The organism is Komagataeibacter oboediens (assembly GCF_018491655.1).
GTDB classification, from domain to species: domain Bacteria; phylum Pseudomonadota; class Alphaproteobacteria; order Acetobacterales; family Acetobacteraceae; genus Komagataeibacter; species Komagataeibacter oboediens.
In genome coordinates, this window is record NZ_JABLUU010000002.1 from 1 (window position 1) to 57,671 (window position 57,671).

The 57,671-nt window shown below is 63.9% G+C and carries 44 protein-coding genes, 1 tRNA gene and 1 other RNA gene (1 of these 46 running past the window's edge); 14 read left to right on the forward strand and 32 right to left on the reverse strand.

Annotation, left to right across the window (positions count from 1 at the left end):
* Nucleotides 1–72 precede the first annotated feature (72 nt).
* The 5 genes from HNO79_RS01955 to tkt form a co-directional block, all read right to left on the reverse strand.
* Nucleotides 73–909, reverse strand: coding sequence for a Cof-type HAD-IIB family hydrolase (locus HNO79_RS01955; RefSeq protein WP_214165354.1), 837 nt, complete (start codon nucleotides 907–909; stop codon nucleotides 73–75).
* Entirely contained in the window at nucleotides 906–2,435 is a 1,530-nt protein-coding gene (gene zwf, locus HNO79_RS01960; RefSeq protein ID WP_048857210.1) for a glucose-6-phosphate dehydrogenase, read from the reverse strand. The genes HNO79_RS01955 and zwf overlap by 4 nt, the downstream gene beginning before the upstream one ends.
* Nucleotides 2,436–2,585: 150 nt before the next feature.
* Nucleotides 2,586–3,584: a phosphogluconate dehydrogenase (NAD(+)-dependent, decarboxylating) gene (gene gnd / locus HNO79_RS01965; RefSeq protein WP_048857212.1), complete on the reverse strand. Its 999-nt coding sequence runs from the start codon at nucleotides 3,582–3,584 to the stop codon at nucleotides 2,586–2,588.
* Nucleotides 3,585–3,702: 118 nt separating this feature from the next.
* On the reverse strand, nucleotides 3,703–6,561 hold the full coding sequence (locus tag HNO79_RS01970) for a bifunctional transaldolase/phosoglucose isomerase (protein WP_214165355.1): 2,859 nt from the start codon (nucleotides 6,559–6,561) through the stop codon (nucleotides 3,703–3,705).
* 112 nt (nucleotides 6,562–6,673) lie between these two features.
* Nucleotides 6,674–8,785, reverse strand: coding sequence for a transketolase (gene tkt / locus HNO79_RS01975; protein ID WP_200410288.1), 2,112 nt, complete (start codon nucleotides 8,783–8,785; stop codon nucleotides 6,674–6,676).
* A 374-nt stretch (nucleotides 8,786–9,159) separates the two neighbouring features.
* Here tkt and HNO79_RS01980 point away from each other — a divergent pair, with 374 nt between their 5' ends.
* From HNO79_RS01980 to HNO79_RS01995, 4 genes are all read left to right on the forward strand, one after another.
* Nucleotides 9,160–10,185 (forward strand): MBL fold metallo-hydrolase, encoded by a 1,026-nt coding sequence (locus HNO79_RS01980; RefSeq protein WP_214165356.1) that lies wholly within the window; start codon nucleotides 9,160–9,162, stop codon nucleotides 10,183–10,185.
* 102 nt (nucleotides 10,186–10,287) lie between these two features.
* Nucleotides 10,288–10,836 (forward strand): ankyrin repeat domain-containing protein, encoded by a 549-nt coding sequence (locus tag HNO79_RS01985; RefSeq protein WP_010514133.1) that lies wholly within the window; start codon nucleotides 10,288–10,290, stop codon nucleotides 10,834–10,836.
* A gap of 96 nt (nucleotides 10,837–10,932) precedes the next feature.
* Complete coding sequence (hisC, locus tag HNO79_RS01990) at nucleotides 10,933–12,003, forward strand: histidinol-phosphate transaminase (protein WP_010514134.1); 1,071 nt, start codon at nucleotides 10,933–10,935, stop codon at nucleotides 12,001–12,003.
* Between the two features lie 135 nt (nucleotides 12,004–12,138).
* Nucleotides 12,139–12,417, forward strand: coding sequence for a hypothetical protein (locus HNO79_RS01995; RefSeq protein ID WP_010514135.1), 279 nt, complete (start codon nucleotides 12,139–12,141; stop codon nucleotides 12,415–12,417).
* A 290-nt stretch (nucleotides 12,418–12,707) separates the two neighbouring features.
* On the opposite strand, the gene HNO79_RS02000 is transcribed toward HNO79_RS01995, so the two are convergent.
* On the reverse strand, nucleotides 12,708–14,024 hold the full coding sequence (locus HNO79_RS02000) for an MFS transporter (RefSeq protein ID WP_010514136.1): 1,317 nt from the start codon (nucleotides 14,022–14,024) through the stop codon (nucleotides 12,708–12,710).
* 757 nt (nucleotides 14,025–14,781) lie between these two features.
* Between HNO79_RS02000 and HNO79_RS02005 the strand changes: the two genes are divergently transcribed.
* Nucleotides 14,782–15,231: a hypothetical protein gene (locus tag HNO79_RS02005; RefSeq protein WP_029329423.1), complete on the forward strand. Its 450-nt coding sequence runs from the start codon at nucleotides 14,782–14,784 to the stop codon at nucleotides 15,229–15,231.
* Nucleotides 15,232–15,252: 21 nt separating this feature from the next.
* Here the strand turns inward: HNO79_RS02005 and mdoH are convergent, their stop codons facing one another.
* The 3 genes from mdoH to HNO79_RS02020 form a co-directional block, all read right to left on the reverse strand.
* Complete coding sequence (gene mdoH / locus HNO79_RS02010; protein ID WP_214165357.1) at nucleotides 15,253–17,430, reverse strand: glucans biosynthesis glucosyltransferase MdoH; 2,178 nt, start codon at nucleotides 17,428–17,430, stop codon at nucleotides 15,253–15,255.
* Nucleotides 17,418–18,923: a glucan biosynthesis protein gene (locus tag HNO79_RS02015; RefSeq protein ID WP_048855514.1), complete on the reverse strand. Its 1,506-nt coding sequence runs from the start codon at nucleotides 18,921–18,923 to the stop codon at nucleotides 17,418–17,420. The genes mdoH and HNO79_RS02015 overlap by 13 nt, the downstream gene beginning before the upstream one ends.
* Nucleotides 18,924–19,051: 128 nt before the next feature.
* Complete coding sequence (locus HNO79_RS02020) at nucleotides 19,052–19,396, reverse strand: winged helix-turn-helix domain-containing protein (RefSeq protein WP_010514140.1); 345 nt, start codon at nucleotides 19,394–19,396, stop codon at nucleotides 19,052–19,054.
* An 81-nt stretch (nucleotides 19,397–19,477) separates the two neighbouring features.
* Here HNO79_RS02020 and HNO79_RS02025 point away from each other — a divergent pair, with 81 nt between their 5' ends.
* On the forward strand, nucleotides 19,478–20,020 hold the full coding sequence (locus HNO79_RS02025; RefSeq protein ID WP_214165358.1) for a GNAT family N-acetyltransferase: 543 nt from the start codon (nucleotides 19,478–19,480) through the stop codon (nucleotides 20,018–20,020).
* A 173-nt stretch (nucleotides 20,021–20,193) separates the two neighbouring features.
* Here the strand turns inward: HNO79_RS02025 and HNO79_RS02030 are convergent, their stop codons facing one another.
* The 4 genes from HNO79_RS02030 to HNO79_RS02045 all read right to left on the reverse strand — a co-directional run bounded on the left by HNO79_RS02030 (nucleotide 20,194) and on the right by HNO79_RS02045 (nucleotide 25,654).
* Nucleotides 20,194–21,657 (reverse strand): mannitol dehydrogenase family protein, encoded by a 1,464-nt coding sequence (locus HNO79_RS02030; RefSeq protein WP_214165359.1) that lies wholly within the window; start codon nucleotides 21,655–21,657, stop codon nucleotides 20,194–20,196.
* A 42-nt stretch (nucleotides 21,658–21,699) separates the two neighbouring features.
* Entirely contained in the window at nucleotides 21,700–22,833 is a 1,134-nt protein-coding gene (locus HNO79_RS02035; protein WP_214165360.1) for an FUSC family protein, read from the reverse strand.
* Nucleotides 22,834–22,838: 5 nt separating this feature from the next.
* Complete coding sequence (locus HNO79_RS02040; RefSeq protein WP_214165361.1) at nucleotides 22,839–24,407, reverse strand: DegQ family serine endoprotease; 1,569 nt, start codon at nucleotides 24,405–24,407, stop codon at nucleotides 22,839–22,841.
* Between the two features lie 77 nt (nucleotides 24,408–24,484).
* Nucleotides 24,485–25,654 carry an OpgC family protein gene (locus HNO79_RS02045; RefSeq protein ID WP_214165362.1) on the reverse strand — a complete coding sequence of 390 codons (1,170 nt, stop codon included), beginning with the start codon at nucleotides 25,652–25,654 and terminating at the stop codon, nucleotides 24,485–24,487.
* Between the two features lie 106 nt (nucleotides 25,655–25,760).
* Between HNO79_RS02045 and HNO79_RS02050 the strand changes: the two genes are divergently transcribed.
* On the forward strand, nucleotides 25,761–27,038 hold the full coding sequence (locus HNO79_RS02050) for an Mrp/NBP35 family ATP-binding protein (protein ID WP_214165363.1): 1,278 nt from the start codon (nucleotides 25,761–25,763) through the stop codon (nucleotides 27,036–27,038).
* 230 nt (nucleotides 27,039–27,268) lie between these two features.
* On the opposite strand, the gene HNO79_RS02055 is transcribed toward HNO79_RS02050, so the two are convergent.
* The 5 genes from HNO79_RS02055 to queA are packed head-to-tail and all read right to left on the reverse strand — an operon-like array spanning nucleotide 27,269 to nucleotide 31,698.
* A complete protein-coding gene (locus HNO79_RS02055; RefSeq protein WP_048855507.1) occupies nucleotides 27,269–28,084 on the reverse strand; it encodes a TerB family tellurite resistance protein in 816 nt (271 codons plus the stop codon).
* A gap of 26 nt (nucleotides 28,085–28,110) precedes the next feature.
* Nucleotides 28,111–28,398, reverse strand: coding sequence for a ribbon-helix-helix domain-containing protein (locus HNO79_RS02060; protein WP_214165398.1), 288 nt, complete (start codon nucleotides 28,396–28,398; stop codon nucleotides 28,111–28,113).
* Nucleotides 28,399–28,406: 8 nt separating this feature from the next.
* On the reverse strand, nucleotides 28,407–29,483 hold the full coding sequence (gene queG, locus HNO79_RS02065) for a tRNA epoxyqueuosine(34) reductase QueG (protein WP_214165364.1): 1,077 nt from the start codon (nucleotides 29,481–29,483) through the stop codon (nucleotides 28,407–28,409).
* Nucleotides 29,483–30,643, reverse strand: a complete 1,161-nt coding sequence (gene tgt, locus HNO79_RS02070) for a tRNA guanosine(34) transglycosylase Tgt (RefSeq protein WP_010514151.1) — start codon at nucleotides 30,641–30,643, stop codon at nucleotides 29,483–29,485. The genes queG and tgt overlap by 1 nt, the downstream gene beginning before the upstream one ends.
* Nucleotides 30,640–31,698, reverse strand: a complete 1,059-nt coding sequence (gene queA / locus HNO79_RS02075; protein ID WP_048855505.1) for a tRNA preQ1(34) S-adenosylmethionine ribosyltransferase-isomerase QueA — start codon at nucleotides 31,696–31,698, stop codon at nucleotides 30,640–30,642. Before queA ends, tgt begins: the two co-directional genes overlap by 4 nt.
* Nucleotides 31,699–31,898: 200 nt before the next feature.
* On the opposite strand from queA, the gene HNO79_RS02080 reads away from it, so the two are divergent.
* Nucleotides 31,899–32,126 (forward strand): hypothetical protein, encoded by a 228-nt coding sequence (locus HNO79_RS02080; RefSeq protein ID WP_039734481.1) that lies wholly within the window; start codon nucleotides 31,899–31,901, stop codon nucleotides 32,124–32,126.
* A 71-nt stretch (nucleotides 32,127–32,197) separates the two neighbouring features.
* Nucleotides 32,198–32,692 carry a kinase inhibitor gene (locus tag HNO79_RS02085; protein ID WP_010514154.1) on the forward strand — a complete coding sequence of 165 codons (495 nt, stop codon included), beginning with the start codon at nucleotides 32,198–32,200 and terminating at the stop codon, nucleotides 32,690–32,692.
* Nucleotides 32,693–32,967: 275 nt separating this feature from the next.
* On the opposite strand, the gene HNO79_RS02090 is transcribed toward HNO79_RS02085, so the two are convergent.
* The 4 genes from HNO79_RS02090 to ssrA form a co-directional block, all read right to left on the reverse strand.
* Complete coding sequence (locus tag HNO79_RS02090) at nucleotides 32,968–33,360, reverse strand: VOC family protein (protein WP_039734479.1); 393 nt, start codon at nucleotides 33,358–33,360, stop codon at nucleotides 32,968–32,970.
* A gap of 63 nt (nucleotides 33,361–33,423) precedes the next feature.
* Nucleotides 33,424–35,076 carry a fumarate hydratase gene (locus tag HNO79_RS02095; protein ID WP_214165365.1) on the reverse strand — a complete coding sequence of 551 codons (1,653 nt, stop codon included), beginning with the start codon at nucleotides 35,074–35,076 and terminating at the stop codon, nucleotides 33,424–33,426.
* A 103-nt stretch (nucleotides 35,077–35,179) separates the two neighbouring features.
* A complete protein-coding gene (locus HNO79_RS02100) occupies nucleotides 35,180–35,767 on the reverse strand; it encodes an SspB family protein (protein WP_200410277.1) in 588 nt (195 codons plus the stop codon).
* Nucleotides 35,768–35,962: 195 nt separating this feature from the next.
* Nucleotides 35,963–36,285, reverse strand: a transfer-messenger RNA (tmRNA) gene (gene ssrA, locus HNO79_RS02105).
* A gap of 356 nt (nucleotides 36,286–36,641) precedes the next feature.
* Here ssrA and thyX point away from each other — a divergent pair.
* From thyX to HNO79_RS02120, 3 genes are all read left to right on the forward strand, one after another.
* Nucleotides 36,642–37,592, forward strand: coding sequence for an FAD-dependent thymidylate synthase (thyX, locus tag HNO79_RS02110; RefSeq protein ID WP_214165366.1), 951 nt, complete (start codon nucleotides 36,642–36,644; stop codon nucleotides 37,590–37,592).
* Nucleotides 37,593–38,014: 422 nt separating this feature from the next.
* Nucleotides 38,015–38,752 (forward strand): MlaA family lipoprotein, encoded by a 738-nt coding sequence (locus tag HNO79_RS02115; RefSeq protein WP_025439676.1) that lies wholly within the window; start codon nucleotides 38,015–38,017, stop codon nucleotides 38,750–38,752.
* A 17-nt stretch (nucleotides 38,753–38,769) separates the two neighbouring features.
* Complete coding sequence (locus tag HNO79_RS02120; protein ID WP_010514161.1) at nucleotides 38,770–39,387, forward strand: MlaC/ttg2D family ABC transporter substrate-binding protein; 618 nt, start codon at nucleotides 38,770–38,772, stop codon at nucleotides 39,385–39,387.
* A 192-nt stretch (nucleotides 39,388–39,579) separates the two neighbouring features.
* On the opposite strand, the gene HNO79_RS02125 is transcribed toward HNO79_RS02120, so the two are convergent.
* From HNO79_RS02125 to HNO79_RS02135, 3 genes are all read right to left on the reverse strand, one after another.
* The gene (locus HNO79_RS02125) at nucleotides 39,580–40,110 is read right to left on the reverse strand and encodes a GNAT family N-acetyltransferase (protein WP_048855502.1); all 531 of its coding nucleotides are present in this window, start codon (nucleotides 40,108–40,110) and stop codon (nucleotides 39,580–39,582) included.
* Between the two features lie 73 nt (nucleotides 40,111–40,183).
* Nucleotides 40,184–41,863 carry an energy-dependent translational throttle protein EttA gene (gene ettA, locus HNO79_RS02130; RefSeq protein ID WP_010514164.1) on the reverse strand — a complete coding sequence of 560 codons (1,680 nt, stop codon included), beginning with the start codon at nucleotides 41,861–41,863 and terminating at the stop codon, nucleotides 40,184–40,186.
* Nucleotides 41,864–41,965: 102 nt separating this feature from the next.
* A tRNA-Ile gene (locus HNO79_RS02135) sits at nucleotides 41,966–42,039 on the reverse strand.
* A 261-nt stretch (nucleotides 42,040–42,300) separates the two neighbouring features.
* On the opposite strand from HNO79_RS02135, the gene ppa reads away from it, so the two are divergent.
* Nucleotides 42,301–42,828, forward strand: a complete 528-nt coding sequence (gene ppa / locus HNO79_RS02140; protein ID WP_010514165.1) for an inorganic diphosphatase — start codon at nucleotides 42,301–42,303, stop codon at nucleotides 42,826–42,828.
* Between the two features lie 40 nt (nucleotides 42,829–42,868).
* Here ppa and HNO79_RS02145 read toward each other — a convergent pair whose 3' ends face one another.
* The 7 genes from HNO79_RS02145 to HNO79_RS02175 all read right to left on the reverse strand — a co-directional run bounded on the left by HNO79_RS02145 (nucleotide 42,869) and on the right by HNO79_RS02175 (nucleotide 54,214).
* Nucleotides 42,869–44,122, reverse strand: coding sequence for a glycosyltransferase family 4 protein (locus HNO79_RS02145; protein ID WP_214165367.1), 1,254 nt, complete (start codon nucleotides 44,120–44,122; stop codon nucleotides 42,869–42,871).
* Between the two features lie 31 nt (nucleotides 44,123–44,153).
* Nucleotides 44,154–45,245, reverse strand: coding sequence for a hypothetical protein (locus tag HNO79_RS02150; protein ID WP_214165368.1), 1,092 nt, complete (start codon nucleotides 45,243–45,245; stop codon nucleotides 44,154–44,156).
* Nucleotides 45,246–45,306: 61 nt separating this feature from the next.
* A complete protein-coding gene (locus tag HNO79_RS02155; RefSeq protein ID WP_214165369.1) occupies nucleotides 45,307–48,282 on the reverse strand; it encodes a glycosyltransferase in 2,976 nt (991 codons plus the stop codon).
* Complete coding sequence (locus HNO79_RS02160; RefSeq protein ID WP_244987397.1) at nucleotides 48,269–50,059, reverse strand: tetratricopeptide repeat protein; 1,791 nt, start codon at nucleotides 50,057–50,059, stop codon at nucleotides 48,269–48,271. The genes HNO79_RS02155 and HNO79_RS02160 overlap by 14 nt, the downstream gene beginning before the upstream one ends.
* Entirely contained in the window at nucleotides 50,049–51,494 is a 1,446-nt protein-coding gene (locus tag HNO79_RS02165; RefSeq protein ID WP_214165371.1) for an HlyD family type I secretion periplasmic adaptor subunit, read from the reverse strand. Before HNO79_RS02165 ends, HNO79_RS02160 begins: the two co-directional genes overlap by 11 nt.
* Entirely contained in the window at nucleotides 51,491–53,740 is a 2,250-nt protein-coding gene (locus HNO79_RS02170; RefSeq protein WP_214165372.1) for a peptidase domain-containing ABC transporter, read from the reverse strand. The genes HNO79_RS02165 and HNO79_RS02170 overlap by 4 nt, the downstream gene beginning before the upstream one ends.
* 87 nt (nucleotides 53,741–53,827) lie before the next feature.
* The gene (locus HNO79_RS02175) at nucleotides 53,828–54,214 is read right to left on the reverse strand and encodes a hypothetical protein (protein WP_214165373.1); all 387 of its coding nucleotides are present in this window, start codon (nucleotides 54,212–54,214) and stop codon (nucleotides 53,828–53,830) included.
* A gap of 183 nt (nucleotides 54,215–54,397) precedes the next feature.
* On the opposite strand from HNO79_RS02175, the gene metH reads away from it, so the two are divergent.
* Nucleotides 54,398–57,671: the 5' portion of a methionine synthase gene (metH, locus tag HNO79_RS02180; RefSeq protein WP_214165374.1), read on the forward strand. It continues 236 nt past the right edge of the window; 3,274 of the gene's 3,510 nt are visible here — the first part of the coding sequence; its start codon is at nucleotides 54,398–54,400; the stop codon falls past the right edge of the window.

Below are 57,671 nucleotides of genomic sequence, written 5' to 3' on the forward strand. Positions count from 1 at the left end.
CAGCCTGATCTGGCTGGCCGGTGTTGCTGCTGCGTCCTGGGGCATATTGCCTCTCCCTTCTGTGCCACGCGCCTATGCGCGGTGCAGTACAAAACTTTCCATGGCAAAAGCCCACCCGTCATCCGTATTGGATCGCGTCACGAAACGGGCATGGGCCTTCACATTGTCGGGCGCGTTGCCCATGGCGATACTGACCCCGGCTTCCTTCAGCATGGGAATATCGTTGTTCATATCCCCGATACACGCCGTATTCCGGATATCAATATCCAGCAGTTTTGCCAGTTCTTTTGCCGCATAGCCCTTGTTCGCCTGCGGATGCGTAATATCAAGGTAAATGGGCGAGGAACGATGTACACTCGCCTTGCCCGCCAGAAGGTCTGCAAGCGCCCGTTCCACCTCCGGCAGGGTGGCGGGATCGGTCGATACACCCATTATCTTGCCGACATGTTCATAATGACCGTCAAAATCATCCACCCGTACCGGAGTGGTCCGTACCACGTCACGTTCATGACGGACCTGAGGCGTATCATCGCGGCGCACCAGCCAGTCATGGTCGATGTACAGCCACGGCTCGACCCCGTGGGCGATCAGGAATTCAACCGCCGCCCGTGCCGCTGCCGGGTCAAGGGACAGCCGTTCGCGGATCGTACCGTCAGGATCGCAGATCAGCCCGCCATTCAGCCCGGCAATGGGGGTATCGATGCGCAGTTCACGGACAAACTGCATCATGCCACGGGGTGCACGGCTGCTGACCAGGCTGAGCCTGATGCCCGCGGCCCGCACGTCATCCGCAGCGCGACAGGCGGCGGGGGTCAGCGTGCGGTCCGGTGTAATCAGGGTCCCGTCAATATCGGATACGACAAGGCGGACGCCCCCTGCGGAGGCAACGGGTGGGGTCATGGGCATCATCCAATCTTCAGCCAGTGGCGGTGATCGCGGGCCAGCAGGGCGTCGGCCGCTTCCGGTCCCTCACTGCCAGCCGCGTAAAAATCAAGGCTCCGCGCGTCCTGTCCCCAGTCCAGAACCGGCTGTACGGCGCGCCATCCGGCCTCGATATTATCCGCACGCTGGAACAGGGTGGCGTCACCGATCATGCAGTCATAGATCAGGGTCTCGTAACCCGTGCTGGGTCCTTCGCTGAACCATTCGGCATAATCGAATTTCATCCGCACCCCGCCCAGCCGCACGGACGGGCCGGGGATCTTGGCGGAAAACTGCATGGTCACGCCTTCCGTCGGCTGGATATGGATGACCATGATATTGGGGGCCAGCTTGTCCACCGGCGTATCGCGGAACAGCGCATAGGGCGCGGATTTGAAATGTATGGCAATTTCGGTCTTGCGCGCGGCCAGCCGCTTGCCCGTGCGCACATAAAACGGCACCCCGGCCCAGCGCCAGTTATCGATCTGGAACTTCATCGCCATATAGGTTTCGGTCAGGGAATGGGGGTCAACACCAGGTTCCTGCCGGTAGCCGGGCACCTCCTTCCCGTTCACCACGCCGGGGGCGTACTGCCCGCGCACCACATCCTGCGGTGAGAGGGGATGGATGGCGTCCAGCACCTTGGTCTTTTCATTGCGCACGGCATCAGCATCAAAGGAAATGGGCGCTTCCATCGCCGTCATGGCCAGAAGCTGCATGACGTGGTTTGGCACCATGTCGCGCAGGGCGCCGGTGCCCTCGTAAAACTTCGCGCGCTGTTCCACGCCCACCGTCTCGGCAGCCGTGATCTGCACATGGTCAATGTTCTGGCGGTTCCACAGGGGTTCGAAAAAACCGTTGGAAAACCGTAGCGCCAGAATGTTCTGGACCGTTTCCTTACCAAGATAATGGTCGATACGGTAAATCTGCTGTTCCGTCAGGGTGCGCAGCAGCCGTTCATTCAGCGCCACGGCGGAAGACAGGTCGTTGCCAAAGGGCTTTTCGACAATGACGCGGCGGAAGGTGTGACGTCCCTCGCGCACCAGTCCCGCCTCCCCCAGCCGGTCCACGATGGGGCCAAAGAAACGGGCGGCCACGGCAAGGTAGAAGATGCAGTTCTGATCGCCTACCACCGCAGCGATGTCCTGATACGTCTGCATGGTTTCAAAATCGCCGCGCACGTAGCGGATGCGCGGTTTCATCCATGTCCAGACGTCCTCGCGCAATGTCACGGCTTCAGCACCCCGGCGGGCAGCGAAGTCCTCCAGCGCCGCACGGACATTGCGCTGCAACTGCTCATCAGTCAGTTCGGCCCGGTCAACCGCCACGACGCTGAACCCGTCATCCAGCAGTCCGGCACAGGCAAGATTGTAAATGGCAGGCAGCAGGAGGCGGCGCGTCAGGTCGCCTCCCCCGCCGAAAATGACAAATGATCCCGGTGGGCTGCGCCGTGGGGCGGTTTCATGCCCGGTATCGCCAACCTGTGATACCGCCGAGGCAATGATGTTTTCCATTATACTGCTGTCCCTGGACTGTTTCCGCCTGTCTTCCTTCCCCGGCTGTTCCGGTTGCAGTCATTGAGCGCTGTCGTTTTTTCCAGAAACAGCCGGGACCCGGAATGCGTAGCATCCCGGCGTCCCGTCAGTTACCAACCGCGTGTCAGATCAGTTATTCGTACCCTCAATGTGACCGCCAAAACCGAAGCGCATGGCAGACAGCATCTTTTCGGCAAAGTTGTTGCCCGTGCGCGAACGGAAGCGCGTGAACAGCGACGCGGTAATGACGGGCACCGGCACCGCCTCTTCGATCGCGGCCTCAATGGTCCAGCGGCCTTCGCCCGAATCGGCCACGTCGCCCTTGTAGTTCGACAGGTCGGGGTTGCCCGCAAGCGCGCTGGCCGACAGGTCAAGCAGCCACGACGACACCACGCTGCCACGGCGCCAGACTTCGGCGATGTCGGGCATGTTCAGCTCAAAACGCTGGTCTTCAGGCAGGTCGGTCGAATTCTTGGACTTCATCACGTCAAAGCCTTCGGCGAAGGCCTGCATGATGCCGTATTCGATGCCGTTATGGACCATTTTCACGAAATGGCCGGAACCTGCGGGACCGCAATGCAGGTAGCCCTGCTCGGCGCGCGGGTCGAAACCGGGCTTGTCACGGCCCGGCGTACGCGGGATGTCGCCAATTCCCGGCGCCAGCGCAGACAGGATGGGGTCGATGTAATCCGTGGCGTCCTTGGTACCGCCGTACATCATGCAGTACCCGCGTTCCAGGCCCCACACGCCGCCCGACGTACCGACATCAACATAATGGATGCCCTTTTTCATCAGTTCCGCGGCACGGCGGATATCGTCCTTGTAAAACGAATTGCCGCCATCGATCACGATATCGCCCTTGCCCATGAGCGTCCCGAGTTCCTGCACGGCCTGTTCCGTCACCTCGCCCGCAGGCAGCATGAGCCAGACAACCTTGCGGCCCGCAAGCTTGCCCACCATGTCTTTCAGCCCGGTGGCGGGAGTGCAGCGATTGCCTTCACCCTGCGCGCAGACCTTGGCGGTCACGGCGGGATCACGGTCAAAGGCCACCACGTCATGACCGTGGCGGGTCAGGCGGATGGAAATGTTGCCGCCCATCTTGCCAAGGCCAACAATACCGATTTGCATGATCAAACACTCCTAGAAGATGGGATAGGACCGTAGTCCTACCGCCATCATGGCCATTTCCCAATGACCCCCATCAAAAAACCCGCCCCTTCGTCAGAGGGGGCGGGCCAGCATGCGGTCAGACCGCGCGGGCAATATCCTGCCCAAGTTTTTCAAGACCGGCCTTCAGTTCACCATGAATGTGAACACGCAGCACACGGCGGCCACGTTCGGCCAGTACCTCCATGTCGCCACGGGCCTGCGCTTCCTTGACGATGCTGAAGGTATATTTTTCACCCGGCACCGGCAGGTTGACCTCATCATCACATGTAATCTGCAGGAATACGCCCGTGTCTGGACCACCCTTGTAGGCCTGCCCGGTCGAATGCTGGAAACGGGGGCCGAATTCGGCGGCCGTGGCCAGCTTCAGCGCGTCACGCAGGTCAAGGCGTACCTTCTGTATCCATTCACGCGTCCATGTATCGCGGTCGATATAGGCCAGCAGGGCAACGTAATCACCTGCCTTCCCGCGGGCGAAATGCGCCTTCAGGATCGCTTCCGCCGTCTTGCCACCACCCAGTGCCGCGGCATTTTTCGGATCGGCATAGAAGGCGAAGGGGCCGTCCTTGGCAAACGGCTCATACGGCGGCAGCTTGCCGGTTTCGTTATAGGCGGTGGTGATCTTCTTGGTTTCGATCTTCGATTCCTCGACATCGGGCTGGTTGAACGGGTTGATCCCGATCACCGCACCGGCGACGGCGGTCGCGAATTCCCAGCGGAAGAATTCCTCCAGCACCTGACGGCGTTCATGCAGTTCGATGGTGACGACCGGCTCACCCGCTTCGGCCAGCGCGGCGAAGGCCGCATCCTGCTTCGGGCAGGGATCTTCAGCCAGCCGCAGGTAGGCAAACACCCGGTCCCTGCCATACACGCCCGGCTTGCCGATGGTTTCATCATCGATGGGGATCAGGCCCTTGCCGTCCTTGCCGGTCGATTCCGCAATCAGCTGTTCCAGCCATGCGCCCATGTCGTAAATGCCGGGCGATGCGATGATGGTCACCTTGTCACGACCGAAATCGCGCGCGGCCACACCCAGCACGGCCCCCAGCACCACGCCGGGATTCTGCGCGGGCGAGACGGAGGCGGCACAGGATTTCTCGCCACGCTGTGCCGATTCCAGCAGCAGCTTCAGCGGCAGGCCGGCAACGGCTGCCGGCACCATGCCAAAATCGGACAGGACGGAGTACCGACCACCGATCTGCTTTTCACCGTAGAAGATTTTCCAGAACCCGTCCTTCTTCGCCACGTCTTCCATGTGCGAACCCGGATCGGTCACGGTGATGAAGTGCGAACCGGCCTTGTCGCCCAGCACCTTTTTCGCCTGATCGAAGAAATAGGCCTTGAGGATGTTCGGCTCCAGCGTGCCGCCGGATTTGGACGAGACGATGAACAGCGTCTTGCTGATATCGATCTTTTTCTCGAAATCACGCACCTGCTGCGGGTCCGTGCTGTCCAGCACGTACAGGTGCGGAAAGCCTTCATGCTTGCCAAATGTCTGGGCCAGCACTTCAGGCCCAAGGCTTGAACCGCCCATGCCCAGCAGCAGCGCATCGCGGAAGCCGCGTGCTTTCACTTCCGCCTGGAAATTCTCGAATTTGGACAGGGCCGCAACCTGGTCATCGGTGATGTCCAGCCATTTCAGCCAGCTTGCCTCATCCTTGCCGGTCCACAGGGTTGCATCCTTGTCCCATACGCGACGGACATTGCCTTTCTTGCGCCATGCCTCCAGTTCCGCATCGACCGCCTTCTGCAGGTCCGCAGGCAGCTTGAGCGCGGTGGACGTGACCTTCTTGCCAAGGAACGCCGCCTGTTTGGCCGCAACCGATCCCAGCAGGTCATCAAACGCATCGGCGAAGGAGGCAACCCCCTCATCCACCAGCACCTTCGTCACGCCATCCAGGTCGAGGCCGAGCCGCCGGGCTTCCGCAAGAACCTTCTTCGCGCCCTCGACATCCTGCGTCAGGGTCGGGGCAACCTTGCCGTGGTCACGGAAGGCATCGAACGTCACGGGGGGGATGGTGTTGACCGTCTCGGGGCCGATCAGGCCGTCCACATACAGCACATCGCTGAAGGACTTGTCCTTAGTGCCCGTGCTGGCCCACAGCAGGCGCTGTGGCTGGGCGCCGGCATCAGCCAGCTTTTTCCAGCGCGGGCTGGCCGTCACGGCCTTCCAGTGTTCATACGCCATCTTGGCGTTGGCGATCGCCACCTTGCCGCGCAGCGCCTTCAGCGCCGCACTGTCCTTGTCGCCCTTCGCCACGCGGGTGTCGATTTCCTTATCGATCTTCACGTCGATGCGGCTGACGAAGAAGGACGCGACACTGGCGATGTTCTTTACGCTTTCACCACGGCCAAGACGGTCTTCCAGTCCGGTGATGTAGGCTTCCAGCACCTTCTTATATGCATCGATCGAGAACAGCAGCGTGACGTTGATGCTCAGCCCTTCGGCAATGGCAGCGCGCACGGCGGGCACGCCTTCCTCGGTGCCGGGAATCTTGATCATGAGGTTGCGGGCGTCGACCGCTTTCCACAGACGCAGTGCCTCGTGCAGCGTGCCCTTGGTGTCACGCGCCAGATAGGGCGAGACTTCGAGGCTGACATAGCCATCCACGGCTTTTGTCTGTTCATAGACGGGATACAGCACCCTGGCCGCGGCGCGGATGTCGTCCACGGCCAGCAGTTCATACAGCGCGCCCGCGTCAAGAACCTGATGGGCCAGCACCGAACGGATCTGGGCATCGTAATCCGTGCCCTGACCCATGGCTTTCTGGAAAATGGCGGGATTGGAGGTCACGCCCTTCAGCCCGTCTTCATCCACCAGCTTCTTCAGGCTGCCATTTTCGGTATAGGAGCGCTGGATAAAGTCCAGCCATGGGGACTGACCATAGCGGGCCAGTTCCTTTAACGGATTTTCGCCACCAGATTCACGCGCACTCATGCTGTGCTTCCTTTGCTTGCCGACGGCGCGGGAAAGCCCCGCGCCGCCAATACTGCGTCTTCAAAAAACAGGGCAGGCGGAACGTCATGTCCCGCCTGCCCGTCCATTGTGCCTATTTGCCCGCCTGCCTGCGGGCAGCGGCCACCACGGCATCAACCGTGAACCCGAATTTGACCTCCAGCTGTCCCGCCGGGGCGGAAGCGCCAAAGCCGTGCATGACGATCGTCTCCCCCGCAAGGCCGGTATACCGGTCCCAGCCCAGCTGGGCCGCCTGTTCCACCGCAACGCGCGCGGTGATGTCGGGCGGCAGCACGCTGTCGCGATAGGATTTGGGCTGCGCTTCGAACAGATCCCACGACGGCATGGAGACAAGACGCACCTTGATGCCATCCGCCTTCAGCTTCTCCGCCGCCTTGATGATCAGCCCGACTTCGCTACCCGTTGCCATAAGGATGACATCGGGACGCCCGTCGGCATCCGCAAGGACATAGGCCCCTTTTGCCAGCCCTGTTGCTGGCGCATAGGTCTTGCGGCAGATGGTGGGCAGGTTCTGGCGGCTCAGCGCCAGCACGCTGGGGCGGTCCGTGATCTGGACCAGCGTGCGCCAGGCTTCGGCCACCTCGTTCGCATCCGCCGGGCGCAGCACGGTCACGCCGGGGGTGGCGCGCAGCTGGGCCAGCTGTTCGATGGGCTGGTGGGTCGGGCCGTCTTCCCCTACCCCGATCGAATCGTGGGTGAAGATATAGGTCACCGGCAGCTTCATCAGCGACGACAGCCGGATCGGCGGCTTCATGTAATCCGAGAAGATCAGGAAGCCCGAGCAGTAGGCCCGGATGCCATACAGCGCCAGACCATTGCTGATCGACCCCATCGCATGTTCACGCACGCCGAAATGCAGGTTGCGCCCGCCATAGGTGCCGCCCCACTGCGGCGGCTGGAAATCACCCGCGCCATCGAATGTCAGGTGTGTCTTGGTGGATGGCGACAGGTCGGCCGAACCGCCGATCATCCACGGATAGTTCTTCGCGATTTCGTTCAGGACCTTGCCCGAACTTGCGCGTGAGGCGACACCCTTGGCATCCGCGTCGAATACCGGGATGTCCCTGTCCCATCCTTCGGGCAGCGTCCCCGCGAAGATGTGATCCAGCTGTGCGGCCTCGGCCGGATATTTGGCGCGGTAGGCGGCGAACAGTTCGTCCCACGCCTTCGACGCGGCAGCGCCACGGGTGGCGATGCCCGCCTGGAAATGTTCGGCCACGCCATCGGGCACGTAGAAGTCCCTGTCTTCCGGCCAGCCATAGAATTTCTTGGTCTCGCGGATTTCCTCGACACCCAGCGGGGAACCGTGCGCTTCCGCCGTCCCGGCAAGGTGCGGCGCGCCCCAGCCGATGATGGAATGGACGATGATCAGCGTGGGCCGTGACGTTTCGGCCTTCGCTTCGGCCAGCAGGCGACGGAAATCGCCCGTATCGTTGGCGTCCTTGAGTTCCAGCACATGCCAGCCATAGGCCTCGAAGCGCTTGTGCACGCTTTCGGTAAAGGCGATCCGGGTCGAGCCTTCGATGGAGATATGATTGCTGTCATAGATCCATGTCAGGTTGCCCAGCTTCAGGTGGCCCGCAATGGACGCGGCCTCGCTGGCGACGCCTTCCATGTTGTCGCCATCACCGCACATTGTATAGATATGGTGATCGAACAGCTTGAATCCGGGCCGGTTATAGTGCTCGGCCAGCCATTTTTCCGCGATCGCCATGCCAACGGAATTGCCGCAGCCCTGACCCAGTGGGCCGGTCGTGGTCTCGACACCTGCGGTATGATGGTATTCGGGGTGGCCGGGGGTGAGCGAGTCCAGCTGGCGGAACTGCTCGATATCCTCCAGCGTCAGCGCGGGACGGTCATTGCTGACCCCACCAGGGCGTATGTCGCGGATGCCGGCCAGATAGATCAGCGAATACAGCAGCATGGACGCGTGGCCGATCGACAGCACGAAACGGTCGCGGTTGGGCCATAGCGGATTGGCCGGGTCGTAGTTCAGCACATCGCGCCACAGCGTATAGCCGACGGGGGCAAGCGCCATGGGGGTGCCGGGGTGGCCGGAATTGGCTTTCTGCACCGCGTCCATGGACAGTGTGCGGATTGTGTTGATGCACAGCGTATCGATATTGGTGGGCATTGCGCCACCTCCTTCAGGTGCCATCAGGGGGGATGTAGTCAGGGAACGCATGAGAGACCGGCCTCCTTACAGCCATGGTCGTTGTCCTGATCGGGCCGGGCCTGATGCCTGAACACGACAACCTTTCTTGTTTTTCTTTCCACACCACCAGCATCCGGGCCACCCGGCGGCGGACAGCGCGGGACGCAGGGAAAAAGGCTTTTTACGGCACGCACCTTCTCACGACCTTCGGGACGGAACAAGCCATCTCATCAAGCCGTTACCACGTCCCGGCCGGCAGGGGGCCGTGCCTTGCCATTGCCCTATAGCAGCGCGTGGCATCCCGCACGGTTGCCCCCCGTCACACATACGGGCGGAATTTGACATGCCGCCCGACCTTCCCCACCAGATCAGGGGTCGTGCCCGTCGGCCGATGGAGACCATGCATGCCCCAGCTACCCGCCAGCGACCACACGGATGGCACCCGCTTTTTCAATCCCCCCGCCATCCGCCCCGACGCCACGCCGCCGGGGCGGATGCGCCGCCTGTCCATCCTGAAATGGCAGTGGAACCGACCGAAATCGGACTGGCCCAAATGGATCGGGAATCCGCCGCCCAAAGGCGACCCGCATGCCCCGCCTGCGGCGGCAACGGTACAGGTGACATTTATCGGGCACAGCACGTTCCTGATCCGCCTGCCCCGCCCCGACGGCACGGCGTTGAGCATCCTGACCGATCCCATCTTCTCCATGCGCTGCTCGCCCTTTTCCTTCATGGGGCCAAAACGTGTGCGCGCGCCGGGACGGGCGCTGGCCGACCTGCCGCGCATTGACGTGGCGCTGGTATCCCATGCGCATTACGATCACATGGACCTGCCCACCCTGCGCGCGCTGGCGCGGCGGGGGGATGACCCGCTGGTGGTCACCCCGCTGTGCAACGCCCGCTTCATGCGCGGGACCGGGCTGCGGCGCATCATGGAACTGGACTGGTGGCAGTCCGTGGCCATACCGGGCCTGCAGGTGACCTGCACCCCCGCCCGCCATGGCGCGGCCCGCACTCCCTTCGATCGCAACAAAAGCCTGTGGGGCGGGTTCATGCTGCATGACGGGGCGGGGCACCGGCTGTTCTTTGCTGGCGACACCGCGCACGGACGGCATTGGGGGCTGATCCGCGAACGGCTGGGGGCGCCGGACATAGCGCTTCTGCCCATCGGGGCGTATGACCCGCGCGCGCTCATGGCAGGCGTGCATGCCACCCCCGAGGAAGCGCTGACAGGCCTGCGCCAGCTTGGGGCGAAGCATGGCATTGGCATGCATTTCGGCACGTTCCGCCTGACGGATGAACCCATGGATGAACCCGTGCACAGGCTGGCCCGCGCCGTGCAGGAGGCCGGCCTGCCCCCCGATACGATGGGCGTCATGGACCATGGGGAATGCCGCGACATTGCATGGCAGCAACCCGATGATGCGTGATTGCCCGATGTTCTTTTCAGCCGAACCGTCCTATGATCCGCCGCATCTGACGGGACCGGCCCCCGCCCCCGTTTTCCGCAACCCGACCCGCGAGGCAGGCATATGAGCAAGACAATCGCCAGCGGCGACCCCGCCGCCGCCGCACCCGAATCCTTCAGCAACGCGGAAATCGAGACCCTGTTCCTGTCCGCCGCCCGTGATGGACAGACAGACCTGGTCAGCGAATTCCTGAATGCGGGCATCAACCCCGATACCCGCAATGACAAAGGTTACACCGCGCTGATCCTGGCGGCCTATAACGGCCATGCCAAGACCGTGCACGCCCTGCTGGCGGGTGGGGCCAACCCCAACCTGCAGGACGCCAAGGGGGCGACCGCGCTGGCCGGTGTGGCGTTCAAGGGCGACCTGCCCTGCGCACGCGTGCTGGTGGAACATGGGGCCGCGATTGACGTGCCCAATTTTGTCGGCCGCACGCCGCTGATCTTTGCGGTCATGTTCAACCGGGACCCCATGGTGACCTTCCTGCTGGATCATGGCGCCAACCCTGACCTGCGTGATGGCGAGGGGATCAGCGCGCGCATCTTTGCCACCCGCCAGGGCAATACCGCCCTGCTGTCCGCCATGAACCGCCCGGCGCCTGCCGGGGCCTGATCCCCTTCTTTTCCTTACTCCCGCGCGCCCGTGCCCACACCGGGGGGACGGGCGCGCGCCTGTTTTCATGACCCTGACAATCTGGAATTCACCCTGATGAGCCGTTTCTGGAGCCCTGTCGTCCATACCCTGACCCCCTACGTGCCGGGGGAACAGCCCAGACTGGCCAACCTGATCAAGCTGAATACCAACGAATGCCCGTATGGCCCGTCGCCAAAGGTGCTGGAGGCCATTCGCGCCGCCACCAACGACACGCTGCGCCTGTATCCCGACCCCACGGCGCAGGCGCTATGCGCCGCGATCGCGCGCGCGCATGATGTCCCGGTTGACCACGTTTTCGTGGGCAATGGATCGGACGAAGTGCTGGCCCATACCTTTCAGGGGCTGCTCAACCACGAAGACCCCCTGCTGTTTCCCGATATTACCTACAGCTTCTATCCCGTGTACTGCGGACTGTATGGCATAAGGCATGAGATGGTGGCGCTGGATGACGCCATGCGCATCGATACCGCCGCCTATCGCAGGCCGTGTGGTGGCATCATCATCCCCAACCCCAACGCCCCCACCGGAATCGCGCTGGGGCTGGACGCCATCCGCACCGTGCTGGAGGACCACCCCGACGCGGTGGTGGTCGTGGATGAAGCCTATGTCGACTTCGGCGCGGAGACGGCGATTGCGCTGGTGGCGCAGTACCCCAACCTGCTGGTCGTACGTACCCTGTCCAAGTCCAGCGCGCTGGCGGGACTGCGGGTTGGATACGCCATCGGGCAGCCCGACCTGATTGCGGCCCTGACCCGCGTGAAGGACAGTTTCAATTCCTATCCGCTGGACCGTCTGGCGCAGGCAGGCGCCATCGCCGCGATCGAGGATCGGGAATGGCTTGCAAACACCCGTGAGAAAATCATAAACTCCCGGAACAGGCTGACCGACAGCCTGGGAAAGATGGGGTTCGAGATCCTGCCATCACAGGCAAATTTCATATTTGCCCGGCATCCGGACCGTGACGCCGCGTATCTTGCCGCCGCCCTGAGGGAACGGGCGATCATCGTGCGTCATTTCCGGACCCCGCGCATTGCACAGTGGCTACGCATCACAATTGGTACCGATGCTGAATGTCAGGCCCTGATATCGGGACTGGCCGATGTGCTTGCGCTGAACGGGGGTTAGGTCCCCCGGTTCATCACGTACCTGCGCCTGCTCAACCTGCCATGACCGCAGGCAGGGGTCAGTGCGTGCTGTCCGTCTTTCCACACCCCGGTTAACAACCCATTTCCTGGACCCGAGGTCCACAGGACACTTATCATGCGCGCATTCCACGGACAGATGTCCGACAACCAGCCGATCCGCCGCACGCTTGCTGAAAAACAGAAACAGCTGCGCGACCTGCGTGAAACGCTGGCCACCATGAAATCGCACACTTCCCCCGCCCTGCGCGAAAGCGTGCAGAAACGCATCCGCCAGCTGGAAAGCGAAGTCAGCGCCGCCCCCGCCCTGAAAACAAACGAACGACGCACCACAGGCAGCCCGAATGGCACGGATCGCCCACGCAGCCCGCGCCGTCGTCCCGAACGCAGTATCTGACAGAATGAAAAAGGCCGGCCCCATCGGGTGCCGGCCTTTTTCATATCATGCCGCCTGTCTGGCAGACCCTAAGGCCCCGTGCTGTCAGGATAGGGTTTCATGGATGCTGCCTTTTTCAAAAGGGCGCTTCCTGAAGCTTTTTGAAAACAGCTTCACCAGAAACTTTTACTCTTTTCCCGCAGCAATCATCGGTCATTTCCTCTTCGGACCATAAAAAACGGGCCTGCTTTGCAGCAGGCCCGCTCTCCACCCGTCCTGAAACAACGGGACTGATAACCGATGGGGCAGGATCAGTGACCGAGCGTCACTTCTTCCGCCACGTCACCGCGCGCCGCAGCCGCATCGATGTAACGACGGGCTTCAGGTGAAACGGTCAGCACCAGCGTCATCAGGGCCGAAGCGACATACAGGCCGGAGAAGATCCAGATGATCCCCTCGATCCCACGCCAATTTTCAAACCACGTCACGATGGCCGGGCCAACCCACGTGCTGGCGCCAGCACCCAGGCCAAGGGCAGACAGGGCAGCTGCCTTTTCCTTCGGGCAGATCTGCGGCACCAGGCCGGACAGCGGTACGAAGGCGGCAATCGTCGCGCCATACAGCGCACCCATGGCGGCAGCGATGGGGAAGTTGCCAGGGAACATCTGCGGCACGTAGTAGAACAGCGGCACCGTAATCGCAGCACCAACACAACCGAACAGGGCGACAACCGTACGGTGACCCAGACGGTCAGCCGTGATGCCGGACACCAGGTTCACCAGGATGTTCGACAGGAAGATGATCGACAGGAGCTGCAGCCACTGCGACAGCGAGAAACCGATGATCTTGGTGAAGAACGCCGGCATGATGACCAGGAACGCATATTCGGACGACGTATTGATGGTCCGCACGATCATGGCGATGAACGTCTTGGGCTCACGCCACAGGATGCTGATCGAACTGAAGAAAATCGTGGCTGGCGGCGTACCGGGGGCCGCAAGGCGCCTGGAACCGATCGGTTCACGCGTCATCAGCAGGGCCAGCAGGCCACCGAACATGACCAGCGCCAGCGAGGACCAGAACGTCGCCATCTCACCGATCAGAGGGATGGAGAAGCTGGCGAACAGCGAACCCAGCGTGGGCAGCCCGCCGGAGAAGGCGAACCAGAACCAGCCCGCGGCCGAACCCAGCTGACGCGGCGGGGTCGCGGCGGCAATCCATACAAGGAAGCCATAGGTAAACAGCGGATAGCCAAAGCCACGCATGGTGTAGGCTGCCAGCATGATGGGATAGCTGTTGACCGCCACGCCAAAGGTCAGGAACAGGACCTCGAACACACCCCAGATGGCGAGGCCGATCCACATGACCCGCTTGGGGCCCCACAGGTCGGACAGCGGTCCCGATGCCCATGAGGACAGCGAGACGGTCACACCATAAATGGTAAACAGCAGCGCGGTATTACGCGACGAAATGCCCTGCCCCTCCAGATAGGGGGCCAGGTAGCCGGCCTCGACACCATCACCGATCATGAAGAACAGCAGGCCGACAAACCCCCAGAACAGGGGCGCCGGGATGCCAAGCCTATCAGCTATGGACGTTGATTCGGACAGATTGTCTGTCTGTTTCAAGGGGAGATACTCCTCTTTCACAGGCAGCCGACACGAAGATGAGGGGCTCCACCTCATTGTGGAGCGTCGATGCAGGCTGCGTCCACACCGTCCGGTTTTCCGGAAACACCAGTGCGGAACCTCAGTTTCACAAGTTCGGGTGTGCAATCACCCGGACCGGCTACAGCAATGCGGGAACAGAAGAACGGCGCCAGCGCCAAAACGCCAGCGCATCATGCCTGGCAAACCTGCTTCCCCATACATATCACCGGCCAAAAGTCGTCAATCCAGCAGGAAAACGCGCCTGACGGCACGAGTTGCATAACAATACCAATGAAAAAACACCCGGCCTTACCCAAAAAAGGGCACAACCACGTGATCTCCCATCACCGGAAAGACCAAGAATTGGCTGGATATACGAAATCGTTGCAGTTCCGAACGATTTCACAGTGATCCGATAGTCTTCAACCTCCGAACGGATACAAAAAATATATTCAGTGATGGCAATCTATACTAAAAAACTCTCGAGAATGTAAGGGAAATCTCGAATTTTTGCCGCGATCCGGATTTTTCCCTTATTATATCAAGAGATTTCAGGTCATATTTTTATGCATACAGTATATGCATCACGCCCAGGCGCCATCTTTCGCCATGGGTGGGTTCCTGCCATAGTCGGCCTTTCACCTGCCCATACGGGCGGGGCCGCACCCCGGTGCGGTACAGGCACTGCCTGCTGCATCCTTTCATGCCGGGGCATGGACAGACGGAAACGGTTACGGTGAACATCAATTCCATACGCCTTGCCGCATTGCCGGTTGCTTTGCTGCTTTCCCCCGCGCTGGTCTGCGCGTCCGCCCATGGCCAGAGCCTGGCCACGCAGAAGGTACAGCGCGCGATGGAAGTCCTGCGCCTGAAGCCGGACCTGGCCAGCAAGGCATGCCTCGACAAGCTCGAGGACCTGCACAAGATGGAAAAGGTCATCGAGGAAGCCAGCGAAAGCGCGCACAACCCCAACCTGTCGCTGGCCCACGATGTCATGGAATCCGATTACGAGGACGCAACCGAATCCTGCGTGCCTGATGCGGCCAAACTGTGTGCCAACCCGGGCAAACTAGCCAGCGCGAACCAGCAGAAGCTGTGTGAATCGCTGGATGCGATCATGTCGGTCGATGGATCTGATGAAGGCGAGGAAATCGCCACCCCGCCCGAAGGCACATCCTCCGACTGAAGGACGTGCCCTGAAGGGGGATCAGGAAAGCTGCGCCAGCAGGTACAGCCCTTCCGCATTGCCCAGAACGGCTGATTTCTCGGCCCGGTTCAGTTCCCGCATGGCGGTGGCCAGATCGGGGGCCTCGCGCAGTTTCAGCAGCCCCACCAGCAATGCCGGATTGATCGGGTCGCCCGGCCTGCGGGGTGGCGGCAGCATGATTTCGTGCACCTTGAGCAGCCCGGCCCGCGCCCGCAGCGCCATCACCGCGTCCTGCACCGGGCGCCCGGCCATCTGCACCATATAGGTCAGCGCCGCCTGCAGGACCGGCGGTGGTGCGGTTTCCTCGGGAATCAGCAGCAGATGGGCGCGCCGGAAAGCCTGCCCTACCGCCGCACTGCCCGTCAGCACCGCCAGCGGTATGGCGCAGACCAGCCCCAGCGTGACCGGCAGCATCCACAGGAACAGCGGCAGGGAGACACTCCACGCCGCCACCGCCAGCGCAATGCCCAGTATGGTATGGACAGCATACAGCCGGGCATTCTGCATGATCTGCAGCCCGCCCGCGTCACGCCGCTGCGCATTCCAGCCCGAGTCGCGCCCCAGCAGGATGGACATGACCCCTGCCGTCTGGATGATCATGGCGATAGGGGCCACCAGCCCCCCCACCACCGTTTCCACCACGATGGACGCCGCCGCGGCAAACGCGCCACCACAGCCGCGCCGCAGTGGCCCGTCAATCAGCAGCAGCAGGTAGGCCAGTATCTTGGGCGCCAGCAGCACGCCCATGGTGCCGATGAACATGTATTCCGCCTGAACCGGGTCAACATGCGGCCAGTGGGGGTACAGCAGCTTGGTATCGCCAAAATATTCCGGCTTGTAGAAACGGTTCTGCAGCGAAACCACAATCCCCACCAGCAGGAAGACCAGCCAAAGCGGCGACGTGACATACGATCCGATGCCCATGAGCATGTGCATCCGGCTGATCCAGTGCAGGCCCCGCGCGGACACCACCTTGGCATGCTGCAGGTTGCCCTGGCACCACCGCCGGTCGCGAATGGCGATATCGGTCAGGGACGGGGGGCTTTCCTCATACGATCCGGCCAGGGCCGGAACCATGTGGATGGCCCATCCGCCCCGGCGCATCAGCGCAGCCTCCACGAAGTCGTGGCTCATGATCGCGCCGCCAAAGGGCTTGCGCCCCGGCAGGTGCGGCAGACCTGCCTGCTCGGCAAAGGCGCGGGTGCGGATTACCGCGTTATGGCCCCAGTAATTGCCTTCCGATCCATGCCACCAGGCAATACCGTGGGCGATCAGCGGACCGTACACCCTTCCCGCGAACTGCTGCATGCGGGCAAACAGCGTCTGCCCGTTGACAATAACCGGCAGGGACTGGATCAGCGCGACACCGGGATTGCGTTCCATGGCCGCAGTCAGCCGCACGATCACGTCGCCCGACATGACGCTGTCGGCATCCAGCGTGATCATCTGCTGGTAGGCCGCGCCATAGGTGCGCACCCATTCGCCGATATTGCCTGCCTTGCGGTCCGTATTGACCGCACGCCGGCGGTAGAACAGCCGCCCGCCCCAGCCGGTGGCGCGGCACAGGGCCATGTAGGCCGCCTCCTCCGCTACCCAGACATCCGGGTCGGTCGTGTCCGACAGGATGAACACATCAAACGCCCGTTCCTGCAGGGTTGCAGAAAGGCTGTCTATGGTGGCGCGCAGGCCCGCCATGACACGGCCCGGGTCCTCATTATAGGTCGGCATGAGCAGCGCGGTGCGGGTGGTCAGGCGCGGCAGCGGACCGCTGCGTTCAATCCCCAGCCCCAGACCGCCATGCGTCAGCATTGACGCAAACCCGGCAAGGGCTGAGGTAAAGGCCAGCGCGATCCACAGGAACAGCATCACGAACAGCACCAGCATCACCATACCGGCCACGGAACGCTGCACGGCATTGAACACCAGATCCATTTCGTAACCGGCCAGCCCCGTCATGGCGACCGCGCCACCAATCACCAGCAGGCGACGCAGGTGAATCAGCCGCCATTCAGTGGGCGGCGTCGGGCTGCGTCCGTGCAGGTCGGGCGTTGCCGCCAGCGGATGGACCGGCATCTCCAGCGGGGCCGCGGGTGGCAGGGCACACCAGCCCTGCGGCAGCAGCGGCGCGGACTGGCCCGCCGCCGGACCGGGTGGCGCGTTTGCGGCTAGGGTGTCCATCGATAGACCCATTCTTCCGACACAGGACCATTATCATCGGCCAGCACGCAGTTCAGTTCCGCCACCTTCGCATCACCAGGCGCGAATTCAAACGTGCTGCGCCAGCCATGGATGGGGGGAACGGGTTCGACCACCACATTGCGGATCTCCCCTGCCGAGGTACGGCACTGCAGGTGGAAATGCGGCTTTTCGGGCAGATTCTCAAAAGGCGTGCCGACAAAATCGAGGTCAAAGAACCGGGTATGCGAATCATCCGTCGCATCCCCCACACGCGTTGCGGAAATACGTGCCAGCTTCGTGGGCCACGGTGTATCCCACCCCCAGTACATCCGGTAGGTGAACACATATTCACGCCCCGGCGCCAGCGCATCCTGCGGCCGCCAGAAGGCGACGATATTATCGTTCACTTCATTGGGTGTCGGGATTTCCACCAGGTCCACGGCGCCCGCGCCCCAGTCCCCGATCGGCTCGATCCACAGCGAGGGACGCTTTTCATAATTCAGCGACACGTCCTCGAAATCGGTAAAGGCGCGCTTGCGCTGCATCAGGCCAAAACCATGCGGGCGCACGTCACTGAAGGCCGAGAACTGAAGGTCACGCGGGTTGCGCAGCGGACGCCACAACTGCTGGCCACTGCCCGTCCACATGGACAGGCCTTCGCTGTCATGGGCCGCAGGCCGCCAGTCATCAACGCGCGTCCGGTCATTCGCATCAAAATAGAACATGCCCGTCAGCGGCGCGATTCCGGATTCCGCAATGGCCTTGCGGGGATAGAGATAGGACTGGACATCAAAGACCGTCGTCTCGCCGGGGCGGATGGTAAAGCGGAACGCCCCCACCAGAGACGGACTGTCCAGCAGTGCATGGATGACCACGCTATCCACGCCAGCCTTGGGCTTTTCCAGCCAGAAGGCGCGAAACAGTGCGAATTCCTCCCCCTTCGGGTCACCGGTCCCGTTGGCGAACCCGCGCGCGGACAGGCCGTAATTCTGCCCCTTCGCCACCGCACGGAAATACGACGCGCCGAGGAAGACGCAGAATTCTTCCATCACGCCCGGCGTATTGATCGGCGCGCGCAGCCGCAGCCCGGCAAAGCCGATATCGTCATTCACCCGCAGGGCAGGATCGTTATAGGTGAACATGTCAGGGTTGAAGGCGATGGGACGTGACTGACCATCAATGACTTCATTCATGTCGATGCGCGGTGCATACAGGTAACCACGCGGAAAGAATTCGACATCGAAACCCAGGTTCTCACCATGCCACAGGGCCTGTTCCGAACGGAACGCGATGGAATTGTACTGGTCAAAATTCAGGTTACGCAGCGCAGGGGGCAACGACTGGGACGGGGCCTGATATGCCTGCTGCGACAGCTGGTGCGCCAGCGTGCGCACGGTCGTGGAATCGAAATTGCCGCTCTGGGTGGCGCGGGCGCGCGGCGCCACGGCCATACCCGCCACGGTCATGGCGGACAGGGCGGTTCCCGCTTTCATGAAATCACGTCGTAACACTGAGTTTAACTCCAGTTCATTTTTCTTGATTTACTGTCGTGCCACATATTCACGCTCATTAGCGTAAAAGAATGCCGGAACGTTCGTGATCGGGGCAGCCTATGGCTTTTTCACGGCGGGGGCGAACACATGGCGGCCAATGTTTCCAGCTGTCCCTGCACGGCGTCCCGCCCCGCTTTCTCGATATCACGGTACAGCCGCACCACGGCTTCCCCCTCGGGCGAAAGGCCCGCCCCGCCGCCGCCGCCGGGGCGGGCGGCCACCAGCGGGCGCACGAAGGTCGTGTTCATCGCTTCGACCAGCAGCCACGCACGGCGATAGGACATGCCCATGGCCCGGGCGGCTGCCGAAATGGACCCCGTCTGGCCAATCTGTTCCAGAAGCTTGATCTTGCCATGCCCCAGCAGGGGCGAGCCGTTCGCATCCACGCGTAACGTCAGGCGCATTTCTGTCATGGTTTCCAAACTCCCGGACACAGCTATATCATTGCCCCTTCTACCGGAAACGACTGCACCTGAAACGGATTTTTCCCGCCCATGTCCCTGCCCACTTCCCCTCCCGGGTCGCCAGCAGGCCCATGGCGGCCCATGCAGGCGCACGATCTGCCCGCCGTCATGGCGCTGGCGACCGCCATGCACCCCGGCTGCCCTGAACGGGCGGACGTTCTGGATGAACGCCGCAGGCTATGCCCGTCGGGCTGCCTCATCCTGCCCGACGCACAGGGACGCCCGGGCGGTTATGTCCTGAGCCACCCCTGGCGGGCAGCCTGCCTACCCGCGCTGGACACCTACCTGCACCGCCTGCCCGGACAGGCAGACTGCTGGTACCTGCACGACATCGCCATCACCCCGTCCCTGCGCGGGCATGGCGCGATGCATGCGGCGCTGCGCATCCTGACCCGGCACGCCCTCAATCATGGCATGAACCAGATAACGCTGATGGCGGCAGAAGGCGCGCGCCCGGTCTGGACGCATATGGGGTTTACCCCCATGCACGGCATCCCGCCGGACATCACCGCAACCTACGGGGCCGATGCCTGCCCCATGCACCGTGCCATTCCCGGAACGATACAGGCATAAAAGCCATTTCCGGCTGTCTGAACAGCCCACTGATGCAACAGTCCACAGGTTCTTAAAGGTGGTTCTGGTAAAGAATTGCCTAAAACACCTCGAAAATGCCGCCTTTTTTGAAAAAAGGCGGCACCCGAAGACTTTTATTATTTTTTATTACTCAACTGTTCCGGGACAGTTTCTTATACAGGCAGACTGGCCCGCACGCCGCGATCCCGAATGGCCCTGCGCGCGGCAACAACTGCCGCATCCAGCGCGGTGGTGTCCATGTCCCGCCAGCCATCAAAGGCCGGCAGCCGCAGGCCCGCCTCAAGGTCGCGATCATTGACCAGCGCGATCTGGTCCGCATCCAGCGTGGGTTCGATGGGCGTATAGGTCTGTCCCTTTTCATCCTGCCCACGCAGCATTTCCAGATAGGCGGCAATGCCGAATGCAATCCGGTCAAGGTCACGCCCGCTGTCCAGTGAGCGGCGCACGGTATCGGTCCAGAACACACGCACCTTGGATGCGCCATCGCTACAGATCCGCAGCAGCGTATCGGCCACGGCGCGATTGGAAAACCGGCTGAGCAGGCGCTTGCGGTACGCATCCAGATCCACGCCTTCCGGGGCGTCGATCTGCGGCATCGCGTCCTTCGTCCAGTAAGCGTTGGCCAGACGGGCCAGATCGGCGTCCTCCACCGTTTCATGCGCGTAGCGGTGGCCCAGCAGCAGCCCCGTCGAGCCCAGCAGCAGGTGGGCGGCGTTGAGCATGCGCACCTTTACCTGTTCATACCCCGCCACATCGTCCACGAACTCGACACCCACCTGTTCCAGCGCGGGGCGACCGTTGCAGAACCTGTCCTCCAGCACCCACTGGCTGAAATCCTCCGCCAGCACCGGCAGGTCATCATCCAGCCCGCTGGCCGCATTCAGTGCGTCGCGTGTGGCACTGTCCACGCCAGGCGTGATGCGGTCGACCATGGAACACGGGAAGGTCACATTGGCATCGATCCATTCAGCAAGATCCGGATCCAACGCGCGGGCATAGCCCACGAATGCCTCATGCGCGACATGGCCGTTACTGCGCAGGTTGTCACATGACAGGACGGTAAATGGTCCGGTCCCCGCTGCACGCCTGCGGCGCAGGCCCTCCACCACGTAACCGAACACGGTCGCGGGGCGACGGGGGTTCTTCAGGTCAGCCTGCACGGCGGGGGTATCAAGGCGGAACTGCCCGGTTTCCTCGTTGATGTTATAACCGCCCTCGGTGATCGTCATGCTGACGATACGGGTCTGCGGGTCCGCAAGGCGGGCAAGCACGGCTTCGGGATCAGCGGGGGCAAGCAGGTACTCACGCAGCGCGCCAATGATGGATACCGTACGCACGCCACTGGCCGCGACTTCCGTCAGGGAATACAGGCAGTCCTGCTGCCTGAAGGCATGGGCCTTGGCTTCGCCACGCGGACCACCGCCCAGTCCCACGCCCACGATCCCCCACTGTGCCTGTCCCGGCAGGGCGAGGCATTTGTTGACGTACCATGCCTCATGCGCGCGAAAGAAGTTGCCGACACCAAAATGAACGATCCCTCGTCCCACGTCCTCCCGTTTGTAACGCAGCGGCTGGACGCTGGCGGGAAGGTGATTCAGGGTTTTTTCATTCAGCATGGTGTCTGTTGCACTCCTTGATTGTGTCTTCGCGCGCCCGTCCTATTGCTTTGCAACCGCGTTGGTTGAAACAGGATCAAACGCCGTCTCGGCCACGAACGGATGCCCCGACAGGGGGAACGGACCATCATCGGTCCGCCCGTCCGACCAGATATTGCGCACGGCCAGCCGCATGTCGGCATGCAGCAGCCCGATGGCGAAACGCATGACAGGGGTCCAGTGTTCCCCCTGCTGATCCTGCTGGTCCAGCTGGTCCAGCTGGTCCAGAATATCGCGCATTCCCTCATCAGGCAGCGCGTGCCCCCGGCGGGACGCGGCCATCGCATCGCAGCGGTCGGCCATCTGGCCCAGCATCCGTGCCAGCATGTCACGCTCATGCTGCAGGACATCGCCCGTCCGGGCTGTTTCCCCTTCCACGGCGGCGCGCGAAATAAAGATAGCATCCGAACGGATTCGACGCAAAAGTCCCGGCAGGCGCACCACCAGCGGGTCGTGGCGTGTCAGTGACCCGGGGTGTTCGACCTCGGCCTCCTGCACGCCGTCATTTATGTCCTGCAGCAGGGAACGGCACATGACATCCACCGTGGCCAGCGCGTCATGGTCGGGATGCTGGTGCAGCGCGGTGCCCAGCAGGTCCGACAGGCGACGCAGCAGGCTTGCGGCATTGCGCAGCACTTCACGCCGCGCCTCGTTCCGCAATACGAAAAACGACACCGCGAACGACACCACGACACCCGTCATGATCGAGGCGATTCGCTGCAGCGGTCTTGAAAAGGGCTCCCCCGTGGCGGGAAACAGCAGCACGACCATCAACGTGACAATGGCCACCCGCATCTTGGGCCGCAACGCCACCAGCACCGCCAGCGGCATGAGCATGACCCAGAACACCATGCCCACCGACAACGCGCACCACTGCTCCAGCGCAATGGCCGACATGCCCGCCGCTGCCCCGATCAGGGTGCCCACGATCTGTTCACGCCCGGTGGACAGCGTCTGGGTCAGGCGTGTCTGGGTAATGACGATGACCGAGGTGATCAGCGCCCAGACCGGTTCATCCAGATGGATGATGGTGGCGACAATGCCCGACAGGATGAGCGAGACGTTCATCCGCACGACCTGCCGCCACGTTCCCCGCCGCATGATGGACAGGAAAAGGTTCTTCAGGCGTTCATACATACGGCTCAGTGCCCGCCGCCATCCGGCAGGGGAAAGGGCACCCAGCGCAGGCCGTCTGAATTCTGTACCAGGAACAGCACGGTCTTGCGGTGCTGGGCACGGGCCGCGTCAAGCTGGCGGCGCAGGTCGGCCGGCGTGTTCACGGCCGACTGCTGCACTTCGGTCACCACGTCGCCGGGGCGCAGGCCACGCTCGGCAGCGGGGCTGTCATCGGTCACGCCAGTGACCAGCACGCCCTTCTGCCCTTCCGCCATGTTGTACTTCTGGCGCGCGATGTCATCGATCTCGCCTACCGTGAAGCCCATGCCCGTAATCGCCATGCTGCCCTGTGCCGGTTTTTTGGCGGGTGCCGCGGCGCCATCGGCCTTATCGGTCTTTTCCTCGGGCAGGGCGCCAATGGTGATCGCCACATTCATCTGCTGGCCCTTCCGCCAGATCCCCAGATGCGCGACACTGCCACCCGCCAGTTCCGCCACAAGGCGCGGCAGGGCGCGACCATCGATATCCTTGCCATTCAGGCTCTGGATCACGTCGCCGGTCTGCAGGTGGGCCACTGCTGCGGGCCCCTTCGGCTCGACCCCCGCGATCAGCGCGCCATGGGGGCTTTTCAGGCCCAGCCCATCAGCAATTTCCTGCGTCACGTCCTGAATGCGCACGCCAATCCACCCACGCGTGACACGGCCATGGTGACGAAGCTGGTCGATGATGCCCTGCGCCTCGGCCGAGGGAATGGAAAAGCCGATCCCGATCGACCCGCCCGAAGGTGAGAAGATGGCGGTATTGATGCCGATCACCTCCCCGTTCAGGTTGAACAGGGGGCCACCGGAATTGCCCTTGTTGATCGGGGCATCGGTCTGGATGAAATCGTCATACGGACCCTGTTCGATATTGCGCCCGCGTGACGAGACGATGCCCGCCGTCACCGTGCCCGACAGGCCGAACGGATTGCCGATCGCCAGCACCCAGTCCCCCACACGGGCATGGTCGCTGTCGCCAAAGGGCACGGCAGGCAGCGGTTTCGGGCTGTCCACCTTCAGCACCGCAAGGTCGGTGCGGTCGTCATGGCCCAGCAGCCGTGCCTTCAGCACGGTGTTGTCCTGCAATGTAATGGTGATCTGGTCGGCATGGCGCACGACATGGTTGTTGGTCACGATCACGCCCGAGGGGTCGATGATGAAGCCCGAACCCAGCGCCTGCATCTTGCGCGGCGGTGCGTTGGGGGTGTCCTGGCGGTTCATGAAATCGTGGAAGAATTTCTCGAACGGCGAGCCTTCGGGAAAATTGGGCACCTGTGGCGTGCTGTCGCCATCATCGCCATCATCATCGTCCTCGCCGGGGCGCACCATCTCGGTGGTGGACACGTTGACGACGGCGGGCAGCAGCTTCGCCGCAAGGTCGGCAAAACTGTCGGGCATGTTGCGCCCCTCGCCCGGCAGGCGCAGGGGGGCGGTGGATGCGGCGGCCGGAACAGGGGCCGGGGCGGGATCAGCCGCCTGCGCGGCATGCCCCCCAAGGGCCGTCACCAGCCCCATGGCAAGGCAGGATCGGGAAAAGGCAGCGGCGCGAAAGGACATGGGACTCATATATCCTGCTGAACTGGATCGGACGCAGCACCTATATCACGCCCTTCACGCGCGCGGAAACCATGGCCTCAGTTCCGGCATAACGGCGCATGCGCGGGCAGGCCACCCGGCGCGGGGGGCGCGGCCCTGCGGGCGCGGGCCACCGCACGGGCACGTTCGCGGTTGCGCGCCACCCACAGCAGCACCACAAACCCCGCGACATTCACCACCACCTGCATGATCCAGCCCGCGCCAAAGCTGGTCAGCAGCAACCGGGCATACAGATCCACCAGTGTCCCCGCCGTGAAGATCTCAAGCGAATGCCGCCCGAACAGCGCCATAAGCTGGCCACCACGCGTTGCAGCCAGCGTGGTCGCCCCGGGCGAAGACTGCACCAGATAGAACAGCGCCAGCACATCGAGCAGCCGCCATGGGGCCAGGATCATCTTGTCCGGGACCGCCATGCTGACGGGCCGCAGGTCGGCAAGGCCCCAGTCCATCCACGGAAACGACTGCACGAAGGAAAAGACCAGATACAGCCCGCAGGTCGCAGCCAGCACGCGCGAACGTGGCAGGCTGCCATCATGCCGTCCCGCCAGCCGCGCCCCGCATACCCCCAGTATGAACAGGAACTGCCACGCCAGCGGGTCGAAATACCACCCGTCAGGGTCCAGCCAGTTGGGAAAGTTCAGGCGCGGATCAAGATTGACCAGCAGCCACACGGCGGCACTCACCCCCAGCACAACCGGCGTCCCCACCCCGCGCAGCAGCGCGTACAGCGGCGCAAACCCCAGCAGCAGCACAATATAAAGCGGCAGGATGTTCAGGTTGCCCGGCAGGGCCTGCAGGGACAGCACCCGCCATGCCGAATCCAGCCCGTGCGCCAGTTCTGGTTCCAGGAAATCAACCGGCACAGGCCAGAAATGCCGCCATATGCGGATGGTGGAAATACACACCACCACCATCACCATCTGGAAAACATAAAGCTGCCAGCACCGCCGCCCGATACGCGCCAGCACCGACGTAACCGGCTGTTTTCTGTCAAACGCACGGCCATAGGCCAGCCACGAGGCATAACCCGCCAGCAGCACGAACACCTCCGCCGCATCGGCAAACCCGACATTGCGCATGGTGAACCGGTTCAGCACGTCCTGCGGGATATGGTCGATACACATCATGAGCAGCGCAACCCCGCGCAGCGCGTCAATGCGATGATCGCGCCGGTGGGGCGTTGCTGCGTGCGAAGGGGAAGCGCCCATCGTATTTCCTGTCAGCCCGAACGGTGCACAAGATGGCTGCAACCATCATGGCGCAGCGAGCGTAAAGCAGCAAACCGCGCCGCGTGCCATTCCCGCCATGACAGGGATGCCACGCATGCCGGACATGGCACGCGGATGCAGTGCGGACAGAGGCCGCCCACCGTTTCATGACTCGACCATCACGGGCTGCCCCTTCTATACCCGCACGGGTCACACAGCCGCCAGCAGGGAGCGCACAACCATGACCAGTCCCGACCGGACAACCATCGAGACCGTGCTGCACCGCGTGCGCACCGCGGATCATGCCACCAGTGTTGCGGATATGGGCAGTCTGGACGCCTTCATGATGCGTGATGGTGTCCTGCATGTCGCCATCGCGACCGACCGCACGCGGGCGGGATCATTGCAGCCACTGCTGCCTGAACTCGAACGTGCCCTGGTCTCGGCAGTTCCCGGCTGCACGGGGGCCAGCGTCATCCTGACTGCACACCGCCCGGTATCGGCACCGCCCGCGCCACAGCCCGCCCCCGCAGGCGGGGGGCACCGCCCCCTCAACCTTGGGGGGGACAGGGCGTCCCGTCCGGCCACCGGCCCGCTGCCGCCGGGCGTGGGCGTGGTCATTGCCGTGGCATCGGGCAAGGGTGGCGTGGGCAAGTCCACCACGGCCGTCAACCTTGCCGTCGGGCTGGGGCTGGAGGGACTGAAGGTCGGCCTGCTGGATGCGGACGTGCATGGCCCTTCCCTGCCGCGCATGATGGGTGTTGGCGACCAGCCCGAAGTCCGCGATGGCCGGCTGATCCCGCCGCACAAATGGGGCATCAGCGCCATGTCGATCGGCATGCTGGTGGATGAAAGCAAGGCCATGATCTGGCGCGGGCCGATGGTCATGGGCGCGATCGGGCAGTTGCTGGGTGATGTGGAATGGGGCGCGCTGGACGTGTTGGTGGTGGACATGCCGCCCGGCACGGGGGATGCGCAGCTGACACTGGCGCAGAAAACCGCGCTGGCTGGCGCCGTGATCGTCTCCACCCCGCAGGACATCGCCCTGCTGGACGCCCGGCGCGGCGTGGCCATGTTCGAGAAGATGAACGTGCCGGTGCTGGGGGTTGTGGAAAACATGTCCTATTTCTGCTGTCCCAACTGCAACCACCGCACCGACCTGTTCGGCCATGGCGGCGCACGGGCGGAAGCGGAAAAAATGGGCGTGCCGTTCCTGGGGGAAATCCCGCTGCTGGCCGATATCCGCGCCAGCGCGGACAATGGCGCGCCAATCGTCATCGCTGCGCCGGACAGCCCGGCGGGACAGGCCTATCGCGCCCTGGCCCACACGGTCGGGGGCGCACTGCGCCGACTGCTGGAACAGAAGGAAAAAGCCGCGCGCTGATCGGGGTAGTGCGTGTTACGACATAGGGCGACAGTCTCTTTTTTCAGTCGCCCCACCCCCGTTGGCCTGATCCATGATCGGGCCGGGTGCGCTGCATGAGTCACCGTGATTGATCAAATAACAAAGGTTTTCCGGGTACCGCCTTTTTTCAAAAAGGCGGCGTCTCCCGCAGCTTTTTAAAAAATCTTCACCAGAACTTCTGATTTCCAGGATGATCCGCAGGCAGGTTTTTACAGCCTGCGGTCGCGCTTGATCCGGTCCCATGCCGCATTGATCTGGGCAATACGGGCAGCCCCCTGTGCCTGCTGTGCGGGGGTTGCGCCACGCGCGGTCATGATATCGGGATGATGTTCGCGCACCAGCCTGCGCCAGACCACGCGCACTTCTTCATCGCTGGCATCGCGGGAAACGCCAAGCACGGCATAGGCATCGACCTCGCTCACGCCCGGACGCGCACCGCCGTCGCGCGCGCGGTCCCATGCGCCGGGGCTGAGACCGAACGCCTTGTGCACCCCGCGCAGGAAGGCTTCCTCACGCGTATTGACCTCCCCATCCGCGCGCGCGATCACGAACAGGGATGCCAGCGCCTCTTCCAGCATGCCGGTCTTGTTGGCAAAGGCACGGCCCAGTTCGGTGGCGAAGGCGCGGTAGTCATCCGTGCGCTGGCGCGCGCTGTCGAACAGACGGCCGACTTCCTTCATGTTTTCGGGTGGCAGGTGGAAACGGCGCTTGAAGGCATCGATTTCGGCCCGGTTCACCGGCCCGTCGCACTTCGCCATCTTGGCGGACAGGATGATGATGACCAGACCATACATCTGGTCACGCTTGCCCATTACCGCCGCCATCTTGGCCGCCATGAAGGTCGCGGCCCCGTTCGGGTCCGCGTTCAGCCGGGGACCCCAGCGGTCGGTCCATCCCCCCACCGGGGTTTCCAGCAGGGAACCGTTATCCGCCGCATGGCCCAACGCCGTGCCGACGACAGCGCCCATGGGGCCGCCAACCGCGAACCCCGCAACGCCACCAAAAAGTTTTCCCCAGATTGCCATGCCCCAAGGCTAGCACGGATGCCCGGTCAACCCAACTGATCTTCCCTGTCCGTACCAGCAATTTCCGGCAATGCAGGCATCCATTCCCGCAATGCCTCCACCCGTAGCGCGGACGCCAGCGGGCGGTCCGGCGGGCGCCCCGCGTCAATCCGGCCCACCAGGGCGGCAAGGGTCAGGCCGCGCTTCTGCGCGATCAGGTGCAGGGCGTGCCAGAACTCCGGCTCCAGCGCCACGCTGGTACGGTGCCCCGACAGGTTGATGCTCCGCTTGCGCAACAGGCGCGCGGCGCGTTGCGCAGGCAGCGGCATGCCCATGTGATCCGTCACTGCGGCAGCCTCAGCGTGGCCCAGCGCGCGGCATCCGCCACTACCGGGTCGGGATCCGCGCATAATGCCGCAACACTGGGGCGCAGGGCGGCCTGCCCGCTATTGCCGATGGCCACTGCCACATTGCGCACGAAGCGGCCCCGGCCAATCCGCTTGACTGGGGAACCCGAAAACCGCGCGCGGAAGCCCGCATCATCCAGCGTGGCAAGTTCCCGCAGCGCCGGTGCGCGCAAATCATCGCGCGCGGCCAGCTTCATGTGATGCGTGGCCGTGGCGAAGCGGTTCCACGGACACACGGCCAGACAGTCATCACATCCGTAAATGCGGTTGCCCATGGCGGGGCGCAGAGCCTCGGGAATCGGGTCGCGGTTTTCAATGGTAAGATAGGAAATGCACCGTCGCGCATCCATTACGCCGGGGGCCGGAAACGCATCCGTCGGGCATGCCACCAGGCAGCGCGTGCAACTGCCGCACCCCCCGCCCGAAGGGGCCGATTGCGGCAGGTCCAGCGTGGTATAGACCTCGCCCAGAAACAGCCAGCTGCCATGACGGCGCGAGACAAGGCTGGTGTGCTTGCCCTGCCAGCCAAGGCCCGCGTTCTGCGCCAGCGGTTTTTCCATGACCGGGGCGGTATCGACAAAGACCTTCACCTGCGTGCCGTCCATGCCCTGCCGCCGCCCCTCGTTCACCACGAACTGGGCAAGGTGCTTGAGCATGCCCTTGACCACGTCATGATAGTCCCGGTTACGGGCATAGACGGAGATATTGCCTGCATCCGGCATACGGGTCGTAGCCAGCGCGTCCCCTTCGGGCGCGTAATTCAGGCCAAGGGCGATGACGCTGCGCACTTCGGGCCACAGCATGCGCGGGTCGCCACGCTGTTCCATCCGCTGCGCCATCCAGCCCATGCTGCCCGCGAATCCGTTTTCCACGAACATGGCCAGACGCGCACGCGCCGCATCATCCAGCCGGGCTGGCGCGAACCCCACCGCGTCAAACCCCAGATCGCGCGCATGGTCGGCAATCCGCGCCGCCATCCGCACGGGATCAGGGCCGGATGACGCGCCAGCCATCAGGCCACCGGGGGGATGTCGGGAAAGGGCATTTCATCACCACTCCAGTCATCCATCGCCCACTGCGCGCGCAGGTGGTCGGCATGGGCGCCAAACGCGCCATCGACAATCGCCGCCCGCATGCCGCGCATCAGACGCTGGTAATAGGCAAGGTTATGCCATGTCAGCAGCATCGGCCCGAGGATTTCATTGGCCCGGAACAGGTGATGCAGGTAGGCGCGGCTATGCCGCGAACAGGCCAGACAGTCACAATGCGGCGAAATGGGCCGCGAATCGGTGGCATGCCGTGCGTTGCGCAGGTTCAGCGTGCCGCGTTCGGTATAGGCGCGCGCCGTACGTCCCGCGCGCGTGGGCATGACGCAGTCGAACATGTCCACGCCCCGTTCCACGGAACCGAGCAGGTCATCGGGCGTGCCCACACCCATGAGGTAGCGCGGGCTGGCATCGGGGATCAGCGGCACGGTGGATTCAAGGGTCGAGAACATCAGTTCCTGCCCCTCCCCCACCGCAAGGCCACCAATGGCGTATCCTTCAAACCCGATTCCCGTCAGCGCCCTGACGCTTTCGGCCCGCAGTTCCGGCTCGGTCCCGCCCTGGATGATGCCGTACTGTGCGTAGCCGGGACGCTGGATGAACGCGGTGCGGCACCGCTCGGCCCAGCGCATGGACATGCGCATGGATTTTGCGATTACCTCGGGGGCGGCGGGCAGCGCGGGACATTCGTCAAAGCACATGGTGATGGTGGCATCGAGCGCGTGCTGGATGTCGGTCGAGCGTTCCGGCGTCAGCCGGTGCTTTGACCCGTCAATATGCGAACGGAACGTCACCCCGTCCTGATCCAGCTTGCGCAGCGGCCCCAGCGACATGACCTGAAACCCGCCCGAATCGGTCAGGATCGGCCCCGGCCAGTCCATGAACCGGTGCAGCCCGCCCAGTTCACGCACCCGTTCGGCCCCGGGCCGCAGCATGAGGTGATAGGTATTGCCCAGCACGATGCCCGCCCCCGTGGACCGCACGCTGTCCATCGTCATGGCCTTGACGGTGCCGACGGTGCCAACCGGCATGAAGGTGGGCGTGGGCACACTGCCATGGGCGGTGTCCAGCCAGCCGGCACGGGCGTGGCCCGCGCGGGCTTCGGGCCGCCAGCGGAATGTGGTCATGGCAGGTCTCCTTCGGTGCGGTGCAGCAGGCAGGCATCGCCATAGGAATAGAAGCGGTAGCCGCTGGCGATGGCATGGGCGTACGCAGCCTTCATGCGGTGATAGCCACCAAAGGCGCAGACCAGCATGAACAGCGTCGAACGCGGCAGGTGGAAATTGGTCAGCAGCATGTCCACCGCGCGGAAGCGGTAGCCAGGGCGGATGAAGATGGCGGTCTCCCCATGGAAAGGATGGACGATGCCGTTTTCATCCGTCGCACTTTCCAGAAGCCGCAGCGAGGTGGTGCCAACCGCCACGATCCGTCCGCCCGCCGCGCGGGCTGCGTTGATGCGGGCTGCGGCATGGGGGGAAATCGTGCCGCGTTCGGCATGCATGCGGTGGGCGGAAATCTGTTCGCTGCGCATGGGCAGGAACGTACCCGCCCCCACATGCAGCGTCAGCGTCTGGCGGATCACGCCCGCCGCATCCAGCCCCGCCAGCAGACCGGGCGTGAAATGCAGCCCCGCCGTGGGGGCCGCCACCGCGCCACGGTGCTGTGCGAATATGGTGCTGTAGTCCTTGCGGTCCTCGTCCGTGGGGCCTTCGGGCCGGGCGATATAGGGTGGCAGCGCCAGATGGCCCACATCATGCAGGAACTGGTCGAACGCCGCCCCTTCCGCGCTGAAGCGCAGCGTCACGTCACCGCCCTCCCCGCGCGACACCACCTGCGCCGTGACGGGGGACGCGCCGAAGGTCAGCGTATCGCCGGGACGCAGGCGGCGGGCGTTGCGCGCCAGCACGTGCCATGTGCCATCGGGCAGGATACGGTCCAGCGTGATGCCGATTTTCGCATCCCCCCGCATGGCCGACAGCTGTGCCGGGATCACCGCCGTGTCATTTGCCACCAGGATGTCACCCGCGCGCAGGCAGCCCGGCAGGTCGCGCACATGGCGGTCCCTGAAGGGGCCATCCACCGGCACGTCCAGCAGTCGCGCGCTGTCACGCGGGCGGGCGGGATGGTCGGCAATGTTTCCGGGCGGAAGCGTGAAGTCGAAATCAGAAACCAGGTCCGTCATGCGGCCCCCTTTACGGAATCCGCACCATACTTGCCAGCCCGAACTGTCACCTTCGCAACAAAGCGCCCGGTCATATGCCCCATGCATGCCGGTGTTGGACAGACGCAGCCGGGGAAGCCAGAATGAGACAGCGATTCCCGCATGGGAATTCCCGTGCCCGGTCCCGGCCGGACCAGTAAACAGATGGAGAATGAAGCCCCATGTCCTATGCCCAGCTTGATGCCGCCCGCATTACCCGCGCCTGCCACACCGCGCTGCAGGTACTGGAATCGGTCGAGGAAAAGGACCGCAACGAAACCTACCAGCGCAAGACACTGATGATCCAGCGCATCGAGGCGCTGGCCCGTGCCGCCGCCGAAAGCAAGAACGGCGATCAGGTTATTACCCTGACATCGGAAGAATTCTGGCTGATCAGCCAGAACTGGTAAACTTCACCCGATACCCGGCCTACGTTGACCCCGATCCGCGCGGCCCGCCGCGCGGAAAGCAGGAAACCGACATGACCTTTACACTGACAAGCCGCTCCTTCCGCGATGGCGACCGCCTGCCCGCGGCACAGGTATTCGACGGGATGGGCTATTCCGGTGGCAACATCTCGCCGCCGCTGGCATGGCAGGATCCGCCTGCCGGCACCAAGAGCTTCGCCATCACCATGTACGACCCCGATGCGCCCACGGGTTCGGGCTGGTGGCACTGGGTTGTCATCAATATCCCCGCCAGCGTGTCCTCGCTGCCCGCGGGGGCCGGGTCGGGCGACAACAGCCTGCCCGAACCGGCGGAAATGACGCGTACCGATTTCGGCGGCAATGTCTATGGCGGCGCCGCTCCCCCGCCGGGACCGGATCACCATTACATTTTCACCATCCATGCACTCGACATCGAACGTATCGAACTGCCCAATGATGCATCGGGCGCCATGGTCGGGTTTGTCATCAACCAGCACAGCCTCGGTTCAGCCAAACTGACCGCCGTGTTCGGCAAGCAGCCGAAATAATGATTCCGCGCCGCGCGTGAATGCGCGGCAGCAGGAAAGGCACGCGTTCATGATTGCCCCGCATGGGGGGCGCGTGCCACCAGCACCCTGATCCGGCCAGCCAGTCCGACCTGATCAGGACATTGGTGCGCCTCCCGCCTGCATGGGCACGACCATGCCCTGTTCATGCCCGGCGTGCGCACCAGCGGCCGGTTGGGCCGACATCTGGCCAACTACCGATCGGGTCGCCGGCGCGGATGCAGGCGGCGCGGTCACAGACCAGCCGCCATGCGGCCCTAGCCCTGATAGGATGCAATTTCGATCAGGTTGCCATCGGGATCGTTACAATAGACAGAGGTCACCGGTCCCAGCGCACCCAGACGGGCTACCGGTCCCTCGGTCACGTGCACGCCGCATTTTTCCAGATGTTCAATGACATCGACACTGTTCAGGGCGGTGGTGAAACATAGGTCGTTGGTACCAGGCAGCGCGTCTTCCGCCGTGGTCCAGCCTTCCGCGCCATGGGGGCGCAGGTTGATCTTCTGACCGCCGAATTTCAGGGCCGTACGGTTGTTGCGCCCGTATTCCTCCCGCTCCATGCCCAGCACGCGCTGGTACCACGAGGCCGAGACCTCCAGGTCACGGACACTCACCACAAGGTGGTCAAGACGATCGACGGTAAAACGCATGGCGCTCACTAACCTCCGGTTGTCCGGCCCGACAGGCGGGCCGGACGCACCGCAGGGATACGTTCAGCCGGTCAGGCCATCATAAAAATCATTACCCTTGTCGTCGATTACGATAAAGGCCGGAAAATTCTCGACCTCGATCTTCCACACTGCTTCCATGCCCAGTTCGGGATATTCCAGCACCTCGACCTTGCGGATGCAGTCCTGCGCCAGACGGGCGGCCGGGCCACCGACGGACCCGAGGTAGAAGCCACCATATTCCTTGCACGCGTCGCGCACGGCCTTCGAACGGTTGCCCTTGGCCAACATGACATACGAGCCGCCAGCCTTCTGCAGCATGGCCACATAGCTGTCCATGCGCCCCGCCGTGGTGGGCCCGAACGAACCGGTGGGCATGCCTTCGGGCGTCTTGGCCGGGCCTGCATAATAGACGGGATGATCCTTGAGGTACTGGGGCAGGCCCTCACCCTTTTCCAGCCGTTCGCGGAACTTGGCATGGGCAATGTCACGCGCCACCACCATCGTGCCGGTCAGCGACAGGCGGGTGCGCACGGGATACTGCGACAGTTTGCGGCGGATCTCGTCCATCGGCTGGTTCAGGTCGATCTGCACCGCCTCCCCATCCAGATCGTCATCCGTGGTTTCGGGCAGGAAACGGGCGGGATCGGTCTCAAGCTGTTCCAGAAAGACGCCATCGGCCGTGATCCGCGCCTTGACCTGACGATCCGCCGAGCATGACACGCCAATGCCCACCGGCAGCGACGCGCCATGGCGCGGCAGGCGCACCACGCGCACGTCATGGCAGAAATACTTGCCGCCAAACTGCGCGCCAATGCCCAGGCGCTGGGTCAGTTTGTGGATTTCCTCTTCCATCTCCAGATCGCGGAAGGCATGGCCATGCGTGCTGCCTTCGGTCGGCAGGCTGTCCAGCCAGCGGGTGGAGGCCAGCTTCACGGTCTCAAGGTTCTGTTCAGCCGACATGCCGCCAATCACCACGGCAAGGTGGTACGGCGGGCAGGCCGAGGTGCCCAGCGTGCGGATCTTGCCGTCCAGCCATTTCAGCAGGTGTTCCTTACTGGACAGCAGGGCGCGGGTCTCCTGAAACAGGAACGTCTTGTTGGCCGACCCGCCGCCCTTGGCGATGAACATGAGGTCCATCTGCTCGGCATGGTAATCACCTGGCGTTGCCGAGATATGGAACTGCACCGGCAGGTTGGTGCCGGTGTTTACTTCCTCGAACATCGAGACCGGCGCCATCTGGGAATAGCGCAGCGACGTGCCGGTATAGGTATCGTATACCCCGCGGGAGAAGGCCTCTTCCTCATTGCCATCCACCCACACGCGCTGGCCCTTCTTGCCATACACGATGGCGGTGCCGGTATCCTGACACATGGGCAGCACGCCACCGGCCGCGATACAGGCGTTCTTGAGCAGGTCCAGCGCCACGAAGCGGTCGTTTTCCGACGCTTCGGGATCCTTCAGGATTTTGGCAAGCTGCGCCAGGTGCCCGGGGCGCAGCAGGTGCGCCACGTCATTGAAGGCCCGGGCGGCCAGCGCGGTCAGGGCTTCAGGCCGGACATGGACCACCGTGCGGCCACCGAGGACCGAGGTGGTTATCCCCTCGATCTCCAGTTTCTTCCACGGTGTGTCATCATCATGCAGCGGGAAAAGCGGGCCATAGACAAATGGCTTGCGCGTGGGTGCGGATACATTCAACGGACGGTCTCCTGCCTTTTCTCCCCCGGATTGGTTCCGGGTGGCGGCGTTCAGGTTCAGGGCGCGCCCGGCGCATCCGGCGCGCCCGGATGGAAGATGTGGCTCAGCCCGGTCCCCCCGGTCCCCGCTTGCGGAAGGCGGCGAGACTGACAACCTGCGAGCCCTCGTCCTTCTCCGCATCCTTTCCGGCCGGTTCGGCGGCCGTCCCGGCCTTTTCCACCGTGTCCGCTGCTGCGGCGGGCTGCACCGGCACCACGTTGGGTGCATCGGTCGCCACCGGCGGCTGTTCGGGAACGGTAAAACGCAGGGCCAGGCGGATATGCGGGTCGGCAAAGGCGGATACGGCCGCCACCGGAATCACCAGCGTGGAGGGAATCCCCCCGAACGACAGCCCGACCGATATGATCTGGTGCACGCGGTCAACCTTCAGGTCCCAGAACTGGTGCTGAAGGACAATGGTGATTTCATGCGGGTACTGGGCGCGCAGGCGGTCGGGCATTTCCACACCCGGCCAGTCAGTCCGGAATGTCAGGTAGAAATGATGATCACCCGGCAGGCCATTTCCCGCGGCGTAATCCAGCGCGCGCAGCATGACCTGGCGGTAGGCATCCTCGATCCAGGAATCATAGGGCATGAGGCTGTCGGGAATGGCGGCATCAAAACCGTTTTCCTCGTCATGATCATCGGACATTTCGGACTTCTCCGTACATCCGCCCGGACGGTTTCCCCGCCGGACCGGATTTTTGCAGACATGCGGGTTCGGGCCACGCCGTGCCACAGCTTCAAGCTGTGCGTCAAACTTCAGGGCATGGCAAGCCGCTGGGGTCGGGCATCCCTTCACGAAGCGGATACCGCGCCATCAATGTAACATGAACGGAAGAAAAGGTGGGAGGGCTTCTGTTGCCCGGTGCCCTCCCGAACCGCGCTTATCGCTTATGCAGCGACAGCGAGCACCTCAGTGTTATCATTGGCACTTGTAATTTAGCCCGATAACGGTGGTACAATGCCGGGCAAAAGGCGGGTCTTTACCATGCGTGTCGAGCCTGTTTCGTCCCCATGTTCCCCCCGGAGGGAGAAAATTGGTGGAGACGCCGGGTACCGCCCCCGGGTCCACAACACTTATTCCACGCGCCGTTTATCGCCATAGCCAAGGGGCAAGCCCCTCCGGCACTTTCGGATATAGGGACTGGCCGTGCATCTGACAAGAGGCCACGCGGTGAGCCATGGACGCCTCCGACGGAATTTCCGCCGCCTGCCACCGGACTGATATTTTTTTGTATCCACGGCACCGACCCATCCGACCGGATGCAGAAAAAATATCCTGGTCCCGTGGCCCGGCTGCATGGACGCCGAACGCTCAGCGGGCCGTATTTTTTTCATTGCCGCCAATGGTCTTGCCGCATCCGGCCCGCGCCATGATGCAGCCGCAAAGACAGCCCACAGTGACATGAGCAGATCAGGCCACGCGGGCTGATGGGGTGGGCCAGCGTCTTTATGTGCAATGACCCATATGATATGCCCCGCGTCCTCATGCTATGATCGATACAGACGGGACGGGACGGCACATGTTTTCCACTGAGCAGAAATCGGCAATCGATGCAGCCCGCGCCGGATGGGCGCAGACCCGCCGCCTTGTCGTGCCCGCGGTGGAAGACGTGCTGTATTCCCCCATTCCGGTACTGGAAACGGGCTTTGTCCGCGCGGTGGACTACATGGGCGGCGACAGCGGCATCGTGCAGGGCGCGCGCGTATCCTACGGCAAAGGCACGCGCAGCACGTCCGACGACCGGGGGCTGATCCGCTACCTCATGCGGCACCGCCACACCAGCCCGTTCGAACTTGCGGTGCTGAAACTGCATGTGCGCGCACCCATTTTCGTCACCCGGCAGTGGTTCCGTCACCGCACCGCCAGCATCAACGAATATTCGGCCCGCTATTCGGTGCTGGAGAAGGAATTCTACTTCCCCCGCCCCGAGGACATCGCCGCCCAGTCCACGAACAACAAACAGGGCCGCGCCGACACCCTGCCGCCCGAGCAGGCGCAGCAGGTCCTTGATATCCTGCGCGATGACGCATCACGCTGCTACGATCATTATCTTGACCTGCTCAACGAGGACGAAAACGGCGAAAAGCGCGATCCCGACCGTCCGGCCATCGCGCGCGAACTGGCGCGCATGAACCTGCCGGTCAACATCATGACCCAGTTCTACTGGCAGATTAACCTGTGGAACCTGCTGCACTTCCTGCGCCTGCGCGCGGACAGCCACGCGCAGTACGAAATCCGCGCCTATGCCGACGCCATCCTGCAGATCGTGCAGAAATGGGCGCCGCTGACATTCGAGGCCTTTACCGATTACATGCGCGACGCGGTCCTGCTGTCCGGTCCGGCGCTGAAGGTGCTGCGTGCGGCCATGGGGGGCCAGCAGGTCGATCCGGCGCAGGTCGGCCTGTCGAAGCGCGAGATCCGTGAACTGGCGGAGATGTTCCCCGAAATCGCGCCGAAGCTGGTGCGCTGACCTCGGCGCGACAGTCAACAAATCGTGATACGGTGCCACCGCGCCTGTGTCCTGACGTTGAAGACATTGTGGATTTTACGTCACACTCAGCGCGGCAATTCTGCCAGCATCCCCTTTCATATGGCCGGTTCAGGGCTGGCTTTGTCCCATGTGTCCCATGCAGGGCAGACACAATATGCCCTCATCCCGTGGCAAGCGGATTGCACAACAGCAATCCCATGCTAGAGAGTGACGCAAGAAAGGGGCGTCATTGCCCGGTTCGGGATTCTTGCAAACGCATTGGGCCATCCCGCCATGCCAGCATGGGGGGCAAGCGAATACAGAGGGAAGCGGAAACGAGTATGCGCGCAGAGACAGGATCGAATTCTTGGTCGTCCCGCCCGTTCCCGTCCCCGCGTCGCTCGACGCTTCGCGTCGCGGGGATGGCACTTGGACTGCTCGGGCTTGCCTCATGCGCGACGCCGCCGCCCAAGGACCCGGACGCACTGGCTGAATACAAGGAAGCCAACGACAAGTACGAAAAGCTGAACCGCAAGAATTTCGACCTGACCATGTGGGCCAACAAATACACCCTGCGCCCGGTGGCAAAGGCGTATATCTGGGCCGTGCCGCGCCCGCTGCGCAATTCGATCGGCGGCCTGTACCAGACCATGAACGAACCCGTTGTATTCTTTAACGACGTGGGCGCAGGCAAGCCACGCCGTGCGGGTGACGCCTTCGTGCGGTGGTGCATCAACATGACGGTGGGCATTGGTGGGCTGATCGATGTCGCCAATTATGCCGGCTACAAGCACCACGACAACGATGCCGGCCTGACGCTGGCGACGTGGGGCGTGCCATCCGGTCCCTACCTGTTCCTGCCGGTGCTGGGTCCGTCCTCGTTCCGTGACGGTGTCGGCTATGGCATCGACGTCGGGCTGTCACCGTGGAACTATGTGCCCCGTGGTTATGGGCTGCTAACCTTCAACTGGGCCTATAACATCATGGGCACCATCAACGGCATGGCCACCAATGTTGATGCGCTTGATCAGGTCATGAAGGATTCGCTTGATCCCTACGCCACCATCCGCAGCGCCTACCAGCAGCAGCGCAAGGCCATGGCGGAAAACATAAAGAACGACCATCGGGCCACCGTGCCCGACTGGTACCACAACAGATAACCAAAAGGGACATAGCGATGCAGACATCCTTCCCCCGTCGCCACGCACTGGCTCTGCTGGCAGCGACCGCCGCCGCCATGCCTGTTGCTTCAGCATGGGCGGTTGATGCCGGCGCGCAGGCCCGTTCCTTCGTCACCATGTTCGGCAGCAAGCTGGTTGCCATCGTCAACAGCGGTGCGCCACTGGACAGGAAAAAGCAGGATATCCTGCCGCTTCTGGAACAGTATGTGGATGTGGACGCCATCGCACGCTACTGCCTGGGCCGTTACTGGCGCACCGCCACGCCAGACCAGCAGGCACGCTACATCAAGCTGTTCCATCAGGTGCTGGTCAACGCCATTACCGACAAGATCGGGGATTATCGCGGCGTAACCTTCGTGGTTGGTTCCAGCGCACCATCGGGAGATGACACGGCGGTTTCCACCGTCATCAACCGCCCCGGCCAGCCGGGGGCCGATACCCAGTGGATCATCAGCACCGCCAGCGGCAGCCCGAAGGTCGTCGACGTGGTAGGCGAAGGCGCCAGCCTGCGCCTGACGCAGCGGCAGGACTATGGTTCCTTCATCGCGCGCAATGGTGGCAACGTGGATGCCCTGCTGCATGCGCTGGACAAGCAGATCGCCAACCATCACTGACCAGGGGTGCCTTCCACTGCGGGCATCATGGAAACGTGATCTGAGGGCAGGATAAAAGTTTTGGGCGTCGCCTTTTTTCAGGAAGGCGACGTCTTCCGAAGCTGTTTGAAAAAGCTTCCCCAGAACCTTTTATGTTCCCTATCAAGATGCAACGAGACATGAAAAAAGCCGGCCCACGGAGGCCGGCTTTTTTCAATGCATCCCGGCAGTTCCCATGCCGGGACGCATGCTGTGATACAGCAGGATATCCGCACTACAGGATGCAGGCCGCGCGTCACAGATGCTCATGCCGGCCCCACCGAAAACCTGTCGGCCCACGATATCGTTTTCCCGGACATAGGAAATGACACGCCCGACCCCGCCTGCGTGGGCAAAGGCCAGCGCCATGCTGGTCGCTTCACGCGACAGGGCGGTATCACGGGCATGAGGCAGAATGGCAAACTGCAGTTCGTGGCATTCAGGTTCGGTGCTGGAGGGCTGCACGCCCGCAAGGCCGATAAAGTGGCCCTGCTGGCGGACGGCAAACATGCCCACCCCTTCACGGCCCCATGTCATGAGATCGGTCATCATGTCCTGCTCGCTCAGGACACGGTTACATATCCCGCCTGCCAGCCGTCCAGTCACACCGGCGCTGGCCTTGAGCCGGACAACATCTTCCAGATCGGCCCATGAGACCGGATCAAGCTGCAGGCGTGCTGTCTGTATGCTGTTTCGACATCCCATAACTGCCTCCGTCGCGGCAGGTGCAAAGACCTGCCGTTATTGACGCAGATAATATTGCGGATGGCAAATGGAATCAGCGTTCGATGGGGCGGTACTTGATCCGGCTCGGCTCGGTCGCATCGGGGCCAAGACGGCGGCGCTTGTCTTCCTCGTAGGCCTGGAAGTTCCCTTCGAACCACTCAACGTGGCTGTCCCCCTCAAAGGCGAGGATATGGGTCGCCAGACGGTCAAGGAACCAGCGGTCATGGCTGATGATGACCGCACAGCCCGCGAATTCGGCCAGGGCCTCTTCCAGTGCGCGCAGGGTATCAACGTCAAGGTCGTTGGTCGGCTCATCGAGCAGGATGACATTGCTTTCCTGCCGCAGCATCTTGGCAAGATGGACACGGTTGCGCTCACCACCCGACAGGACGCCCACCTTCTTCTGCTGGTCCGGCCCCTTGAAGTTGAAGGCACCGACATAGGCGCGCGACGGCACGGCCCGCTTGCCCAGGTAGATGACATCGGTCCCGCCAGAGATTTCCTCCCACACGGTTTTGTTGTCATCCAGACTGAAGCGCGACTGGTCCACATAGCCCAGCTTCACGGTCTCACCGATGGTCAGCTTGCCGCTATCGGGTGTCTCCTGCCCCATGATCATCTTGAACAGGGTGGACTTGCCCGCGCCGTTCGGCCCGATCACGCCCACGATGCCGCCGGGCGGCAGCTTGAAGCTAAGGTCATCGATCAGCAGGCGGTTGCCAAAGCCCTTGCGCAGGTCCTCGGCCTCGATCACCGTGCCACCAAGACGGGGTCCGGGCGGGATGATGATGTCGGCAACGCCACCACCCTTTTCGTTGTTCTGTGCCAGCATTTCCTCATATCGCGCGATACGGGACTTGCTCTTGGCCTGACGGGCCTTGGGGGAGGAACCGATCCACTCCTGTTCGGCCGCAAGGGCGCGCTGGCGGGCGCTTTCCTCTTTTTCTTCCTGCGCCAGACGCTTGCGCTTCTGTTCCAGCCACGAGGAGTAGTTGCCTTCGAACGGATAGCCACGGCCACGTTCGAGTTCAAGGATCCAGTTGGTGACATTGTCGAGGAAGTACCGGTCATGGGTAATGACCATCACGGTGCCTTCATAATCACGCAGCGTCTTTTCCAGCCAGGACACGCTTTCCGCGTCAAGGTGGTTGGTCGGCTCATCGAGCAGCAGCAGGTCGGGCTTTTCCAGCAGCAGGCGGCACAGCGCCACGCGGCGGCGCTCACCACCCGACAGCTTGTCCACCGGACTGTCGGCGGGCGGGCAGCGCAGCGCCTCGAGGGCGATTTCCAGCTTGCGGTCCAGTTCCCAGCCATCGCCCGCGTCGATCACTTCCTGCAGTTCGGCCTGTTCGGCCAGCAGGGTGTTCATTTCATCATCGGACATGGGTTCGGCGAACTTCATCGAAATCTCGTTGAAGCGGTCCACGGCCTTTTTCAGGTCACCGAAGCCCAGCGCCACGTTTTCGCCAACCGTCAGGCTTTCGTCCAGCTTGGGCTCCTGCTCCAGATAGCCGACGCGTGCGCCTTCGGCGGCCCATGCCTCGCCACCGAATTCCTTCTCGACGCCCGCCATGATCTTGAGCAGCGTGGACTTACCCGCGCCGTTAACGCCCAGCACGCCAATCTTGACGCCCGGCAGGAAGGACAGCGTAATCCCCTTGAAGACTTCACGCCCACCCGGATACGCCTTGGTCAGGTCCTTCATCACATAGACATATTGCGTGGCGGCCATGACGGTCGGCTCCTGATAACTGAAAGAAAAAACGGCAGGTCACCTGCCCGGCGCGGACAGGCGCGCGGCCGGTTGCGCAGTGCTGCAGGCAATGGAAAAGCCTGCGCCCGGCAGGACTTGAACCCGCAACCAAGCCGTTATGAGCGGCCCGCTCTAACCAATTGAGCTACGGGCGCGCAGGCAGTCCCTGATCTCGCGCATGTGGAGGGATTTGGCAAGATCAACGTGCCTTTTTCCACGTAATTTTTTCCACTCCCGCGGCAACCACGCCATAAAAAAAACAACTTCATGATCTGGCTCATGGCCGGGACGTCTGCCACACAACATGACTTGCACAGGAAACGGTGGGAGATATACCGTCATCCCCCGTTAATTCATGCCGCCGCGCAATGGGGCGGCCCTAACGCACCAACAGGCAGCAGGAGGCCTGAACAGCAATGGACGTATCAAAGATTTCACCCGGCAAGGACGTACCGAACGACATCAACGTCGTGATCGAGATCCCGCAGGGGTCCGGCGTGAAATACGAAATCGACAAGGACAGCGGTGCGCTGGTCGTGGACCGCATCCTGTTCACGCCCATGGTCTATCCCGCAGCCTACGGCTTCATTCCCAACACGCTGGCCGCTGATGGCGACCCGACCGATGCGCTGGTGCTGATGCCGGCCGCCGTGGTACCGGGCGTCGTGGTGCGCGCGCGTCCCATCGGCATGCTGAAGATGGAAGACGAAAGCGGGCAGGATGAAAAGATCATCTGCGTCCCGCATGACAAGGTGCATCCCTACTACTCCAAGGTGGAGAAGCTGGAAGACCTGCCCGAGATCGTGCTGAAGGAAATCGAGCACTTTTTCACCCGCTACAAGGACCTGGAAAAGGGCAAGTGGGTCAAGGTTTCCGGCTGGGCCGACAAGAAGGCCGCTGGCGAAGCCATCCTTGAATCCGTCAAGGCAGTGGCGGGCAAGTAAGCCGTTCCCTGACGGCTGCCGGGCCACGTCGGCCCGGCGGTCACGCGGCACCGGTCAGCCTGTCCGGGCATGCGCCCGCGACAAGCTGGCCGATCAGCCGATGATAGCGCGCCATGTAGGCGTGCATGTCCAGCGTGCGTTCCGCCTGCGCACGGACACTGGCCCGCAACCTGCGCGCCAGCCGCCCGTCTTCCAGCAGTTCCACCACGCCGTCGGCAATGCGCCGGGGGTCAAGGAATGGCACCAGCCGCGCTGTCCTGCCATCATGCAGGAATTCCGCAACCGGGGGCGTCCGGCTGCCCACGATGGCGCAGCCACTGGCCATCGCTTCCCGCAGCGACCATGACACCACGAACGGGTATGTCAGATAGACATGCACGTCAGAACGTTGCAGCAGGCGGCAGAAATCACCATACCCGACCCTGCCGGCAAAATGGACGCGCTCCGTATCCAGCGTGCCCCCCAGTTCCGCCAGCATGTGCTGCCGCCATGTCCGGCCATCCGGCGCACGACTGCCATAGCTGACGCCATCGCCCCCCACCACGATCACCCGCACATCGCCGCGCGCGCGCAGGATATGCGGCAGTGCGCGCATGAAGACGTGGAACCCGCGATATGGCTCCAGATCGCGGGCAATGTAGGTCACCAGTTTTTCGCCTGCCGCCACATGGATGTCCCCCAGCACGAAGGGGCGCATGCCAGCCTGCGGGTCGGGGGCGCATCGATCCAGATCCACCCCTTCGGGCAGAAGGGTAATGCGCGTGCGCGCCCAGTCGGGATAGGTGTCGCGCTGGAAACGGGTCGGCGAATGTCCCCAGCCCGACCCGGCAAGGGCCAGCAGGTTCAGCGTATTGCGTGCCCGCACCAGCGGAGCGACGCCGGACGCCGGGGCGAATTCCGGGTCAAAGCCGACATCCAGCCCGGTGGGGTGATAGAAGAATTCGTAATATCCCAGCATCGGCACGTCAGGATAGACATCGGCAAGTTCCAGCATCTCACCCCAGCCGTGATGACCGATGATGATATCGGGCACATAGCCCAGCCCCCGCAGGGTGCGGGCCGCGCGCGCCACCTCCGCCGCGCGCTGCATGGCGCGGGCCAGTTCCGCCACCGGGGCGGAGGCATCAACCCGCGCAGGCGGCGGCAGGCGATAGGATACCCGCCGCACGCCGGGTATCTGCATCCGGCCCGTTTCACTTATGAAAACGATCTCGTTCCCGCCGCGCGCCTGCAGGTCGCGCAGGAGGTGCACGAACTGGCCAGGAAAATTCTGGTGCACGAACAGGTATTTCATATCCTGCCGTCCCGGCCTTTCCCCCCGATGGTCACGACTGCGCCACGGTGCGCGTCCTGCGGCCCGTCCTGCGGCTTCGCCCCCGCGTGGATGGATCGAGGGGGGCCGCAACCGGCTTTTCGGGCCTGCGATGCCACCACGGCACGGGTTTATCCTCTTCGGCACCCGACCGGGCGGGCGGTTCGGCCGCCACGCGCGGGGGCACGACACGCCTGCTCCGCCGCACGCGGGGGACGGGACGTGCCGGCTGGTCAGCGGGGGGCATGGTGGCAGGCCCAGCCTTCCCGGCCGTATCTTCCAGGGCCGGGTCGGATAATGTCGCCGCCTGACGGGGCAGGATTTCGATACGGAAGGCCTCGAGTGGCGCCTGCGTGGACGCCATGACCGGCGCATCCTCCAGCGGGCCAAGGTGGGTGCCGTCGGTAAAGCTGGCCTCGATCCGACAGACGAACTGCCGCGCGGCCTCCCCTTTCAGTCGCACCCGCAGGCCCAGCAGCGGCAGCGCCATGCCCCGGCTGCCACAATAGGCGCCACCATCCACCCAGGGCGAAAACCAGTCCGCGCCCAGAATGGCCTGATATTCCATATCCCCCGCCGCAAGACCGGGGGCAGGCTGGATGGCGAACCCTTCCATCCACTGCCGACCGCCCCTTTTGCCCATCCACGTCCCGAGTGCCGCGCTGACATCACCACGTCCCTGAATATGGGCGATCATGCCACCTGCCCTAGTATCCCCTGCCGCCGCCTGCGCGGATGATGGTACGGCCGCAGCGGCGGCAGCCACCGATGGCCCGGACAGCCTGACCACCTGCAACCCCGGCAGGGCCGCCCCGTCACGCGCCGGGTCGCGATAGGTGGTGACCAGTACCGCCCCACCGCCATCGGGCATGCGCACGAGGGCCGCGCCCCCTTTCGCACCCATCCAGCCATCCGCGTCAAACGTGCTGACCTGCACCACATCCATGCCGGGCGGCACGGTCACGCGCATGCCCGACAGTGGGGCGAACCCCGCACCCGCCGGGACGGCGGCGTGGAAAATGCAGTACGTTCCGGCCTCCAGCCGCATAAGCTGTGCGCTGGCCTGCACATCTCCCGCCTGCGGGACGGCGCGTGCGGCCTCCATCACCAACGTCCCGCCACAGGACGGCACAACATCGCGCGCATATGGGCTGGGGCAATAACGATCAAGACGGACCTCTTTCGCTTACATCATGAATGGACTGAGCCGTGACGGGGTGCCCGGCCCGGGCATAAGACAGCAAAAACGTATTCAATTGGTGAACGGGCAGCCCCGGTGGCACGCACGTCCCACGCCCCGTCGTCCGGATACGCTCAGACACCGCGCCAAGGTCGAACGCCACGCAGCGCAGCCCCGCGCGCCATAACTGGGTCAGGGTAAAGCACCATGTCTCGGGACAGACGGAGGGCACGAACCCCACATCCCCCCGCGCACCACGCAGCAGGGACACGGCGTCTTCCCCGTCATAGGGACCGGTAATGAAGACGCGTCCGGTGTCCAGCAGGGGCGCGTCATCGGATGTATGCCCCACCACAATGAATTCCAGCGCAAGGTCGCGCGCACGTGCATCCCGTGCCGCCGCCAGCAAGATCCCGTGTCCCTTGTCCGGCCCGATCCCGCCCGCCACCACAACCCGGCATCGTCCGGTCCGGGGCGGCAGGCCGGGGGCGGGCCGGTCCGCACAACCTGCCGCGAACTGCTGCAGGGACAGGTCCGGACTGTCATTTTCCAGCACTGATATTTCACATGAAACATCCGGAACGTGGCGCATCAGCCTGCGGGCCACATCCGCCGACGGCACGACCACACGCCGCGCACCCGCCAGTTCACGGGCCGTGTCGCGCCGCAGGCGGGCCACATCCACTTCCCCCACCAGCGAACCAAGTACCTGGACACAGGCCCGGCATCCCGCCATGTCCGGTTCCCCGCAATATCGCCCGGCCGGTCCCACCAGCGTAATGCGCGGGCAGATCCCGGCATAATCATGCACATGCCGGTCATAAGGCACGTCCAGCAACGCACACAGTTCACGCACCCGCGTGCCGTGCCCCAGATGGTGATGCACCTCGATCAGTCGCAGCCCGAACGCACGCAGCAGGCCAGTCAGGTCATCCGCCTGCTCCGGCCATGCAAACCGCACGACCGGACATGTGCCCCCCGCCCTGCCGTCACGCAGCATGAACCCATCCGCAGCCGGTTCCAGCACAAGCGGGAACCGGCCCGTTTCCGCCCATTGCAGCGCACGCCCGGCCACCACGCGGGCGACGCCGCCTGCCCCGTCATGGGTCACCAGCAGCACCGCGCCATCACCCGCCGTCTGGCGCGCGGCACGCTGCCACACCAGAAGCGACAGCCGCTGGCGTGCCGCCGCCAGAGGGTCGGCCGCGACATGCGCCTGCACCAATGCATCATAACCGGGAAACAGCCGGTTCAGTATCCACAGATTGCGTTGCTGCAACGCCCTGCGCTGCGCGCCGAAGGACACGCCCCCCACATGTCCCACGAACACACCAGCCGCCGCCCGGTGTCGCCACCCGGCCAGCCGGGCACGCATGGAAAAATCATTTTCCTCCCCATACCCCCGGCCATACAGTTCGGAGCGGAACGGGCCCGTCTGGCGCAGGCAGTCATGGCGGATCAGCATGCAGAAGCCGTGGGCAGTGGGAATTTCCACATCCTGCCCGCCATTGGCCCGCAGGCTGGCCGCCATAAGCTGGCGGACTTCATCCATATCGCACGATCGGGGCAGTACCGGATCCGGGTCGGGCCATGTCAGGATGGACGCATCATTGGACAAGGGGGAAACCGTCCCCGTATCAATCCGCGCATAAGCCACGCGCAGCATTTCATCCAGCCAGCCGGGGGCGACCAGCGTGTCGCTGTTCAGCAGCACGACATCCATGCCATCCGCATCGGACAGGCCGGTATTGACCGCCGCCGGATAGCCCTGATTGGCGTCATGCCGCCGCAGGCTGATCCTGCCTGCCGCCGCCAGCGTGTCCAGCGCGGTGGCCAGCGTGGGATCCGGTGTTGCGTCATCCACCACCATGATCTCCACTGCCGGAGCATCGGGCCGCCGTGCCAGTGTCTCGGTCACGCTGTCAAGACAGGCCAGCGTGCGCGTCCGGTCCGCATAAACCGGAACAACTACCCGGCAGCGTACCGCCCGCCGGGGAATATGGTCGGGGGTCCGCACCCGCCGCCGCATGGTGGGGAACACCTGTCGCGCCCGTGGCAGACGCACCGGCAGGGGGGAACCGATCAGTTGTCGCCCACCGGGCATGGCGATATGCACCGTGCCGTGCAACGCCAGGTCGGACCATGCCATGCCAAACCCCCATACCGGCATGGTGGGACCGGCACCGTTTTCCCATCCCGCCCCCCACTGACGCGACAGGACGGGGGCACGCCTGCCATGGGCATCATCGGATACGGACAGTTCAGGTGGATGGTCCGGCTGCGCCGGCATGAAGGCCCAGCCCGTCATGCCCTGCGCATCCAGCATGACGGCACCGGTCACATGGCACAGGGCCTGCCGGTCCGGCCGCGCACCCAGCAGGGGCGTGCCGTCATACTGCACCACAATCTCATGGGCCTGCCGCCAGTACCGGGGCAGATGCACGCGCTGCCCGTCATGCTGCCGGGGAATCCATGCCTGTCCGTCCAGTATCACGTCTGGCGCGCAGCCCGCAGGCAGGCCGCCCCAGTGCAGCACACCACCGGGGTCCAGCGCGCACCAGCCACGCAACGCCATATACTTGCAGACCAGTCCCGCCGGAACACGCAATGCGGGGTCAAAGCCATAACGGGTGAAAAACCGCCCAAGCGCCCGCGCGGCCTGTGGCCATGCACGCTCCACACAACGGGCAAGGACCAGCAGGCGCAGTCCGGCCCGGAATTCCCCCTGCTCCATGACCGTCTCGATCGCACGGGCCGCACTGTTCCCATGCCCCGCGCCCAGACGGGCAGCGGCCAGCGCGTACAGCACGCCCATATCCCCTGGCGCCAGCCGGGCCGCACGTTCCATCCACGCCAGCGCCATCCCATGCTGCCCCCGCCCGGCCAGATGGCGCGCATGGCGCACGGCCCCCCCGACATCCGCATCCGGCCCCGCCGTCCCGTCCATGTCATGGCCCGGCATGTTCATCCGCACGGGTCATGTGGTCCAGTTCATCACGCGCGCCACGTACGCCATGCGCCACAGCCTGTTCCAGCCAGTACCGCGCCCGGACACGGTCCACCGGCCCCGCCAGTCCCTTCGCCAGATACCGGCCCAGCATGAACTGCGACAGGGCATTGCCCGCCTCCGCGCCGCGCATGAACCAGTGCAGCGCCAGTGCCCGGTCAGGCGGCAGGTCGTGGCCCCCGCCATACAGGGCCCCAAGGGAAAACATGGCCTCGGCCCGGCCCATATGGGCGGCGTGCTGGTACAGCGCCAGTGCGCCCGCATGATCACGGGGACCGCCCTTCCCTTCCAGCCGAAGCTGCGCCGCAACCACGCAGGCATCAGCCAGCCCATGCCCGGCGGCGCGTTCCAGCCAGTGACGGGCGTGTGCCACATCCATCGGCACTCCGTCCCCTTCCAGCAGCATGCGCCCGTACCAGTATTCGGCATTGACCACGCCCGCGCGGGCGGCACGCCTCATCCATGATGCCGCCTGCACCGGATCGGCCACCATGCCCACCCCGTCATGCAGGCTGACCGCAAGATTGAAGGCCGCGACCGGGTCCCCCGCCTGTGCCGCGGGCATAAAATCCGGCAGCGGCGTATCCGGGGTTGACCGTGCATCCTGCCCCTGCGCCACCAGCGCTGCGGCAAGGTCCGTCATGGCCGCGACATCACCCAGTTCCGCCGCCCGTTTCAGCCAGTGCCGGGCCTGTCCGGCATCAGCAGCAACCCCGCGTCCATGCCGGTACAGCAGCGCCAGCATGCGACACGCCACCGCATGGTCCCGGTCCGCCGCGCGACGGTACCACATCACGGCTTCATGGTCGCCGGGCAGGGCCGCCTCGCCGCGCGCATGCAGGTCACCCAGCAGGGCAGCCGCCTCCCGATCCCCTGCCAGACCCGCGCGACGCAGCCATGTCTCGGCCGTCATGACGTTGCGTGGCCTGTCCGATCCGTCCTCCAGCAGCAACGCGCCATACCGCGCCTGCGCGGGGCGCACGCCCTGGGCTGCGGCGCGGGCATACCACCGTTCGGCCTGCGCCCTGTCCGCTGGCAGGCCCCAGCCCCGTTCATGCAGCAGGCCCAGCATGTACTGCGCGGTGGGCAATCCGCTATCCGCCGCGCGTATCAGGGCGGCCACCGCGTCGGGATCCGTACCGGGCAACTGGTCCGGGGCCGAAAGATGGGTCACCGCCAGCCCCAGATCCCCCTGCGGACAGCCGGCCCGTGCCGCGCGTTCGCACCACATCCGTGCGGCCTGCGGGTCACGTACGGGTTGCGGCCCGGTGGCCAGCAGGTAACCATACAGGGCCTGCGCATCAGGCAGGCCACCTTCCGCCGCGCGCCGTGCCCATTGCGTAGCCGCCACCGGATCAGGCCACCGGTCGATGCCCTCGGGCAGCGCCACGGGCAGCAGGCCATCGGCCCCCCTGTGGTCCGGCGGGTCAACCAGCAGCATCAGCGCAAGGGAAAAGCAGCCTTCGACATGACCCGCGCGGGCGGCCATGTACATCCAGTGCACGCCCTCGACAGGGCTGCGCGGGACGCCGTTGCCGTCAAGATAGGCCCGCGCCACCTGATATTGCGCCGCCACCATGCCGCCGCGCGCAAGGCGGCCCAGCAGGGCAAACCCCTGCGCCGAGCGCCCTTCGTGTTCCAGCAGGCGGCACGCATGGCGGAAACGGGCCGTGGGGGACACCGTCCCCAGCAGGCCGGACAGGAACGTACGCACTACCGGATCAGGGTTCACGCATGCCGTCGGTCACGGCGGGCAGCAGGCGGTTGAGCAGGTACTGCATCATGGTCCGCCGTCCGACATGGATATCCGCCTCGACCGGCATGCCCGGCTGGGGGCGGAAAAAGGACGGCACGCCATGCAGGGTGTACCGGTCGATCGACAGGCGCACCCGGTAATAGGCATTCATCATGTCGCCCACATCGGTGCCCTGTTCGGCGCTGGCGCCGGGCTTCGCGGCAGACGTGGAAAACGCATCGGGGCTGATGACGCGCACCGTCGCCTCGCCCCCGCCGTACTGGGTATAGGGAAAGGCCGCGAATTTCAGCAGCGCATGATCGCCTGTGCGCACATAGCCCGCGTCCACGCCACGCAGCGTGGCCTCCACGTCCAGATGGCTGCCCGTCGGCACCAGCGTCAGCAGCGGGGTCGCGGCCTGGATGACCGAACCCGCAGACAGATGAGCGATACTCAGCACCACCGCGTCGCGGTCGGCGCGCATGACGATCAGGTCATGGTGCAGCACCGCCTTGCTGTAGCTGCCATCGGCATCCGCCAGATGGTGCTGCGCAAGGGCAAGGTCCTGATACACCGTGGCGTGCCAGTTGCTGGCGTACCCGTCGCGCTGGGCCTTCATCGCATCAAGACGGGCGCGGGTGCTGTCGGCCGCATGCCGGGCGGATACCTGCGAGCGCGTCACCTCCATAAGCGTATCCTGCGCCGCCAGCGTGGACAGGCGGCTGCCCACCTGTTCATGCTGCAGGCGCACGCGCATGTCCTGCACGTCGCGCGCGACACGGGCGCGGGCGGCATACATGGCGGCACTGGCCTCGTATCCCTGCAGTTCGCTTTCCAGTCCCGCCACCTGCCGGTCGTAATTCGACATCTGGGCCGTGTATTCCGCCTGCCGGCGCAGATAGGCGGCGGCTTCCTGCACGGATGCGGGATCGTTCATGTCCGCCGTGTAGGGACGGCCCTCGGCCTCTGCCGTGCGGCGGGCGACCTCCGCCCGGTAGGCTGCGACCTGGCGGCGCAGGTTGGTGACATCCGCATCCGTCACCGTGGGGTCCAGCCGGGCCAGCACCTGTCCCTTGCGGACGGTATCGCCCTCATGCACTTCCACCGTGCGGATGATGGAGGTTTCGAGTGGCTGCAGCACCATCGTGTCGTCAAACGGGGTCAGGCGGCCATTCACGCTGACCACCCGGTCCAGCGGAAAGAACGTCATGACCATCAGCCCCGCCCCGGCCAGCGCCGCGACCAGCCAGATGACATAACGCGCCGCGTCCGACGGCGGCAGGTCCACCAGCGCCGCGCTGGGGGAATAGAACGTCAGCAGCGCGGGCGGCAGGCCGGTGGGAATATCCGCCGCAGGCGGCGGCAGGACCGACAGAAGCCCGGCATCATTCCCTTCATCGGGCGTGGAAGGCACAAGGTCATGGCCGCTCATGCCACATCTCCATGCATGTGGGAGACGGAGGGCGGCCCCCCGTCATTGCCACCGGCGGGCTGGTTCTGCTGTGTCCACAAGGTGCGGTAGATGTCGCACCGCGCCAGAAGATCCTCATGCGGACCGATATCGACCACATGCCCGTGGTCCATGACGCAGATCTGATGACACGCCACCAGCGAGGCAAGGCGGTGCGAGACAATCACCATGGTCCGCCCGCGCGCAAGGTGGCGCAGGTTGGCGTTGACCACCGCCTCGCTTTCCGGGTCGAGGGCGGAGGTCGCCTCATCAAGGATCATGAGCCTGGGGTCCGAAATCACGGCGCGCGCGATGGCAAGGCGCTGGCGCTGGCCGCCGGATATGTTGGTGGACCCTTCCTCGATCCATGTATCGAACCCGGCGGGCATGCGTTCGATGAATTCTTCCGCCCCTGCCAGACGCGCGGCCCGCACCACGTCTTCCAGCGTCAGGCCGGGACGGCCTGCGATGATGTTGTCGCGGATGGTGCCGCGAAACAGGAAGTTGTCCTGCAGCACCACCCCGCATGACCGGCGCAGATAGGTCAGGTTGATTTCACGCAGTTCGATGCCATCCAGCCGCAGTTGCCCGGTATAGCTGCGGCTGACGCCCTGCAGCAGGCGCGTGATGGTGGACTTGCCCGACCCGCTGCGCCCGACCAGCCCCAGCATGGTGCCCGCAGGCACGCTGAACGTCACGTCCGACAGGGCGGGGGTGGACGCGCCGGGATAGGTGAAGGACACACCCGAAAACGACAGCGCGCCATGGACGGGCGGCCGCAGCCCGGTGGTCAGCGCACGCGTCTCGGTCGGACGGTTGAGGACGGACCCCGCTTCCGCCAGCGCGCTGCGCACCTCGTTCAGGTCATCGATCAGCCGCGCCATGCCCACCAGCGGGGAAGCAACCCGGCCACCCAGCATCATGAACGCCATGAGGGCGCCTGCCTCCATGCCCGAGGTGGTGGAGGTAATGGCCAGATAGGCCCCGATCAGGATGATGCCCCGATTGATGAACAGGTCGAGCGGCATGACCGCCGTCGCGACCCAGTTGCTCATGCGTCCGGCATCAAGGGACGCGCTGACCACGTCAGCGGTCTTTTCATCCCACACCTCGCGCCGCACCGGTTCCAGCGCCAGCGTCTTGACGGTGCGGATACCGGCCACCGTTTCATACAGTGCGCCGCTGCGCTCCATTTCCGCGCGGATCTGCCGCCCGACCAGCCGCCCCACCGTCGGCATGGCCAGCAGGATGATCCCGCCGATCAGGGCCGCGGCAACCACCGTCAGGCAGGCAAGCGTCGTGCTGAGCCAGAACAGGAACGGCAGCACGACCAGCAGGGTGAACATATCCAGGAACGTGCCCAGCAGCCGCCCGGTCATGAACTGCCGCACCTTGTAGATCGCGCTGACGCGGCCGATCACGTTGCCCGCCTGCTCACGCTCGAAGAATTCCAGCGGCAGGGCCAGCAGGCGGTCGAACACCGCCAGCGAGATACGCGTATCCAGCCGCGTGGTCATGACCAGCGTGATCTCGCGCCGGGCATAGGACAGCAGGACTTCGTAGAACGCCATCACGCCCACCAGTCCCGTCAGGGACACCAGCGTGGACATGGAATGGAAGTTCACCACCCGGTCAATGACCTGCATGACGATCAGTGGCGGGAAGATCGCCAGCACGCTTATGACCATGGAGGCGATGACCACGTCACGCAGCAGCACCCGTTCGCCCAGCACCATGCGCCGCAGCCATGCGAAATTGACCGCGTCTTCCTTCCGCCCGCCATCGTGCCGGCCGCGCACCAGCAGCACGTCACCGGTCCACACGCCCTCCAGCCGCAGTTCATCCACCGCCACGGGCGGGGTGTCGGGACTGGCGAAGGGGTCAACCAGCCAGATCACGCCATTGGTGTCATCCGCGCCCACCATGAGGCCGGCCGACCCGTCGGCAAACATCAGCGCGACCGGCGGCACGTCACGCAGGCGCACAAGGTCGCGCCATTGCAGGCGCATGCCCTGCGCGGTGCCGCCATTTTCCTCCACCCACCGCGCAAGGGCGGGGATGGAGGGCACGGTCTGGCCCGCTTCGTCCGCGAAATCACGCACGTCAAGGTCAATGCCGTGAAAGCGGGCCGCGCGCAGCACGGCCTGCAGGCGGATCAGTTCCGGTGCGTGGCGTGTATCCGCCTGTCCGCTGCCGGTCGGGTCCGCTGATTGGTCTGGATGGCCCACGGCACCCCTTCTGCTTTACGCGCTCTGTCCGTTCACGCGCCCAAACCTAGGGGCAGAAAGCAAAGGGTTCCTTAACGGGACCGTTTTTCAGGCCGCCCCCGTGCGCGGGGGCCGCACGGCAAAGCGCGCGCTGACCAGGACATCCGCGGACAGCGCGGCACGCCAGGCCGCTTCGTGCCCCCGTGGCGGCAGCACGGCCACGCGGTCGAACCATTTCAGGGCACCCGTGGCGCGCCTGCGGAACACATCCCCCAGCACGGCGGCCAGCCCGCCCCCGCGTCCCGTGCAGCACGCGCACCCCGCCGCGTGCGCAAACGGGGAGATGGCGGCCTGATCCACCGTGACAACTGCCGCCCATGCGGCGGGCTGCGGCGGCATGTCACCATCACCCACAACCAGCAGCGTATCGGAACGCGGCGGAATGGCTGCGGGACCGTTCATGAATTCCAGCGCGATGCGCCCGTCACCGCTCATGGTGTTCTCCATTCATCCATACAGGCCCGTGAACAGTCCCCGTTTGAGGCAATGGTTCTGGACACCAGCCGAAAGTTAAGGAAATAAAGGGCACCGGACATAACTTTATGCAAGGCAGCGCCGGATACCAGGCCGGAAAATCTTCCCGCGCCATGTCCCCTGCCATGAGACCTCAGGATAACAATGACCACTCGTCCCCATCTTCTCGATGCCCTTCGCGACCAGGTCCTTCTGTGTGATGGCGGCATGGGCTCGCGCGTACAGCTTCTGGACCTTGAGGTCGAGCGCGATTACTGGGGGCAGGAAAACTGCACCGAAATCCTGAACCTGTCCCGTCCCGAGCTGGTGCGCGAAATCCATCGCGGGTATTTCGAAGCCGGGGCCGACATGGTGGAAACCAACAGCTTTGGCGGCTCGCCCATCACGCTGGCCGAATTCGGGCTGGCGGACCGCGCGCGCGAAATCAACCGCACCGCAGCCCACCTGGCGCGTGAAGCCGCCGAGACCTTTGCCGATGGCCGCCACCGCTATGTTGTCGGCTCCATCGGACCGGGGACCAAGCTGCCCTCGCTGGGCAATATCGATTACGACACGCTGGAAGCGGGCCTGACCGAACAGTGCCGGGGCCTGATCGAAGGGGGCGTGGACTGCTTCCTGATCGAGACCTGCCAGGACACGCTGCAGATCAAGGCCGCCGTCAATGGCGCCAAGATCGCGCGCGCCGAAATGGGCGTGGATACCCCCATTTTCGTGCAGGTCACGGTGGAAACCACCGGCACGCTGCTGGTCGGTCCCGACATTGCGGCAGCCGCCACGGTCATCAATGCGCTGGATGTGCCGCTGATGGGCCTGAACTGCGCCACCGGACCGCAGGAAATGGCGGAACATGTGCGCTGGCTGTCCGAAAACTGGCCCGGCCTGATTTCGGTCCAGCCCAATGCGGGCCTGCCCGAACTGGTCAATGGCACGACACATTACCCGCTGACGCCCGCCGAAATGGCAAGCTGGGTCGACCGCTTCATTACCGAAGACGGGCTGAACCTGATCGGCGGGTGCTGCGGCACGTCCACACCGCATACGCAGGCACTCGACCAGATGCTGCGAAAGCGCGCCGAGGGCACCGGCCGCATCCGTCCTGCCCCCGTGCCGCGCAAACCGGTATGGATTCCGTCGGTCGCCAGCCTGTATTCGCAGGTGCCGCTGCGGCAGGAAAACAGCTATTTCTCGATTGGTGAGCGCTGCAACGCCAACGGATCGAAAAAATGGCGGCAGTTGCAGGAAGCGGGCGACTGGGACGGCTGCGTGGCCCTAGGCCGCGAACAGGTGGCCGAAGGCTCGAACGCGCTGGATATCTGCACCGCCTTCGTCGGCCGTGACGAAATGCGCGAAATGAACGCGGTCGTCACCCGCTTCACCTCCTCGGTCAACGCGCCGCTGGTCATTGATTCCACCGAAACACCGGTGATCGAGGCCGCGCTGAAGCTGCATGGCGGCAAGCCGATCATCAACTCCATCAATTTCGAGGATGGGGAGGCGATCGCCAACGAACGCATGCTGCTGGCACGCAAGTTCGGCGCATCCGTCATCGCCCTGACCATTGATGAAGTGGGCATGGCCAAGACGGCGGAAGACAAGCTGCGCATCGCAACACGGCTGGTCGAATTCGCATGTGAAAAGCATGGCCTGCCGCAATCCGACCTGATGATCGACCCGCTGACATTCACCATCGGCACCGGCACGGAAGATGACCGCAAGCTGGGTGAATGGACGCTGGAGGGCATCCGCCTGATCCGCGAACGCTTCCCCGATATCCAGATCGTGCTGGGGCTGTCCAACATCTCGTTCGGGTTGAACCCTGCGGCGCGCGCGGTGCTGAATTCCGTGTTCCTTGACCACGCGGTGCGCGCGGGCATGACGGCGGCGATCGTGCATGTGTCGAAAATCCGTCCGCTGCACCTGATCGCGAAGGAAGAGGTCAAGATTGCCGAGGACCTGATCTTTGACCGCCGAAGCGAAGGCTACGACCCGCTGCAGCGCATGCTGGAAATCTTTGCCGACCGCAAGGCCGCCGACGCGGTGAAGAAGGCCCGGGCCGAAACCGCGCCCGAACGCCTGAAGGACCGCATTGTCGATGGCGACCGCAAGGGTCTGGAGGAAGACCTCAACGAGGCCATGCAGGACATGGCGCCGCTCGACATCATCAATACCGTGCTGCTTGATGGCATGAAGGTGGTGGGCGAACTGTTTGGCGCGGGCAAGATGCAGCTGCCCTTCGTGCTGCAGTCAGCCGAGACCATGAAAGCGGCCGTGGCCTGGCTTGAACCCCACATGGAACGCACCGAGGGCCAGACCCGCGGCACCATGGTGCTGGCCACGGTCAAGGGTGACGTGCATGACATCGGCAAGAACCTTGTCGACATCATTCTGACCAATAACGGCTACCGGGTCATCAACCTTGGCATCAAGGTGCCAGTGGCCGACATGATCGCGGCAGCACGTGAGCACAAGGCCGATGCCATCGGCATGTCGGGCCTGCTGGTCAAGTCCACCGTCATCATGCGCGAAAATCTGGAGGAAATGAACCGGCAGGGCGTTGACGTGCCGGTCATGCTGGGTGGTGCCGCGCTGACCCGCAATTATGTGGAAGAGGACTGCACCGCCGCCTATGGCGAAGGCGGACGCGTGGCCTATGCGCGTGACGCGTTCGATGGCCTGTCGCTTATGGACAAGGTGGCGCAGGGTGAATTCGACACCTACCTTGCCGCCATCCAGTCCCGTCGCGCGGGCAAGGCCACGCGCACCAACCGCACGCAGGATATCGAAGCCGCCGAAACCCGTGGCTTCGGTCCGGTGGACATGGCGGCGGCCCGTGCGCGGCGCGAACGACTGACGGCGGATGAACCCGTGCTGACCCCGCCCTTCTGGGGCCCGCGCGTGCTGGAGGCGACACCGGAGGCGGTGCTGCCGTTCCTCAATGAACGTTCGCTGTACCAGTTCCAGTGGGGCTTCCGTAAGCAGGGCCGCTCACTGGAAGATTTCATGGTCTGGGCGCGCAAGGAACTGCGTCCTGTGCTGCGCCACATGCTGGCCCTGTGCGCGGAGCAGGACATCCTGCACCCCAAGGCCAGCTACGGCTACTGGAAGGCGGCGGGCGAAGGCAATGACCTGGTGATGTTTGGCGAGGACGGCATGACCGAGGTCGCCCGCTTCACGCTACCCCGCCAGCCACGCGCGGACGGGGCCTGCATTGCCGATTTCGTGCGCGACATTGACGACAGGCAGCGCGACGTGATCGGCCTGCAGGTCGTGACCGTGGGGCAGGACGCATCGGACAGGGCACGTGAATGGTTCGAGGCGGACCGTTACAAGGATTATCTGTACCTGCATGGCCTGTCGGTGGAGATGGCGGAAGCCATGGCGGAATACACCCACAAGCGCATCCGCGCCGAGATGGGCT

Excerpts from the sequence above, each read along its gene's own strand:
- HNO79_RS01955 (WP_214165354.1), bottom strand. The coding sequence starts at position 909 with ATGATGCCCATGACCCCACCCGTTGCCTCCGCAGGGGGCGTCCGCCTT.
- zwf (WP_048857210.1), bottom strand. The coding sequence starts at position 2,435 with ATGGAAAACATCATTGCCTCGGCGGTATCACAGGTTGGCGATACCGGG.
- gnd (WP_048857212.1), bottom strand. The coding sequence starts at position 3,584 with ATGCAAATCGGTATTGTTGGCCTTGGCAAGATGGGCGGCAACATTTCC.
- HNO79_RS01970 (WP_214165355.1), bottom strand. The coding sequence starts at position 6,561 with ATGAGTGCGCGTGAATCTGGTGGCGAAAATCCGTTAAAGGAACTGGCC.
- tkt (WP_200410288.1), bottom strand. The coding sequence starts at position 8,785 with ATGCGTTCCCTGACTACATCCCCCCTGATGGCACCTGAAGGAGGTGGC.
- HNO79_RS01980 (WP_214165356.1), top strand. The coding sequence starts at position 9,160 with ATGCCCCAGCTACCCGCCAGCGACCACACGGATGGCACCCGCTTTTTC.
- HNO79_RS01985 (WP_010514133.1), top strand. The coding sequence starts at position 10,288 with ATGAGCAAGACAATCGCCAGCGGCGACCCCGCCGCCGCCGCACCCGAA.
- hisC (WP_010514134.1), top strand. The coding sequence starts at position 10,933 with ATGAGCCGTTTCTGGAGCCCTGTCGTCCATACCCTGACCCCCTACGTG.
- HNO79_RS01995 (WP_010514135.1), top strand. The coding sequence starts at position 12,139 with ATGCGCGCATTCCACGGACAGATGTCCGACAACCAGCCGATCCGCCGC.
- mdoH (WP_214165357.1), bottom strand. The coding sequence starts at position 17,430 with ATGGACACCCTAGCCGCAAACGCGCCACCCGGTCCGGCGGCGGGCCAG.
- HNO79_RS02015 (WP_048855514.1), bottom strand. The coding sequence starts at position 18,923 with ATGAAAGCGGGAACCGCCCTGTCCGCCATGACCGTGGCGGGTATGGCC.
- HNO79_RS02020 (WP_010514140.1), bottom strand. The coding sequence starts at position 19,396 with ATGACAGAAATGCGCCTGACGTTACGCGTGGATGCGAACGGCTCGCCC.
- HNO79_RS02025 (WP_214165358.1), top strand. The coding sequence starts at position 19,478 with ATGTCCCTGCCCACTTCCCCTCCCGGGTCGCCAGCAGGCCCATGGCGG.
- HNO79_RS02030 (WP_214165359.1), bottom strand. The coding sequence starts at position 21,657 with ATGCTGAATGAAAAAACCCTGAATCACCTTCCCGCCAGCGTCCAGCCG.
- HNO79_RS02035 (WP_214165360.1), bottom strand. The coding sequence starts at position 22,833 with ATGTATGAACGCCTGAAGAACCTTTTCCTGTCCATCATGCGGCGGGGA.
- HNO79_RS02040 (WP_214165361.1), bottom strand. The coding sequence starts at position 24,407 with ATGTCCTTTCGCGCCGCTGCCTTTTCCCGATCCTGCCTTGCCATGGGG.
- HNO79_RS02045 (WP_214165362.1), bottom strand. The coding sequence starts at position 25,654 with ATGGGCGCTTCCCCTTCGCACGCAGCAACGCCCCACCGGCGCGATCAT.
- HNO79_RS02050 (WP_214165363.1), top strand. The coding sequence starts at position 25,761 with ATGCCACGCATGCCGGACATGGCACGCGGATGCAGTGCGGACAGAGGC.
- HNO79_RS02055 (WP_048855507.1), bottom strand. The coding sequence starts at position 28,084 with ATGGCAATCTGGGGAAAACTTTTTGGTGGCGTTGCGGGGTTCGCGGTT.
- HNO79_RS02060 (WP_214165398.1), bottom strand. The coding sequence starts at position 28,398 with ATGGGCATGCCGCTGCCTGCGCAACGCGCCGCGCGCCTGTTGCGCAAG.
- queG (WP_214165364.1), bottom strand. The coding sequence starts at position 29,483 with ATGGCTGGCGCGTCATCCGGCCCTGATCCCGTGCGGATGGCGGCGCGG.
- tgt (WP_010514151.1), bottom strand. The coding sequence starts at position 30,643 with ATGACCACATTCCGCTGGCGGCCCGAAGCCCGCGCGGGCCACGCCCGT.
- queA (WP_048855505.1), bottom strand. The coding sequence starts at position 31,698 with ATGACGGACCTGGTTTCTGATTTCGACTTCACGCTTCCGCCCGGAAAC.
- HNO79_RS02080 (WP_039734481.1), top strand. The coding sequence starts at position 31,899 with ATGTCCTATGCCCAGCTTGATGCCGCCCGCATTACCCGCGCCTGCCAC.
- HNO79_RS02085 (WP_010514154.1), top strand. The coding sequence starts at position 32,198 with ATGACCTTTACACTGACAAGCCGCTCCTTCCGCGATGGCGACCGCCTG.
- HNO79_RS02090 (WP_039734479.1), bottom strand. The coding sequence starts at position 33,360 with ATGCGTTTTACCGTCGATCGTCTTGACCACCTTGTGGTGAGTGTCCGT.
- HNO79_RS02100 (WP_200410277.1), bottom strand. The coding sequence starts at position 35,767 with ATGTCCGATGATCATGACGAGGAAAACGGTTTTGATGCCGCCATTCCC.
- thyX (WP_214165366.1), top strand. The coding sequence starts at position 36,642 with ATGTTTTCCACTGAGCAGAAATCGGCAATCGATGCAGCCCGCGCCGGA.
- HNO79_RS02115 (WP_025439676.1), top strand. The coding sequence starts at position 38,015 with ATGGCACTTGGACTGCTCGGGCTTGCCTCATGCGCGACGCCGCCGCCC.
- HNO79_RS02120 (WP_010514161.1), top strand. The coding sequence starts at position 38,770 with ATGCAGACATCCTTCCCCCGTCGCCACGCACTGGCTCTGCTGGCAGCG.
- HNO79_RS02125 (WP_048855502.1), bottom strand. The coding sequence starts at position 40,110 with ATGGGATGTCGAAACAGCATACAGACAGCACGCCTGCAGCTTGATCCG.
- ettA (WP_010514164.1), bottom strand. The coding sequence starts at position 41,863 with ATGGCCGCCACGCAATATGTCTATGTGATGAAGGACCTGACCAAGGCG.
- ppa (WP_010514165.1), top strand. The coding sequence starts at position 42,301 with ATGGACGTATCAAAGATTTCACCCGGCAAGGACGTACCGAACGACATC.
- HNO79_RS02145 (WP_214165367.1), bottom strand. The coding sequence starts at position 44,122 with ATGAAATACCTGTTCGTGCACCAGAATTTTCCTGGCCAGTTCGTGCAC.
- HNO79_RS02150 (WP_214165368.1), bottom strand. The coding sequence starts at position 45,245 with ATGGAGGCCGCACGCGCCGTCCCGCAGGCGGGAGATGTGCAGGCCAGC.
- HNO79_RS02155 (WP_214165369.1), bottom strand. The coding sequence starts at position 48,282 with ATGCCGGGCCATGACATGGACGGGACGGCGGGGCCGGATGCGGATGTC.
- HNO79_RS02165 (WP_214165371.1), bottom strand. The coding sequence starts at position 51,494 with ATGAGCGGCCATGACCTTGTGCCTTCCACGCCCGATGAAGGGAATGAT.
- HNO79_RS02175 (WP_214165373.1), bottom strand. The coding sequence starts at position 54,214 with ATGAGCGGTGACGGGCGCATCGCGCTGGAATTCATGAACGGTCCCGCA.